Raw genomic sequence first — 47,683 nt, 5'->3', positions numbered from 1 at the left:
GCCACATCGGCCACCTCGTCGAAACCATCGAGGCAGCCGAATGCAAGAACTACTTCCAAAACGCAGGCTATGCTTCCGTCAAAACGTGAAAGGCTCTAGTCCGCGCCCTGTTGGCGTACAAGCGTGGCGAGCCGCGGGTGTGTGCGATGGTCAAGGCGCCGACGGCCGAGGAAGAGGACCGCCGCCGCATTGGCCGTGAGCGCAAAACGCCTTCATCGAGTCCTTTAACGGCAAGTTCCGCGGCGAATGCCTCAACGCCCACTGGTTCCTGACACTTGACGACGCCCGCTTGAAAATGGAGGAATGGCGTAAGGACTACAATACGGAGCCAGCACGGGAAACTAGCCGAAGTAGCCGCTACGGAAATCCCAGTCGATTGCCTTATGAAGGCAGCGGTGTCGGCGTCTGCCACGAAACAATCTACCGCTTTGCCTATTCGACCGATGGCCTTATGGCGGCTGTCTGGCCATGGCACCAGCGGAGCGGGCCATGGTTGTCTGGATTATCGGCTAATCGGATTGTCCTGTGATGCGGAGCGGCGGCATTGCAATTTCGGCAAGATGCCCTAAATTGTGGGGCAGGTTGCCGGAGTGAGAACATGGCCACGTCTACCGCAATGATTGAAGAAGTCGCCCGCAAGTTGGGCGGCGCCACCGTGCTGGGGGCGGATGTTCACTCGCAGGCCGATCTTGCGATGGTCGTGCGGCGCCGGCTTCCACTCGCCACGCTCAAGGGGCTCTCGCTCGCCGGCATGAGTGAGCAGGAGATCGAGCGTTTTGTCATTCCGCAGCGGACGCGCAGACACCGCGCCGAGAAGAACCAGCCGCTGACGATCGACGAGTCCGACCGGGCCGTGCGGCTCGTCCGCATCCAGTCGCTAGCGGAAGAAACGTTTGGCAATGCCGGCAAGGCTAACCGCTGGCTCCGTAAGGAACTGGCTGAGTTGGGCCGTGAGACGCCGCTGACTGTGGCCCAGACCGAGGCCGGCGCGCGCGTCATCGAAACGATCCTCGGCAAGATCGCTTGGGGTGCAGCCGCCTGATGCGGCTTTGGCGACTTTCGAGCCTGCAGTTCGCGGAGGCTTTCGATGGCGGCTACGGCCTGCGCTTCGATGGCAGGTGGAACACGGTAGGCCGCCCTGTGACTTATGCCGCGACGTCGCCATCACTCTGCGTTCTCGAAAAGCTCGTACATGTTGAGGACCCGGAGCTGCTGCCGGCGCTCGCGATGGTGACTTATGAGGTATCCGATGAGATGCCCATTGAACGCCGCACTCTCGCGGATCTTCCCGAGGACTGGCGTCGGCGGGAGGCGGAAACGCAGCGGATCGGAGATGAATGGCTCGCGAGCAATCAGGCGGCGATTCTGTTCATTCCCTCCGCGATCGTTCCGATTGCGGACAGTCCCGACCAGAATGTGATCATCAATCACCGGCATTCAACGGCTGCTACGATCCACATCGAACGGATCGAGACCTTCGATCTGGATGTTCGGTTGCTATAGGATGCATCAAATAGAATAGTTATTTCAATGGCTTAAAAAGTTCCATAAGATAGATTACGCGACTTTCAGCAGTCAAATTGAATATTCATCGATATTTTAAAGTATTCATTTCTCCTTGGCAAGTCTTATCGAAGGTCGTCGAGAGGCAATAGATTAGTTCTTTAGCAGTAATGCTTGCTCTAAGTCTCGGTTCGACAGATAGATGTTAACTGCGAATTTTGCCGCGACCACCGTCCGTGCTTCAGTACGATTTTGCGAACTGCCCGCCATCTTGCGCGCGTGGTGCGCCGTCAGACTGCTCGTCGATAAGTCCACAGCTGTGCGGGTGGGATATTGCGCACGATGAAATCATAGTGAGACACGACGTAGCGGTCGGGCATTTTGATCACTGGGGACAAAGGTCCGTAGGTAATCTGAATCACAGGCCTCCCGCGAGGAATGCGGGCCAGCAAATCCTCAAGCAGGCCAACACGCTGTTCCATCGGAAAGCTCAACAGCGGCACGGCACTTATGACACAGTCGAATTGCTCCCCGCTTCGCTCGGCAAGCACTTCTCCCAGCGCGAACGCATCGCCCAATCGAAAATCCACGCCTGGAAAGGCGCGCGTCAGGCGCTGATAGAAATCCTTGGAATATTCAACCGAAACCAGCTGATGCGGCTTGATGCCTCTTTCCAGGATTGCCTTGGTGATGACGCCAGTTCCCGCGCCAAGTTCAAGCACCGGCATTCCCGAGGCCGGGTTAATGACGCTTGCCATACGACGCGCGGCATGAACGGACGTTGGCATCAGCGCGCCCACTCGCTTCTTGTCCTTCTGCCAGCCCTTGAAGAATTGCACTTCTTCTTCAAACTTCCTGCCGAGGCGCTCCTTCAATCGAAATACCATATCCACTCCCTGCCACAGCTATTTGTCTGGGTCATTTTGACCACGCACGTTTGTCCAAGTCTTGCGGCTGCTCAATCATGCGGCATTGGCTGCGGCGAGCAGTTCGCCTTTGTTCTGCCCGGGCAGAACGCCGACGTTATCGATAAGCCGCGTACCGCCGAGCCAGGCAGCGGCAATCAGGCGTGCAGGCCGCTCTGCGGCCGTGAGCGGTGACAGGTCGTCGTCAGCCCTCAGTTCGAGATACTCGACTTCGTCGTAACCGGCGGCGAGGATCGCTTGCCTGGCCTCGGCAAGTACAAGCTCTACTGGCGCCCTCGCCGACAGCCGCGCGGCCGAGGCGGACAGGACTTCGGGGAGCTTAGGCGCTGCCAGGCGCTGTTCGGCCGAGAGCCTGACATTGCGCGACGACATCGCCAGGCCGTCGGCTTCACGCACCGTCGGACAGGCGATGATCTCGATCGGGATGTCGAGATCGCGCACGAGCCGGCGAACGACGTGCAGTTGCTGGAAATCCTTCTCGCCGAAGAAGGCGAGATCAGCGCGCGTCTGGAGGAAGAGCTTAGTGACGACGGTTGCCACCCCGTCGAAATGGCCCGGACGGGACGCGCCGCACAGGCCCTTGCTCACCCCACTCACCGATACCGTGGTGGCGAACCCTTCCGGATACACGTCCGCCGCATTCGGCGCGTAGAGCAGATGAGCGCCGAGCGGCGCGAGCTTCACGGCATCGTCATGTTCAGTGCGCGGATAGGCCGCGAGATCGGCCGCGCTGTTGAACTGTTTCGGGTTGACGAACAGCGTAACGATAACCCGGTCAGCCTCAGCGAGTGCGGCACGCACCAGGCTCAGATGGCCTTCATGCAAGGCACCCATGGTCGGCACGACACCGATCTTGAGGCCATTCTGACGCCATGCCGTGACAGCCGTGCGCAACTCGGCGACTGTTCGTGCGATCGGAACGCTCATGTTGATTCTCCACCATTGACCGTCCTTGGCGCATCGCCGAATAGATGCTCGTCTGCTGGAAAGCGGCGGTCGCGCACCTCCTGCGCATAGGCAGCAATCGCCGCCTCCGCGATCCCGCCGAGTTCGGCATAGCGCTTGACGAATTTGGGCCGGAAGTCGCTAAAGATGCCCAACATGTCGTCAACGACGAGAATTTGCCCGTCACAGGCCGCCGACGCACCGATGCCGATCGTCGGGATCGCTAGCTCTCCGGTGATCCGGCGGGCGAGCGCCTCGGGGACCTTCTCCAGCACCACGGCGAAGGCACCGGCCTCGGCCACCGCGAGGGCATCGCCCCTGATGCGATCGCCATCCTCGCCCCTGCCCTGCACGCGATAGCCGCCGAAAGTATTGACCGCCTGCGGCATCAAGCCGACATGGCCCATGATCGGAACGCCGCGCCCAGTAAGAAAGCGGATCGTCTCGGCCATTGCCTCGCCGCCTTCAAGCTTGACCGCCGCGCAGCCAGTTTCGGCCATGACGCGTGCGGCACTGCGGAAAGCCTGCTCGGGGCTTTCCTCGTAGGAGCCGAACGGCATGTCTACGACCATCAGCGCCCGCTCCAGGCCACGGCGCACCGCCATACCGTGCATGATCATCATGTCAAGCGTAACCCCCAATGTGGTCGGCAGGCCGTGGAGAACCATGCCGACGCTGTCGCCGACCAGCACCACATCGCAATGGGAATCCACTAGCCGGGCAACTGGGGTCGTGTAGGCGGTAAGATAGACGAGCGGCGTTCCATCCTTTCGCGAACGAATATCGGACGGCGTGAACGCCTTGGTGTTAGCAACCGCACTCAACGAGGACTCCTTCCCCAACGTTACCAACCGTGGATGTCGCGTTTGGCACATTTTTGTGCAGGTGCGAAGAGTTAAAATCGCGATGCGCGCAGTGTTGACGCGCTGACAGTTATCATCGAAAACCGATTAAATCGGTTCAGCTGCTAAAGATTAAATCGGTTCAGCTGCTAAAGAAGCAGAGTTCTGCGAACCAGTTCAGGGATCATGGTCCACCAGGCGAAGAAGGGAAACAGGAAAGGTGCAGTTGGAGGCAGGGCGAACGACGTCGTCAAGGCGGACCTGATCGCCGTCGTCGTTGCCGTGAACAACAGCCACCCTTGTGTACTCACCATAACGCAGGCAAACGCACTGCCGTCGGGCCCGTTCGAGCTGGCTCACCGTTCGCTTCAGTCTGGCCTCAGGGGATGGGTCGAGCAACAGACCGGGCAGCCGCTCGGCTACATCGAACAGCTCTACACCTTCGCCGATCGCGACCGGATCGGCGCCGAGGAGCGTGTAATCTCAATCAGCTACCTCGCGCTCACGCGAGACGAAGAGGCACGCGCCTCGGCCAGGCGCTGCTGGGCAAGCTGGTACGACTATTTTCCATGGGAGGATCATCGCTCCGGCACCCCCACGGTAGTGGCGAAATATCTGCGGCCGCGCCTGAGGGAATGGGCGGATGGCGCTGACGACCCTGCTACGCGGTTCGATCGCCGGCGCCGCGCCGCGGTCGCTTTCGGCTTTGACGACCGATCATGGAATGAAGAGCACGTACTCCAGCGCTATGAGCTGCTCTTCGAGGCCGCCCTGGTGGAGGAAGCGATACGTAACGGATATTCAGCCGCGCCCACGCCATTGACGGGCAGGTCGATGATCGCCGATCACCGCCGCATCATGGCAACGGCCATGACGCGGCTGCGCTCCAAGATCAAATACCGGCCAGTCGTGTTCGAACTGATGCCGCCGCTCTTCACGCTCTTGCAGCTTCAGCGAACCGTGGAGGCGCTTTCCGGCAGGATCATCAACAAGCCGAACTTCCGCCGGCTCATCGAGCAACAGGAGCTGGTTGAGAAGACCGGGGAGACGACCTCCGAAACCGGCGGCCGGCCGGCGCAGCTCTACCGCTTCCGCCACGATGTTGTCGACGAGAGGTCTGTAGCCGGGACAAAATTGCCGCTCACGCGGGCTTGACATCCTTATAGTCATAACGATTATAAAGCCATTATAATCATATCGACTATAACTGGAGGCTCGATGAGCGCCATCCTGCCTTCGGCCGCTTCCCTGTACGACCGCGTTCGGCGCGTTATTCCCGCGATCGAATGGTCGACCTTCCTAGACGACATCGATGCCATTCTGGCGCTGAAGCGGGAGCGCAATGCCGTCATCCTGGCACATAACTACCAGACGCCGGAGATCTTCCATTGCGTCGCCGACATCGTCGGGGACAGCCTGGCACTTGCCCGCAAGGCGAGGTCGACTGAAGCGGACGTCATTGTGCTCGCCGGCGTGTATTTCATGGCCGAAACAGCGAAGCTGCTCAACCCCGAGAAGACGGTCCTCATCCCGGACCTGAACGCAGGCTGTTCGCTGGCGGAGTCCATTACCGCCGAGGACGTGCGCCTGATGCGTCAGCGCATCCCGAACGTGCCGATCGTCACCTATGTCAACACATCTGCTGCCGTGAAGGCCGAGTCCGATATCTGCTGCACCTCTGGTAATGCGCGTGCGGTGGTGGAATCGCTTGGCGTGCCGCGCGTCATCATGCTGCCGGACGAATACCTGGCCAAGAATGTCGCCGCCGAGACGAATGTCGAGATCCTGGCTTGGAAAGGTCATTGTGAGGTGCATGAGCGCTTCGCTGCCTCCGACATTCGCGAATTGCGTCAAGCACATCCCGGCATCGTAGTGCTTGCTCACCCCGAATGCCCGCCGGAAGTGGTTGCCGCGGCCGACTTTTCCGGGTCGACCGCTGCCATGTCCGACTATGTCGAGAGGCAAAAGCCGCCACGCGTCGTGTTGATGACGGAATGCTCGATGAGCGACAATGTCGCGCTTCAGCATCCCGAGATCGAGTTCATCCGCCCCTGCAATTTGTGCCCGCACATGAAGCGCATAACGCTCGCCAACATTCGAGCTGCGCTCGAGCAGAACCGCCATATCGTGACCATCGAGCCCGCTATCGCCGGGCGCGCGCGGCTTGCGGTCGAACGGATGCTCGCACTTTGAGCGCCGATGTCCGCAGCTTCTTCGGGCGGCCAATTATCATCGGCGGCGGCATCGCCGGGCTGATGACCGCGCTTCATCTGGCGCCTGAGCCAGTGCTTGTTCTGACCAGGACGCTGCTGGGAGCTGACACGTCGAGCACCTGGGCACAGGGCGGTCTGGCCGCGAGCCTCGGTCATGACGATGATGCGGCGCAGCACCTGGCTGACACGCTTGCCGCCGGCGACGGGCTCTGCGACAGACGCATGGCAAAACGCATCCTCCGGGCCGCGCCCAGTGCGATCGAAGGCCTCGCGAGCCTCGGGGTCCCATTCGACCGTATGTCGACAGGGTCGCTGCGCCTCGGATTGGAGGCCGCACACAGCCGGCGTCGCATCGTTCATGCGCATGGCGATGGCAGCGGGCGTGAGATCATGCGTGTCCTGATCGCGGCCGTGCGTTCCACTCCGTCGATCGTTGTCGTGGAGGGCGTAGAAGCGCGCCGGCTGGCGGTGAGGGACAATGCGATCCGGGGTGTCTGGGCGAGCTGTTCGCTGGGATCCGTCTTCTTCGCCTCACGGCGCGTCGTTCTCGCCACTGGTGGGATCGGCGGGCTATTTCTCGATACGACCAATCCACCTGGGAGTTGCGGACAGGGCCTGGCGCTTGCGGCCCGCGCGGGAGCCGTCCTTTCCGACCTCGAGTTCATCCAGTTCCACCCGACTGCGCTTGACGGGTCGGAGCGCCCGATGACGCTGATCAGCGAGGCTGTCCGCGGCGAAGGTGCCGCCCTCATCGACGAAACCGGCCGCCCCTTTCTCGAGGGCGTGCAAGGGGCAGAACTTGCCGCCCGCGATGTCCTGGCGCGCGCCGTGTGGAACCACCTTGCGAACGGCCACCGTGTCTTTCTCGACGCGCGGCAACGGCCTGGCCCGGAATTCGCGCGCCAGTTCCCGACGATCACGTCCGCCTGCCGTGGAGCCGGCATCAATCCGGCGCGCGACCTTATTCCCATCCGCCCCGCTCAACACTACCACATGGGTGGAGTGGCCGTTGACGGGTCCGGTCGCAGCTCCGTCAAGGGGCTCTGGGCCTGCGGCGAAGTCGCCTCGACCGGACTGCACGGCGCCAACAGGCTCGCCAGCAATTCCCTGACCGAGGCGGTCGTGTGCGCGCGCTGGGTTGCTGAAAGCGTGGCCGGAACCCCTGCGCGCAGAACAAGGCCTGCGTTTGGGGGCGATTACCCATCGCCCGATCCAATACTCGCGCGTCCCTACGTGTCGCGCGCACTCGGCATCGTCCGAGATGGTGAAGCTTTGGAAGCCGCTATACGGGCCTTGCTGCCGATCGCCGAAAGCAGGCACTCGGCAGCGGATCCTGCGGCTGTCGGGCTGATGATCGCGATTGCCGCCTTGCAGCGCCGGGAAAGCCGAGGCGCCCACTATCGGACGGATTTTCCCCATTATGCACCCGAGGCCAGACGGTCTGAAATCACACTCGAAGCGGCTTTAGGCCTAGCGCGGGAACTGGCAAACTCCCCAGCGCTGGAAGGAGCCACGTGATGATCCTCAGGCCGCTTCCCGCCGTCATGCTCGAGCCGCTTGTAAGGGTAGCCCTCCTCGAAGACCTCGGCAGGGCCGGAGATATGACTACTGACGCCATCGTGGCCAAATCCCACCATGCGACGACCGTGCTTGCGGCGCGCCAGTGCGGGATTGTCGCGGGGCTTGATCTGGTGACGCTCGCTTTCAGGCTGATCGACCAAAATATCAAGATAGATGTGAACCGGGCGGACGGAAGCAAGGTTGCGCAAGGGGAGGTCATCGCATCGGTAAGTGGCCCGACCCGGGCCATTCTCACCGCTGAACGTACGGCGCTGAATTTCTTATGCCATCTGAGTGGGATTGCCACCGCAACCGCGTCGATTGTTGCAGCCGTTCGCGAACACCCTGTGAAGATCACCTGCACCCGCAAGACGACACCCGGCTTGCGGGCTGTCGAAAAATACGCCGTGCGTGCTGGCGGTGGCGCCAATCACCGCTTCGGCCTCGACGACGCCATCTTGATCAAGGACAACCACATCGCCATCGCCGGCGGCATTGGCTGCGCAATCGAGCGGGCGAAAGCGAGTGTCGGCCATCTCGTCAAGATCGAAGTCGAAGTCGATACACTGGCCCAGTTGGAAGAGGCCCTGGCGCTCGCCCCCGACGCTGTCCTGCTCGACAACATGTCGGTTGACGAATTGCGCCAGGCGGTGTCGATGGTCGCCGGTCGAGCCATCACCGAGGCATCGGGCGGGATCACCGCCGCGTCAGCGCCAGCCATCGCCGCCACCGGTGTCGATCTTATCTCCATCGGCTGGCTGACCCATAGCGCGCCGATCCTCGATATCGGCCTTGACTATCGAGCGCACTGACGAGCCATGAGCAAACACATGGGCAATCCACATTCGAACCCGCATGACTTGTACGACAGCGTAGAGATGGGAACAGGATGGACATGCACGGCACCAATGCGACGAAGACAACGCGACAGGCTCAAGCCTCTGACACCGGCATGTGGACTTTGGAGAAGGCTCGGGCTGTTCACGACGCACCCTTCAACAATCTCCTTTTCCTGGCGCAAACCGTTCACCGCGAGAATTTCGATCCCAACAAGGTCCAGCTCAGCCGCCTTCTCAGCATCAAGACGGGCGGCTGTCCGGAAGATTGCGGCTATTGCAGCCAGTCGGCGCATCACGAAACCGGCCTGAAGGCGTCGAAGCTGATGGAGGTCAGGCGCGTCATCGCCGAGGCAACCAAGGCGCGTGATGCGGGCGCCACCCGATATTGCATGGGCGCTGCCTGGCGAAATCCGAAGGCGCGCGACATGGATGCGGTGGTGGCGATGGTCGAGGGCGTCAAGGCGCTGGGCATGGAGACCTGCATGACGCTCGGCATGCTCGATCTCGGCCAGGCGCAGCGACTGAAGCAGGCAGGTCTCGACTACTACAACCACAACATCGATACGTCGGAACGCTACTACGGCGAGGTCATCAGCACGCGCAGCTTTGCCGACCGGCTCGATACGCTCGAGCACGTCCGCCAATCCGGCATCAAGGTTTGCTGTGGCGGCATTGTCGGCATGGGTGAGGAAGCGATCGACCGCATCGACATGCTGGTGACGCTGGCCAATCTGCCGGAGCATCCGCAAAGCGTTCCGATCAACATGCTGATCCCGATCGCCGGCACCCCGCTTGCCGAAGCCAAGCCCATCGAGCCGATCGAATTCGTGCGCGTGATCGCGCTGGCGCGCATCATGATGCCGAAATCGCATGTGCGTCTTTCCGCCGGCCGCACCGCCATGACCGACGAGATGCAGGCGCTGTGCTTCTTTGCCGGCGCCAACTCGATCTTCGTCGGCGACACGCTGCTGACGGCGGATAATCCCGGCGAAGACAAGGATACTCTGCTGTTCCGGCGCCTCGGCATCGAGCCGATGGAACTCGAGGCGCAATGAACGGGGCACCGCTTGCCCGCTATGACGCGACCTTGCAGGGGCTGGCGCGCAAGGACCAGTTGCGGACGCTGTCGCCGCGCGCCGGTCTCGACTTCTCGTCGAACGACTATCTCGGACTTGCCGCCTCCAAACGGCTGGGCGATGCAGTTGCGGCGGCGATTGCACGGGGCACGCCGGTTGGCGCCACCGGGTCGCGGCTGCTGCGCGGCAATGCGCCGGAACACGAGGCCCTGGAGGCGGACGCCGCGGTTTTTTTCGGAGCTGAACGCGCGCTGTTCTTCGGCAGCGGTTACATCGCCAACTTCGCTCTGCTGACCGCCCTGCCGCAGAAGGGCGACCTGCTGGTCCTCGACGAGCTCGCCCATGCCAGCATGCATGAGGGCGCGCAGGCCGGACGCGCCCAGTTCGTGCTGACCGCGCACAACGACATCAATGCTGTCGAGGATGCGATCACGCGCTGGCGCGCCGAAGGCGGCATGGGGCGCGTCTGGATCGCGGTCGAAAGCCTCTACAGCATGGATGGCGACCGCGCGCCGATGGAGAGCCTGATGGCGCTTGCCGATCGGCACGAGGCATTCATCGTCGTCGACGAAGCGCATGCCACCGGTGTCTGGGGACCGGACGGCCGGGGGCTGGCCGCCGCATTCGAGGGCCGCGACAACATCATTGCGCTCCATACTTGCGGCAAGGCGCTCGGTGCGTCCGGCGCACTGGTCACCGGATCGGGAACGCTGTGCGATTATCTCGTCAACCGTTGCCGGCCATTCATCTACGCCACCGCGCCATCCCCGCTGATGGCGGTAGCGTCGCGTGAAGCGCTCGCCATACTGTCCGAAGAGCCCACGCGCTGCGTTCAGCTGCATGAAGGTGTTGCCTTCGCGGGCCGTCAATTGGCCGAGCGCTGCGGGGTGATACCCAGCGGCTCGCAGATCCAGCCATTTGTCATCGGCGACGTCAGGCGCACCATGGCTGTGGCGGCGGCACTGCAGGCACGCGGCTTCGACATACGCGGCATTCGTCCGCCGACCGTGCCCGAGGGCACGTCGCGCCTGCGCATTTCGCTGACGCTCAACGTCGACGAAGCCGACATTTCCGCCATGGTCGAGGCGCTCGCCGAAGTGTTGGCAACGGTATGAAGAGGCGCATCGTCGTCACCGGAACCGACACCGGAATTGGCAAGACCGTGTTTTCGGCCGGGCTAGCCGGGCTGCTCAATGGCTTCTACTGGAAGCCGGTGCAATCGGGCCTCGACGGCGAGACCGACAGCGAGGTCGTTGCGCGGCTTGCCGGCCTGCCCTCGGGGCGCGTGCTCCCGGAGACCTACCGCTTGAAGAGCCCGCTTTCGCCGCATCGATCAGCCGAAATCGACGGCGTCGCGATCGAGGCGGTCAAGCTCTCACTTCCAGACTTGCAGGGTCCGCTCATCATCGAAGGCGCCGGCGGGCTGATGGTGCCGCTCAATCGACAGACCAGGTTCATCGACATATTCGCGCAGTGGCGGCTGCCGGTCATCCTTTGCGCGCGCACTGCGCTGGGCACCATCAATCACACCCTGTTGTCGATTGAGGCGCTGCGGGCTCGCTCCATCCCGCTCATCGGCATCGCCTTCATCGGCGAGGAGGTAGCCGATACGCAACGGACAATCTTGGAATTCGGCGGCGTGCCGCAGCTCGGCAGGCTGCCCCTTCTCGACCCGCTGACGGCTGAAACGCTAAGAGATGCAATGGTTGCCGGCTTCGACCTTGCCCTGATTGCCGGAGGCGACTGATGGCGCAGTCTCGAGTCTGGCATCCGTTCACCCAGCACGCCCTTGAGTCCGCCATCCCTGAAATCGTGCTGACGGAAGGCGCCTATCTCCACAAGGCCGACGGCACGCGCATCCTGGATGCCATTTCCTCCTGGTGGGTCGTCACCCACGGCCACCGCCATCCCCACATCATGAAGGCCATTGAGACGGCTGCGGCGAGCCTCGACCAGATCATCTTCGCCGGCTTCACCCACGAGCCGGCCGAACGCCTCGCCAAGGCGCTTGTCGGCCTCGCTCCCGCCGGTCTCGACTGGGTGTTCTATTCCGACAGCGGCTCGACCTCGGTCGAGGTCGCGCTGAAGATGGCGCTCGGCTATTTCCGCAACCTCGGCGCGCCGCGCTCGCGCATCGTCGTCATGGAGCACAGCTATCATGGCGACACGATCGGCACGATGAGCGTCGGTGCCCGCGGCGTGTTCAACGCTGCCTACGAGCCCTTGCTGTTTGAGGTGGACACCATCCCCTTCCCGGCCGCCGGGCGCGAGCAGGAGACGCTGGATCGTTTCGAGGCAGTCTCCCGTGACCGGCGCGCCGCCGCGCTGATCGTCGAGCCGCTGGTGCTCGGCGCCGGCGGCATGTTGATGTATCCGGCCTGGGTTCTAACTGAATTGAAGAAGATCGCAGAAGCTTCCGGCACGCTGCTGATCGCCGATGAGGTTATGACCGGCTGGCGCCGCACCGGGACCATGTTCGCCTGCGAGCAGGCATCGATCTCTCCGGACATCCTGTGCACCTCGAAAGGCCTGACCGGCGGCGTGATCCCGCTGGCGGCCACGCTTGCGACCGACGCCATCTTCCAGGCCCATTATTCCCAGGACCGCAAGAAGACGTTTTTCCACTCGAGTTCCTACACCGCCAATCCGATTGCCTGTGCGGCAGCACTCGCCAATGTCGAGATCTGGCATGACGAACCGGTGGCCGAGCGGGTCGCGGCCCTGAGGGCGCTACAGGCCGCCGGGCTTCGGCGCTTTCGCGACAATCCATATTTCACCGACTGCCGGGCGACCGGCACAATCGCCGCCCTCGACCTGCGCACCGGTTCAGCCGGTTATTTGGCCGAAATCGGGCCGAAGCTGCGCGCATTCTTCCTCGAGCGCGGCCTGCTGGTGCGCCCCCTCGGCAATGTCCTTTATCTTCTGCCGCCCTATTGCATCACCGGAGACGAGCTCGACGGGCTCTATGACGCCATCGAGGAAGCCGGCGAACGCTTCGGCGCGAAACCATGAGCAGATCGTCGCGCCTTCTCGGGTTTGGCCATCATGCGCCAGCACGCAAGGTCGAGAACCCGGAGATCGAAAACAGTCTCGGGCTAGAGCCCGGCTGGATCGAGCGGCGCACCGGCATTCGCTCGCGCTTCTGGGCAACCGACGAAGACACGCTGTCGGGCCTTGCGGCCTCCGCCGGCGATATGGCGCTGGCGAATGCCGGCATCGACCGCAGCGACATCGCTCTTTTGTTGCTTGCCACCTCAACCCCCGATCACCTGTTGCCGCCCAGTGCGCCGCTGGTCGCCCATCGGCTGGGGCTGGGGCGTGCGGGCGCGGTCGACCTGACCGGCGCCTGCGCCGGTTTCATCTATGCGCTGATGTTCGCCGACGGATTCACCCGCCTGCACGGCAAGCCAGCCCTTGTGATTGCCGCCAACATCCTCAGCCGCCGCATCAACCCGGCCGAGCGCGCCAGCGCCGTGCTGTTTGCCGATGCCGCCGGCGCCGTGGCGATTGGTCCGTGCAATGACCCGGACAGGGGCATTCTCGGCGCCTCGGTGGATTCCGACGGCTCACGCTACGGGCTGATCCAGATTTCCGCAGGCGGAAGCAACACCCCGTTCCATGGCGACCTCGAGCTCGGGCAGACCCGGATGACGATCACGGACGGCCGCGAAGTGTTTGCCAAGGCTGTGGAGATGATGACAGCCTGCTCGCTGGATGCGCTCGCTGTGGCCCGAATGCGGCCGCAGGACATCGATCGGTTCTTGCCGCACCAGGCCAACGCGCGCATTTTCGATGCGGTCGGGCGAAACCTCGGCATTGCGGATCAAGCAATCGTCAAGACGATCGCCGAATACGGCAATTCCTCCGCCGCAACGATCCCACTTTCTCTGTCGTTGGCTCATCAGATGAAGCCGTTTCGGTCTGGTGAGAAAATTCTTCTGGCGGCGGCCGGTGCGGGTCTCAGCGGTGGGGCTCTCGTTGTCGGAATTTAGTGGCGCGGTCCGGATTCCAAGATTGACCTTTGATGATGAATAGGGGCAACAGAACCAATGCGGAAACTCGTCGCCGGCAAGCTGCACGGCATCTACGTCACCGAAGCGAACCTCAACTACCACGGCTCGATAACGCTCGATCCCGACCACTGCGAAGCAGCAGGGATCCTGCCCATGGAATTCGTGGAGATATGGAACAAGAATTCCGGTGCGCGGATTTCGACCTATGTCATTCTGGGCGAGCGTGGCTCACGTTGCTGCATCCTCAACGGCGCCGCGGCCCGCACCTGCCAGCCAGACGACCAGATCATTGTCTGCAACTCCATCTACCTGGATGAAGCGCATATCACCTCGCTGAAGCCGCGGATCGTCACATTCGACCAGGACAACCACATACTCGACCGCCTGAGCTACTCCGTCGATCTTGACGCGCATGGCCGTTACAGTTTCTCCATCCTTGACGAGGCGAATGAGGCTTTGGCCATTCCTTCCCTGGTCTCCGGAGCATGACTTGCGCCGTATATGTGAAAGCCTCTCCGACCCGTGGCAGCTCGATCAGCGCTGAAGAGAGGACCTTAACCTCACGGAGCTGCTGACACTCCAGCTTCGAAAGGAGGATGCCCGACGCGCTTTCGGCACCGCGGGCTTTCGTGAGATGGCGCAATGTCCGGCGTCTCCATGATGCGCTAACAACGACGCGGCCCTAATGTGAATTTGCGTGTTTGACCTCTGCCTCAGGTTACTTGCGGTGGCGGCTTGCAAATTCATGCTGCTTTTTCGAGCGCCACGGCCAAGTCCTCGACGACCTGGTTTTTCGTGATCTTAGCCGCTGGATGATCAGCCATAAGCAGCTTGGCAAATCGCCTTGCGGCTGATGTGTTTTTCCGCCGGCGCCAAAGGCACGCCAGCCATCCAACGTCTCCCCCAAAATCCGGTGCAGGCATCAGCGTTCGTCAATTGGTTGGTGGCCTGCTGGCAAGGCCGAGCCTTTCTCGTTGGCCATCGGCGAAATTCTCGGCGGGACACTGTGTCTTAAACCGATGAACTGTTAGTTTGCCGTCCTCCACAATATGAACGACCCATCCCCCACCGCAACGCTTAACGCGCACGTCGTTTGGTTCGCCAGCCACCATCGCTGCCCCTCATTTTCGTCGCCCTGGAACCGAGACTGGAAGTCGTTCCCCGCACAGCGAAAAACACGAGACCTTACGTAACGTCAAGCGCTGGGTACTGACAGCTGGCGCGTTATGGATTTGACGGCGACAGCGGCTCTGGCCCGGAGCGGGCCGCATCTTGCATTCGGATCGATTTAGATGGCCCGATCTTGCACGTTAATGCTGCTTTAATTATCCACAGCTAATGTCAGTGGGAACGCGTATTCAGTTCGAGTAGCTCTGCAAAAAAGCCCGCCGCTCTTGCCCTCAAGAGTGGCGGGTTTTTCGGTTGTGAAACGCGGTCGGTGCGGATGCTGCAACAGCACAAGCGGTAGCCATCTTCCCTCCCCTTTCCTTTCCATCAAGGTCGCGGCGCTGCTTTTCGGGACGAAGTCTCGTCGAGGACGAAGCTGAACGCGCCAGCCGCCGGCTCTTTGATGCTGGGCACCTGACCCCTCCCCGGAGCACGCGCCTTGGCGCCCGGGGTGCTCGGCGCGATCGTTTCCGGTCTCGACCAGATCGTTGGAGAGTAACGGAAGAACACTGCCTCCACCGGCGAGTTTGATTTTGCTGCTTCACAGGCGGCCTGCTCGCAGAGGTAGCCATTGTCGAGCGTACCGGACCGGAGTTCTCCGAATGATCGAGTCCGATCTTCAGCATAGAAGAGATCGAGAACAGGCTTGGGAGCGTTTCAAGATCGCTTCCTCATCACATCCAGCATGGATGCGTCAACCGCAGTCGGATCAATACACGCAACACGGCAGGAGCGTCGCTATTGACCGCAGTGCAGGACGAGCATCGCAACAGTCTTGCCCTGGCTTTATTGCTTTCAGCGGCAACCGCCACTATGTAGCGACCCTTCGCCGACTGTCTTTTAAGCCACCCGGAGAGTTTCATGACAGAAGAAACCGACAACAACATCGACGTCCTCATCGAGCTCACCGCCGATGTCGTCTCAGCATACGTCTCCAACAATCCGGTCCCGGTCGGTGAACTTCCTGCCCTGATCGGCCAGGTGCACGCGGCACTTAAGGGCACGGCCGGCGCCAGTCTTTCGGCGGAAGAACCGGAGGTTCTCAAGCCTGCCGTATCGATCAGGAAGTCGGTGACACCGGACCACATCATCTGCCTTGAGGACGGAAAAAAATTCAAATCGCTCAAGCGCCATCTGTCGACCCACTATGGGCTGACACCAGACAATTATCGCGTCAAATGGGGTCTGTCGGCGGATTATCCGATGGTCGCGCCGAACTACGCCGCTTCGCGCTCGGCATTGGCTAAGACGATGGGTCTTGGCCGCAAACCGAAAGAGCCGGAAACGCCGCCACAGCCGGCAAAGCGGACCCGCAAGAAGGTCGCAGCTTGATTTCAGCAATCGAGCTTTGTTCTGGGGGCGCGCAGTGCCATCGGCATAATCTGCATCTGTCCGGAATATGAAAAGGCGGGGTCTACCCGCCTTCCCTTTCAATCAGCTTGGCTCCCCCAGGACTTCGCCTGGGCTTGCATCAGTCCGCTGCTCAAGCCGTGCGGTCGAGGCCTGTGCTCGCCCGCCCTTATCACGCGGCGAGGCCACCATGGACCTATCGCGTCGACCCGCTGTTGCCAGCAGGCGGGAGAAAATTCAGCCAGCTTTGCTGAGGCTGCCAGCCGAGGACTTGCCGGTGCGGCGGTCCTGTTCGATTTCGTAGTTGATCTTCTGGCCATCAGCGAGGGTCGAGAGACCCGCTCGTTCAACGGCGGAAATGTGGACAAAAACATCCTGACCGCCATTGTCGGGCTGGATAAATCCAAATCCCTTGGTGCTGTTGAACCATTTTACCGTTCCAGTCGCCATATGCGTTTTCCCTTGTCACCATTGCAATGTGGGCAGGCCCTCTGGCCAGGCCCGATTCATAACCGAAACTTCTGCGTTCGGCTCAGCAAAAACGAGAAATTTGCAAGGCTCCGTTTGACCGGCGGCTGTAACTCCTCATGTACCGTCCAGCATCCCCCGCTGGGCTCACGTTATGACACGCCTTACGGCCCCGATGCGATACCCGAGACGGACGGGCTATAACGCAAGCGCTGCCAGCCGGGGCGACGAGACGTTGATCACTTGGGCAAATGGGCGCTGTGGACGCCGCCGCTATCGGAGGTTGGGGCCTCGCCAATATCGACGGAAGCTGGCCGCCGGCCTTTCCCGCGCCCGGTTCACCCAGCCCAGGAATGCACGACTTTTCGTGAGAGGTGGTCCTATGCAAAAGCCACACGTGCGCTGTAGATGTCCACCGGGCCGGACAGGCCAAGAACCTTTTGGGAAATCGACATTGCCGCTGCTGCCACCTTTGATCCGCCACCTCAAATCTCCTGACCTGTTTGGCAGCCTTGACCGTCTGCCGGCGCTTGGCAAACTAGTCAGTGAGCGCACATTTGAGGTCCTCAACCCATCGACGGGCGAAGTGCTGGCGGAGCTTCCCGACATGGGCGTCGAGGAGACGCGGGCTGCGGTCGACAAAGCCTGTCGTGCGCAGCCTGGATGGGCGGCGTTGACGGCCCGTGAACGCAGCGACGTTCTGTGGCGTTGGCATCAGCTGATTATCGACCACGCTGATGACCTTGCCGCGATATTGACCGCTGAAATGGGCAAACCCGTTGCCGAGGCCAAATCGGAAGTGTCGCATGCGGCTGCCTACCTGCAATGGTACGCTGAAGAGGCCAATCGCATCTATGGCGAGACCATCTCCGCGCCATCGACAGACCGTCGCTTGCTGGTGATCAAGCAGCCGATCGGCGTCGTCGGCACGATTACGCCATGGAATTTCCCGGCTTCCATGGTGGCGCGCAAGATCTCGCCGGCCTTGGCGGCGGGCTGCACGATCGTGCTGAAACCCGCTGAACAGACGCCGCTGGTTGCCGGTGCAATGTTCGCCCTTGCGCATCAGGCTGGCTTTCCCGAAGGCGTGGTCAACCTGATCTACGCGTCCGAGGGCGATGCCGTTGGACGCGAACTCTGCACAAACCCCAAGGTCCGCAAGATAAGCTTCACCGGCTCGACCGAGGTTGGACGGCTTCTCATGCGCCATTGCTCGGACCAGATCAAGAAGGTCAGCCTCGAACTCGGCGGCAATGCGCCTTTCATCGTCTTCGACGATGCAGACGTCGATGCGGCGGTCGACGGTGCGATCCAGGCCAAGTTCCGCAACGCCGGCCAGACCTGCGTTTCCGCGAACCGCCTTTACGTCCAATCGGGCGTTCACGATGAATTTGTCGAAAAATTCGTGGAACGGGTTCGCCAGCTTCAGGTGGGTGACGGTTTCAATCCAGGTGTCGCCATTGGCCCGCTGATCGACAGGCAGGCGCTCACCAAGATCGAATCACATATCGCCGATGCCGTCGCCAAAGGCGGTACAATTCGATGCGGGGGCAAACGCATTGGCAAGGACGGCACGTTTTTCCAACCGACGGTCCTCACTCAAGTCTCCAGCGAGATGACGATTGCGCAGGAGGAGACATTCGGGCCGCTGGCCCCAACCATTCGCTTCGACGATGCGGATCAGGTCGTGCACGAGGCAAATGACACGATCTACGGCCTGGCCGCCTACTTTTATGCCTCGAACCTGCAGCGTGTGTGGCGTGTGGCCGAGGCCCTGGAATATGGCATGGTGGGCATCAACACCGGACGCATGTCGTCGGAAGCCGCACCCTTCGGCGGGATGAAGCAGTCCGGCATCGGGCGGGAGGGTTCGCGCCACGGGCTCGAGGACTACCTCGAAATGAAATACCTCTGCATGGGCGGCATCTGAAGCGCCTGGTTGAAGTTTGCAGCTGGGTAATCGAGCGAGCAATCCGACAATGTGTGAGTTTAGGAACGCTCTCGTCTCAAGCGGCGTTGAAGCCGCATTTCCCGCCTGTTTAATCATTCGTCCGCGCAATCAAAGGGTCGCGAATAAGTTCCAACAAATTCCAGTCTGCCAATTATTCGACTTTCATCAATCAAAGGTAATATTTCCTAATATTCTAAAGTCTTAATGGCGATTATTGCAAGATTTTGCTGATTGTAATCGATGCACACCAGTCAGTGCTGCATCAGTAATGTTCACTCTCTAACTCTCAGGTTCGACAGATCAATGTTAATAAACATCACCTCACCGCCTGATTGAAACTGGGCTGAAGACTCTGAACTCTTCTGAATCGCCGCGTCCCAAGTCAGACCATATCGGCCTTCGCTCGCCTCCCCTCTTGGCGCACTCACTTGTGCGGCATGCAATAGACTCCCTCGGATTCCATCAGTACCGCGCCACCCTTCAGCTCGCTCAGTGCCCCGACCCACGCTTGCGAATAAGTGCGGCTGGCATCCACGGCCGTCAGCCAAAGAACGCGATTGTCGGCCAGTTCGACCTTAACTTCCTGCTGCAAAGGGCTTCCCTCCACGGTCTGTTGATAGTGGCGTTTGATCCTGACATTGCTGGCCGCGAACTCAGCTTCGTTGCTGCCGTAGTTCAGCACAAATCCAGTGCGGTCCTCAGCCACCGAGCAACTGCCATCACGCTCGCATACAATTTTGGCAGCGGTCTTGCAGTCCCATTTCAATGAAGCGGGCCACATAGGATTGTCCACGCTTGATCGCGGCCTGTCGCTCTGACCAGCCGCTGCCAATGCTGCGCCCGTGTTCATAATCACAGTGGACAGGAGAAGCGCCTTGAACACTACAAACCTCCCTGAATTGTGACCCTCATAGGGACTCGAATGCCCTCGATCGTTCCCCGCGGTCTGGAATTTTGCCGTCACCATCTTACCGTCGATTTCGATTTGGACCTGACGTAATCCGTCTCCATGATGCCCGCCGAGGCCGCTGTTTTTGAGAACGACGGGCAACGAGAGCCTATCGGCCGCGATACGGCAGCTGTTCCGTTCCTGACCTAAGCCCGGCCGATCGGATTCGGAGCTGCCAACTGCTTGCCAGCCAGACGGACAATCCTCATACTTCTCAAATCTCGCCGCGCTGGAGTTGGCTTGCGGACAGGTCGGCCAATTAAAACCCGGGGCTTCCATCGCAGCAATCAACTTGTAAATTGGCGGGTGGCACGAGGGGGTGCCTTGCCAGTCGCCTGACAGACATAGGAGGACCTGACATCCCCATTCCGACGCTTTTGATTGGGATGGAAGAGCTGCGGCGCCCGCGATGGCGACGGCACTCGCCAAAAGGAATTTGAGTATGGTCATAGCCTTTTCCTCGCTACGGATTTTGATAGTTTACTATGGATGATCCGCGCAAAAAAGGACAGATCGAAAAGGCAGGTTTGTGCGACTACATCGATTTATGAAGCGAGACGACGCGGGCCTGGTCAACAACCCGTTGCGCGCCAACATTGCTGTGACGCTTGAGCGGGAGAGAGCCAAACGCGGCCTATCCCATATGCATATGGCCGAGCTGTTTCGGACCGCCGACGGCGAAAAACTCGCCTACCGAACCTACATTCAGACTGTGCGTCAGAAAAATAATGTCACATTGACGACGCTGCAGATCATGGCAAACGGCTTGCAACTGTCTTTTGCATTACTGCTCGCCGGCGGCAAGAAAGTTCCGGAGTGGGCGCATCGGTTGGACGACAATGCGATCCGCAAGCGGCTGGCCCACATCATCGATATTGAGCGACAACGACGTACTTTGCACCGGTATGAGATGGCTGAGCTCATCGGCGTGGCGGAGGCGACATACATGAAACTGGAACGGGCGAGCGGCAACATCAGCGTGGACACGATCGCCGCGATCGCCAAGGCGTTGAAACTTGATCCAGCGACCTTCCTCTTTTCCGAAAAGATCCCGCCTGGCAGAGCCGACACCTAGCCGCCCCACGAGTGTTCCTTTGTTCGCCCGTACCTGCGGAACGATTGCCAAAAACCGGCTGCGGCGGAGGCCAGTGGTATTCTAACCTGCACGGTTGTGCCGATACCATGAGCGCTTTTGATGATGAGCTTTCCGTTCAGCGTCGAGACCATCTGAGAACATGCGGTCAGGCCAAGGCCAGTATGGTCGGGCGTGAAGGAAACGACGCTCGATTACACGCGTGACTTTGCCGAGTGGCGCGGGATTGCGGAGCAAATGGACGTCCGGAGCGAGATCGAGCTACGTCCGGACAACGCGCGAGCAACCCGGGCCGAGCGCCAGGCGCAGCGGCCGAGCATCGAGGCCAACAATGGCCGAGGATCCACGCCAAGTTTCATCGTCGGACCATCCGGCACATACATTTCGCCTGTCCGTTCACGATCTCGCGCGCTTCGGCTTGGTGTTCCTCAATGGGGGCCAGTGGCTCGGAAAGCAGGTTGTTCCAGTCTCATGGTTCAAGGAAGCTACCACGGCCTACTCGCGAAACGATCATGGCCGATTGGGATATGGCTATCTTTTGTGGACTGCACCATCTGGTGGTCCGTTCGGGGCGGCGGATGCCTATTTCGCGTTGGGATCGGGGGACAAGGGCTAGCAGTGATGCCCATCTACAATTTGGTCGTTGCCCAAAATAGTAGAACCGCACAAGGGAGGCGGATGTCTTGGTTCCAACCATTTCGCGCAGCTTCTTCGGCAGATCGTTGTTGCGTCGCAGATCGGCCGTCCCCTGAAAATCAGGGGGTTTTTTGTGTCGCATGTCTTTGTCGCAAGTGGTAATTGTCCTTGCGACATAACTTGCGACAGGAAACCCGCAACCATGATGATTGGCTATGCCCGGGTCTCCACCCAGGGCCAGGATCTCGACCAGCAGCGCGCAGCGCTTGGCTCGGCCGGCTGCATTCGCCTCTTTGAGGAAAAGGTTTCCGGGGCAAAGCGCGATCGGCCCGAGCTGGTGAAGCTCCTCAACCATTTGCACCCCGGCGACGTGGTGACGGTCACCAGGCTAGACCGCCTCGCCCGATCGACGCGCGACCTTCTCGACATTGCCGAGCGGATCAGGGAGGCCGAGGCCGGCTTGCGATCTTTGGCCGAGCCATGGGCCGACACGACGATGCCGGCGGGCCGCATGGTGTTGACCATGTTCGCCGGCGTTGCGGATTTCGAGCGATCCTTGATCGTGGAGCGCACCAGCGCCGGCCGGATCGCGGCCAGGGCACGTGGAGTGCGGTTCGGTCCCTCGCCTACCCTATCGGCCGATCAGGTCACGCACGCCCGTCAGCTCATCGCCCAGGACAAGCCAGTGACTGAGGTTGCACGGCTCCTGAAGGTACATCGAGCAACCCTTTATCGGGCGCTAAATAGTGTGGAGGGATGTCCAGCCGCCCCTTTGTCTGGTGAATGAAGTACGGCGGGATTTCAGCATTGGTTTCATGAAAGAAAAAGGAGAGAAAATGTTCCGCTATCTAGCGCGCCGCTATGATCGTAAGCACATCCTGAGATCATTAGAACGTCAGAGGCGTATTCATGATAAGGCGATTCCATTTTCTGATGATGGTTCTGACGAATTGGCCTTCAATGAAATTTCCAAGGGCGAGGTGTTTTTCGCGCCGATATTGCCAGCTGTTCCGTTGAGGGAAGAAGGGGCCAGTGTTATCTTCCAATCTGATATTTCAACTGAAGACCAAGCGAACAACACGTTCGAATGCGTTGTTACCGACAGTGGATTGAAACAACATGCGCTTGTTGTGTTCCATCATTGGTATGCTCGGAGCCGGTATCCGGCGTTTTCCAAATATTTTGCTGGAAAGGGCATAACTATTATTGAAGCTACACTTCCGTATCATTTTGGGCGGAGTTCGAATGACTATTCTGAGGAAAAACTTTTCAACGCGAATTTAGGGCGCACCGTCCAGTCGATGAGACAGGCTGTCCTAGATGGCCGTAAGATTGTTCGTTGGCTTTATAGTCAGGGGTATCAGAAAATCTCGGTTGTAGGGATGTGTTTGGGTGGCACTGTTGCAGGTCTCGTCGCTGCCCAAGAGGAGAAGGTTGATAAGGCGGTTCTCATGGTATCGCCCGGAAGCCCTGCTGATCTCGTCTGGACTGCGGAGACCATGACGGCCTTACGTGGTCGTATTGAACCGTCCATGTCACTGGAAGGGCTAAGAACCGCATGGGGGCTCATCGATCTAGAGAAGCATCTTTTCGGCCTTACACGTCCTCATCTGGATTTGATGTTCTTGCTCGGTAGGGACGATACGGTTGCGCGCCCAGGAGCCTCTGAGCGTGTCATTGAGTTCCTGGCGAAGTGCAATCTTCCGCCTGAGGTCGTGCGGCTGAATTGTGGGCACTCATCTATTGGAATGTTCCCCTACAATTTGATCGCAGCTCGAAAGGTTCTGCGATTTTTGAAAGAAACCCCGACCCTGTCAGAGCTTTGGGAGGTTCGCGGGTTTCGCTACGACTTTAGCGAAGTTTGAGCTATTTGATGGCTCCGCGCCGGACGCGGCCAAGGCGCGCGGGATGCGGTTGGGACTGTCACCTGCCCTTTCCCCTGCCCGCCCCCGACCAGGTCGCGCATGCGCGACAGCTCATCAACGACGATATCAAGCCGGCCGAGGGTCGCCCGGCTCCTGAAGGTGCATCGCGCGACCTCAGCCCCGCGCAGTTCAGCCGAGAGTACAAGAGCATCTTTGGCAACTCGCCTATTGCTGATCTGCAGCTCTCCCATTTGTGACAATGAACGAGCACCTTGCTTAAAGAGTAGTCATTCGCCGCGGCCTGCGACGCCGACGGGATAACGACAGCCGCCCCCCCCCGGCGCTTCCCTACTGTTTCAGCCGTGGCGACTGAGATTCTCGCGCCGCAAGACGTTCGGTTTCGGCCTGTTGCCTGGACGCGACTTCACCAGATCGGGCCGCGGAATAGAGCCTGGCGGCCTCACCCAACCTGCCCTGTTCGGATTTCGGCACGGACGGATGTTCAAATGCCGTACGAGATGCTGTCGCACGAGCGATTTCGCGTGCGCCGTCTTCACCGAAACGGGCTTCAATCGATTTCCTGAAGGTGGCGATCTCCCGACTGACCTCCTGATCGGCTGACATCGCCTTGGAGGCTTCGGCCCGCTCGCGATCATCCTTGGCCGTTGCAATTTTTCCGAGTGCGGCTTTCGCCCGATCCGAAACATCCCTCACCTCCACCGCGTCAGCCCTCATCTGCTTTTCGACCTCGCCACGATAGGATTGTTCAGCCCGGTTCTCGAACTCGGCGGTCCGGACAACGTTCGGACCGATCGCCTCGCTTGCTCTATGAGCGGCTTCCCGCTCGTCACGAGCTTTAGCGCCGGCGAAGAACCCTTCCCTGCCCCGCAGTTCGCCAAGCAGCTCTGCATCCGCCGATATCCGTTGTGCGGCACTTGTCGGACCGTCTCGCGCGATGATGTCATCGAGACGCCGCGCAGCGGATTTCGGATCACGGTAGGCGGTCTCCAGATAGATCAAGCGAGCGTCCCGCTCGCGCTGTACATCCGCATCGCGACTGACAGCGGCGGCGATGCTTCGTTCGGCGATCGATCGCCCAAAACTGTCGCGGCGCACGCCATCAGCATTCACATCCTGGAATGCAGCTATCATCACCCTGACGTCCGCTGGCCGGTTGGCTGTGGTGCTGAGCGACGCCTCTTGATTTCTGGCATCTGGAACAGCCTGCCGATCTTCGGTCTTGCCCGCCACGGCCCGATCATCGGCGGCAGGCCCATGACGATCGCTGTCTCCTGCCTTTTTTGACTTCTGTGCCACGACGGGCTCAGGCGTCGCGCCTCGATGCTCAGTACCCTGGCGCTGATTCTCCGCGTGCCCAGCGATTGCGCCGGCCTGCATTTCCGGTGTGCGCGGATCTGTCCGACGCATACCCGCGCGTGCCTCTTCGACAACTGAAACCATCGGCTGCTGCTCCTTTTCCCGGCCATCCTGAACTTGCCCAACATGCAACGCCGGCCGAGCATTCTCCGCCGCCCGTCCCTCGTCCAGCTTCGCCCGTTGTTCCGCGCTGAGCTCGTCGCGTGTTGCATAAGCCACCGACGCCGACTTGATCTCGTTGCGACCGATCTGGCGGGCGAGCTGACGCAGATCCCGGGCTGTCTGCGTCGCCACGAAGATCGTCGCGCTCTCACGCTGCCTCGTCAGCGCGACATAGCTCGAGGCGGCGCGCCAGTGATGCGTGTGCATGAGATAGGTATGATCGAGCGTCTTGCCTTGGCCTTTGTAGATCGTGCCGGCATAGCCGTGCCGGAATCCAGAAAACTCCGACGCAGACCACTCGATCTTTCGTCCTTCCCTTCCCGCAGCTGAATCGAGCACGACACCGATGCGGCCAAAATTCCGGTCGATGCCGGTGATGGTCCCGGCGTTGCCGTTGTAGATGCCAGCGCCTTTCAGCGTATCCGTGAACTGCACCCGGTCACCGACAGCGAACGCGGCCTCGCCATGCTTGGTCGTAAACACAAAATCCTCGCCGATCTCACCACGCTCGCGACGCACCGCGCGCAGATCCTTGTTCAGCGCATCGACATCCTTGTTGGTATAGGCGAACACGAACCGCGATGCCGACGGATTGGAAGCAGCATCCTTCGCCCATCGCTCGACCAGTTTTTCTCGCAATTCATCCTGTTTAGACGTCCACACCACCGCCTTGTTTCTGGCAAAGGCTCGCAGCGCGTCTTCGAAGCGACCGTCCGAAAGATCGCGCGCCGCCTCTCTCTGCCAGTCGACCTTCTGGCGCGTGACCTGGGTGATCTCGGCCGAACCGTGTTCCTTCTTCAGCTCTGTGAACAGCCCGCCGCGCTCAATCGAGCCGAGCTGCCGGTCGTCCCCGGTCAGCACAACCTTGGCGCCCGACAGCCGCGCTTCACGCAACACCTCGCCGGTCACCTTGGCGTCCATCATCGCCGCCTCGTCGACCACGACCAAAGTGCGCCGGTCCCACTGCGCGCGTCCGTTCTTCAGCCGGAACAGCTCGGCATGAACGGTCGAGCTTCTGGCAAAACCGTCGTCCTTCATGGTCTGAGCGACAGCGTTGGTTGGCGCCAGGCCGACAACCCGATAACCCGCCGCCTCATGCGCCTCGCGGATGGAGCCAAGTGCAAAACTCTTTCCCGTCCCGGCCCGCCCCTCGATTATTTTTAGCCCACCGGACCCAGTCGCATGATCGAACGCGGCAAGCTGATCCGCACGCAGTTCCCGCGCTGACATTACACGGTCCCGATCCCCAACGCCGATAGCGCGATGCCCGCCTCCTGCCACGCGCCGTCCATCGGCAAGCGCCAAAATCTCCTGGTCGCGCACCACCCGCGTTGTCCAGCGCCCTGCACGCTCGCCTGTCTCCCGGTCATGCAGCGCTAGCACATCGTCACGCCCGAGCACTTTGCCCTTCACATCCGCTCGTTCGCCCTCGTCGGAAATGTGTTTTTTTAGATGCCGGTCGAGATCGTATTCGGAAAAACTTGCCTGGTTGCGCGTCAGGACAGCCAGCACATGGTCCGGATCGCGCGCGGCTTCCTCGTTGGCGCGCCTGATATGCTCGGCCCGCACATTGGCCTCCGCGCCCGGCGTGCGCATGCGGATCGGCCCGATATGCTCTTGGCGGACCGCACTTGTCGCATCGACGCGGATCGAAAGCCCCTGTTCGGCAAAGTACCGGTTCTGATGATCGCGCCACAATTGCCCCCAGGCTTCGCCCTCCGCCACGATCGCCCGGCCCCCGCCCCGCTTGATGACGGGATCGAGATCACGCGCCTTCTTCGCCGCAAAGCCGTTCTCGTCCAGCCGCCGCGTCGTGATCAAAAGATGCGCATGATAGTTGGCGCGCTCCCCTTCGCTCTCCGCTCCATGCGGCGCATGAACGTCGAGCTGCACCGCCAGCCCCTTCGATACAAAATGCTCCAGCGCAAAAGACCGCGCCAGCTCGACTCGGTCGTCATGATCAAGCTCCTGATTGGCCGGCAGCGCCAGCACGAGCTCACGCGCCAGCTGCGCGTCCTTGCGCTTTTCCATGGCCTCGGCCGCGTTCCACAGCGCATCGCTTGACGCCAGTTCCGCGGGCGCTCCTTCCGGCAACAGCACCTCGTGATGCTCCGGCGCCTCGCGGTGCTTGAAGTAAAACACCTCCCCCGTGCGCTGCGCCTTGATCGCCTCGCGGCCGTTATAGGCGGCCGAGCGCACCGCGCTGCCGCCGTCGGAGCGGGAGATGTAGCGGGCACGGGCGAAAGCGATGGCCATTGCCGTAGAATGCCACCACACGAGCGCTGGCGCAAGCAAGCATTCGAAGAATGCATATTGCGTCTGGTTAAGTTCACGGCTCTCGGGTGGACAAAGCAGCGGCGATCTGGCAGAATTCGTAACTGCGGAAAGCAGCGTGCGGCGCTGGTTGCAGCCCCGTGGCGCATACAAAAGGGGGTTGCAGAGCCTCGCTTCGGCTGGCAAAGTCCCGTCGGGCTTGGCGGACGGAGAAAAACGGAGATCCTCGTCATGGCCCGCACCTCGCTTGCCGAACGCATGAGCCGCCTGGAGCAGCAGCGGGCGAAACTCGCCGAGCAGGAAGCAAAACTCAAGGCGGACGAACGCAAGCAGCGCACCCGCCGCCTTGTTGAAGCCGGAACCCTCATCGAACGCGCCGGACTATTGGACCTGGAAGAAACCGCCCTTTATGGTGGGTTGTTGTCGCTTGCTGCTGACGCAGGCGACAGGGCAAAAATCGCCGGGTGGACGAAGGTCGGCAAAACCGCGCTGGACAAAGAAACGGTCGGCAAGGACGCACCACACGAACCGTTGACCGTCATCTTCCCCGCTCCGCTGCCAACCCCATTCGCGACCCGCCTGCGTGGCGCCGGCCTGCGCTGGAACAAAGTCATGCAGCACTGGGAAGGGCTGGCGGATCACGACGTCGTCGCGGCACTTGCGGCGGAACAGAGCGGCAGTGTGCGGCGCGTTCATCCCACGACAGAGTCCGATCGCGGGCGCGGCACAAAATCTTGATCCGAACGGCCATTGGCACTGACGCGGGGGACAACAAATGTTCGGGCGGCTGTCCTACGATCTCATCAAGACATTGTTCAAGGCAGCCGTCGCCATCCTGCCGCTCGTCATCTGGTACCCGGCCTGGCGTTATGCCCATGCGCTGTGGAGCGAGTTGCTGATCGGCTGGTATCTGGGCGGCCTGCCAACCTCCTCGATTCTTTATCGTCTGGCCTATTCCGCATGGCCCTCGGTCGCGCTCATCGGTCCGGCCGCGACCATGAGCGCCGCGCTGCTTCTGCGCCGAACAGGATTGGCGCTGCCGGCCACGGCGATCGCCGGCGTGCTCGGCATGGTAGCCGCAACTGTTCTCACCGTCTGGCCTGAGTCGACACGGTTGCTCGAACTTCGCCCGGCCTATTCATGGTTCACCATTTTGAACACGGCGGATATGTCCGTCTTCTACGCCGCCGTCGTCGGCTTTCTCGCCACCATGGCGGGCATCAGGATGCTGATGGGCAAATCACTGCGCGCCCACGACGTCAAACCGGTCGAGCGCGCATCGTCCGACATCTTTGGCCACGCCGACTGGATGGACATTCGCGAAGCGCAAAACCTCTTTGGTGGCGCCAACACGTCACCGGGCACAAAAGATCTCGGCGGCGTCGTCCTCGGCGAAGCCTACCGCGTCGATCAGGATGCGCCGACCCGGCGCGGCCAAAAGTTCGATCCCGGCGATCCAAAAAGCTGGGGCAAGGGCGGCAAGTCGCCTCTGCTCACCTTCGACCTCTCCTGGGGCGGCACTCATGGTCTCGTCTTCGCCGGATCGGGCGCCTACAAAACCGTCTCCGTCTGCGTGCCGACGCTGCTCACCTGGCGTGGCCCGATCGTCACCCTCGATCCCTCCTCCGAGCTCGCGCCGATGCTGACCGGCGCGCGCACGGCGATGGGCCGGCGCGTCATCTCAATCGATCCTATGAAGGGCACCGGCCCCTTCAATGCGCTCGACTGGCTGATAAAAAGTTCGCCGCTCATCGACGGCGACATCCGCTCGGTCGTCGACTGGATTTGCGGCGAGAAAGTTTCAGCCACCCGTGACGCGCCGCATGGCGCCTCCGGCAAAGCCTTTTTCGAGGGCCGTGGCAAGGCCATCGTCGAAGCCCTGCTTTCCGACATCGTCTTCGACAAAAATCTGTCCGACGACGAACGCAATCTCGTCAGCCTGGCGCAACGTCTCGCCCTACCGGAGCAGAAAATGCGGGACGAACTGGCGCGCATTTTTGAACATTCGTCCTCGCATCGCGCCCGCCATCTTGCCGGCCAGTTGATGGGACTGGTCGCCGAGACTTTTTCCGGCGTCTACGGCAACATGAGCGAGCAGACCGAATGGCTCGCCAATCCCGCCTACGCCAAACTGGTGTCCGGAAACAGTTTCAAGACGTCGGACCTTGTCGCCGGCAATCTCGACCTGTTCATCAACATCCCGATGAAGGTGCTGGAATCAACACCGGCGCTCGCCCGTGTCGTGGTCGGATCCCTGCTCAATGCCGTCTATGAAGCCGACGGCGTTTTACCCGGCGGACGCGTCGTCTTCCTGCTCGATGAGGTCGCGCGTCTCGGTTACATGACCTCACTGGCCCGCGCCCGCGATGCCGGCCGCAAATACGGCATCACGCTTACCATGCTCTATCAGTCCGAAGGTCAGCTCCGAGAACAATGGGGCGACGGCGGCAAGAGCGCCTGGTTCGAAAGCGCTTCCTGGCGATCCTACGCCGCGATCGGCTCGCTCGAACAGGCGCGCGCTGTCTCCGAAGCGCTCGGCGAACACGGCGTGGTGCTGAGCTCCGAGACAAAAAACCGCGGAAAGAGCGCAAGGCCCCTCGAGATCGGCACCGCCTCCACTGGTGCGTCGGAGCAAAAATCCGAACGCGGCCGAAGGCTGGCGACGGTCTCGGAAATCCTCTCCGACGCCAGGGCCGACGAGCAATTCGTCTTCGTCCAGGGTAGAAGACCGCTGCGCTGCGGCCGCGCCATCTATTTCCGTCGGCCGGAAATGGTCGCCAAGGTAGAGCGGAACCGTTTCGCGCCCCAGGCTCAGTCCAGTTGAGGCGGCAAGAGATGCAGCGCATTCTGGCTCCGATCATCCCTGGCCTTGCCGTCCTGATCGTCGTGCTCGCCCTCCTGGAAACCTATTCCGGCGTCATCCTGGTCGTCGCGCTTACCGTCATGGGCTGGCGGTTGGCGCATGCCGAGAAATATGGCGCGCCGCTAGCGCGGAAATTCTCGAAGGGTGAATGGGACGCGCAAGCAGGCGTTGAACGGAAACCGTCTCTGCCGGTCCGTCCAGCAAAACATCGGCCGCTCGATGACGTGCTGGCCGAACTCTACGCGATGACCGGGTGGCGCTCCGTCAAGACGGAGGTCAGGAAACTGGTCGCAGTGCTGCAGGCCGAGCAGGAACGCCAGCGCCACGGCATCAATGCCGCACCCCCAAGCCTGCATCTGATCTTCCTCGGCAATCCTGGGACCGGGAAAACCACGGCGGCGCGTCTCATGGGCGAGATTCTGTTCGCACTCGGCCTGCTCAGATCCGGCCATGTCGTCGAGGTCGACCGCAGCCAGCTTGTTGCCGGCTATATCGGACAAACCGCTATTCTGACGCGGCAAGCCGTCGAGGCCGCCCTTGATGGTGTGCTGTTCATCGACGAAGCCTACGCGCTGGCGCCGGAGGGCCAAAAAAACGATTTTGGCCGCGAGGCCATCGACACGCTGCTGAAGCTGATGGAGGACCATCGGGATCGATTGTGTGTCATCGCCGCCGGCTATACCGGCGAAATGCGCCGCTTCCTCGAAGCAAATCCCGGCCTGCGCTCCCGATTCACCAGGACAATCATGTTCGAAGACTATTCGGCTGAAGAGCTGGCGGGGATTTTTCGCGATCTCGTCAACCGCGAAGGCTTTGTGCTCGACGCCGCGGCCGATGGCCAGGCCACCCTCGCCTGCGTCCGCATGGAGGCGGAGCGGGGTGGGGACAAAAAGTCGGACCAAATGTCCTCGGGCCAAATGTCCTTTGGCAATGCCCGCGCAATCCGCACGCTTTGGGAAAACACGCGCGAGGCGCAGGCCATGCGACTCGCGGCAAAGGCTGTCGGAAATACCGACCGCGACGCCATTGTCACCATCGAGCCAGGTGACATCGAAACGGCCATGGCGACACACGAGCGGCAGGGGGTGGGTCCATGATGAACGCAACGCAGCTGGCCTCGGTGCATGCAAGGCTTGTGCGCTGGCTCAACCTTGTTCCCGCCCTGTTCAGGCGCGATCCGCTGTTTCGCTATGCCACGATTGCCGCTGTTCTGGCTTTGATCTTTCTGGCTGTCAGTATCGTTCAGGATGTCACCGGCCATCGCGACCGTCCCATGACCGGCGGTGGAAACAACGCCGGCACCACGTCGGCTCCGGATTATTCCGAACAGGGCAATGCGTCTTCGGCCGCAGGGTCGCGGACGTCGCAACCGCCCGCGCCCGGATCAACCTTGGAGCCGGCTCACGACGATACGCCTGCTGTCGCTCCTGGCCGGCCGCTGCAAGGGATAAAAGTGGCGCCAGCGCCGCGCGAAAATTTTGGAACCGTGCCTAAGGAAGGATCATCCCCATGATGCAAAGAAGAAGTGTGTGCGCACTGGCGCTCGGCATTGCGATCACCGCGTTGAGCTTCGTCGAGGGCTCCGGCTTCGCCCTGGCGCAAGATCAGCAGGCAGCAACCCAGAAGCAATTGGACCGCATCGAGCAAAAGCTCGATACGCTGATCGAACGTCTCGGAACTGCCGGACAGCAGTCATCAAATGGCAATGACAGCCTGCCCGCCACCGGGAATGATGGCGCCAGGAAGCAGGTTTCCGCTGAAGGCGACACAAGCCAGGGTTACCAGCGGGGCGCGCTCGCCATCGCCCGCGTTGCGCCGGCCAGAAAGGACAATCTTCCAGAGATCCCGGCCGACAGCGTCGGCAGCTTTGTCTATATCGGCGGCGCCATTCCGCTCAGCGAATTGTCACGCAACGGCGTGGTCTACCCCGGTCTCGCGGCCGTCGAACTCCAGGGCTGGCTGAAGGTCACACAACCCGGCCGCACGCAGCTCGCCGTCGAATACCTCGCCACCACCGGATCCAACGTTTTTGGCAATGCCGGCTGCATCGCCTCGCTCTGGCTCGAAGATCGCTCGATCGGCTCCCAGCATGGCGAAATCCCGATGCCCGCCAGGGAGCAAAAAACCGTCTCCTTCCTCTTTGGCGCCGATCTCCAGCCCGGTCTTTACAAGCTTCGCGCGTGGCTCGCCTGCACCGAGCCGCGGGATCTGCGTGTCCTCAACGCCCAGCTGCTGATCAAGACGCCCGCCGACATGAACCTGCGCATGATCGACAGCGGCGAATTGCTGCACCAAGGGTCGTGAACGCGCGAGAACCAGGAAGGACCACAGCCAAAACGCCGAGGACGAGGACCTCGTCGAAACCGCAGGAGCCGGGTTTCGAAAGGCCGGTGTTCCGGCGGCCGGGCTTCAACGGGCTTTCGATGACATGGAAAAGACGCTCACCAACGCCGATGCGGAAAAACAGCATCGGCAAACGCGCGCTCGGCAATCTCGACTGTTTCCATTATGCCTATGGAAAAGTCGCCGACGGGCCGCTCTTGACCCTCGACCAAAAACTGCGCGAAACCGATATCAAGCCTTGCCGTGACGATTGAGAACTGTTCCGGCAAAATGGGCCTCCTAACAAACGCCCCATCAAGCAAATGAGGAACAACCATGCAGCAGGTTTTCTATCCCGGTCACGCCGGCGAGCCTTGTGTCGGTGAATATGCGATTGCGCTCGATCGCACCGACATGATCGCGCGCGCTGATATTGTGCTGGTCAGCCTCCTCTCCCATATGGCGTCGTTCCACAGTTCCGGCTTTGGCCGCGATATCGTGCTGAACCGCATCCTGGCCAACGACCTTCAGGGCGCCAGACTGAATTGGATCAGGCTGTTCCTGCTCACCGAAACATATGCTTCCGGGTCCGGACAGGGATCGGAGTTCCATGCGACAGAGGTCAGGATCAAACTCGACACCGACGATTTTATCGCCAGGGGCAATCCCTGTACCGTTCGCCGGCGCAATTTCCTATCGCGGCTGTTTACCGGGATTTCGCAGGAGGTTTCCTACTGGAACGGCCATGTCGTCGGCGGCTGCGCCCGCTTCTCGACGTCGATCGAAAATTTGCGCCTTCTCGATCAGACGGAAACCGAAACGCTTTGCACCAGGATTGGGCTACGCACGCCGGCAGCTAAACCCTCGCCCGCATCCACCAAGACAAACAGCCTGCCAGTCACACACAACACCTGGTCGAGTTCGTCCTATCACTGACGCCGCATCTTGCCTTGTGTGACAAGGCGCTCTATCTTGCACACAAGACAGATGGAGTTGAACATGGCGACTGCGCGCGCACTGAAGCGGGGGGAAACCAAAGCCTCTGCAACCAGGCAATCCGCGAGCCGTTCAAACGCGGCCGTGGCGATTGAGGATGCGCGCCGCGCCGGTCTGCTGGACGGCGACAAGACCGAACATCTCTCCTTCCGTGCGCCGAAGGCTTTGGTCGAGGCCGCCAAGCGGGAAAGCGGGATCGATTCCCCGACCGATCTCGGTATCCTCGCGCTGGCCACACTGGCCCAGCCTGATCCGGTGGCCTCCTTCCTCAAGCGCACCCACGGCAAGCTCGGGCCGGGTCACGCGCTTGAGTTCTGACCTGCGCGCCGCGCTGCGGCGCTACAAGCCAGAACGACGCCGCGCCCAGCTGAAACCGAGAGCGCATGACAAACTTGTCGGCGTTGCCGATATCGGCTCTACCGGGCGGCCGACATTCGTGCCGGACACCAATATCTATATCATGGCCGCGGCCGGTACCCTGCCGGATGTGGCGCGGCGGTTGCTCGACCGCTCCCTGCTGTTCCATTGCTCGGTCTGTCTGGCCGAACTCGCCACCGGCGTCGCCAATTACGATCCGGCAAGGCCGGACTGGCATCCGGTCCGGGATCATTACGCCGCCCTCTTCGCCAGTATCCCAGACAGCCGCGTGCTGATCCCCGACCACCAGATCTGGATCGATGCCGGTGTCATTGCCGGTACGTTGTCGCGCACCCAGAATTTCCAGAAACATCAACGCAAGGAATGCCTCAACGATGCGCTGATCTATCTCACCGCCGCGAAGGCCGGCCTGCCCTTGCTTACGGCCAATACGATCGACTTCAATCTCATCCAGCAGATCGCGCCTGGCGGTCAGTTTGTCCATCTTTGACCGGCTGTTTGTCGACGTAGCTGACCTTCACACCCGCCAAGGCCCTCAAGGACGCGCTCGCCGGCTGACGGGGTTGACCAGGCGCGGAACAGAAGGAACCTTCCGAGGCTCAGCTTCTGTCTCCCGTCCCGCTGATCCGGCCAATCGTCGTCATTGGACATTTCCCGATACCGCTTTGTGCCTTCCGACGGGAAAGACGCGTCGGCAATTGGCGGTTCGATCGTGCCACCGGGACATCGACGAGGTCGAGCAATTGATGTTCGTGGTTGTCGGCAAGCATAAAAAAGGGCGGCGACGGAGTGATCCGTCGCCGCCCTTTTGAATGTTAGCGGCTTTAGAAATCAGGCGAGGCCCACTCGGGCTGCCGTTCCGGCAGCGACCTTGTCTTCGATGAGTTTCGAGGAGACCTCCGCCGGCAGCGGCATGAAATGGTAGCCGCGTGCGATGGCTGCATGGCGAAGATATCCAAGCGTTTCGAAGGCGCGATCGTGGGTGCCAAGCCAAAGACCGGGCTCGTCGGTTTCTTGGTGAGGGAACGCCTGCAGGAAATAGGTCCGAAGCGGCGGGTCGTAGCCGATGATGGCTTCCGGGTCCGAGCGGCCCTGTCCGGTGACGGTAATGGTGTAGCGGCTCATTGCAACCTCCCTTTTGCCGGTGGGGAAGCCGGCCCTGGGGGGCCGGCTTCCGATGCCCTCACTGCGGGTTGTTCCAGAGGATGACCTTCTTGTTCTCCTCGCCGCCGGGGGCCGGGGCGACGTTGCCGAAGATCACGCCGATCTCGGGTGCCTCGATCTTGACGGAGAGGTATTCCTCGCCGGACCGCTGCGAGCGGCGATACCAGCCCGCGCCGATCTCGAAGCCGGTGCGCTTGTTGAGGATGCGGTAGTCGGGCGCTTCCTCGCTGGCCTTGGAGGGGTTCGGGACGACGGTGATCGGGGCGTTGACCCGGAGCGTGGCGAAGACGCCTTCCATTGAGCCGTCGGACTTGGTGGTGAGGTTAGCGATCGTGGTGGCCATGGTAGTTCTCCTTCGGTTGCATCGGGAACCATTCCCGATGGCGTCGAAGGAGAGGGCTGTCCTGCTGCGGTCATCTCGGCGCAAATTCTGGAAAATTCTATTTTCGAAAAGAACGCGGGCAGGCCCTTCGCCTGCCCGCAAACCAAAAACAGAAATCGAATTTTCCTGAATTTTCGTCGAGAGTACCCCGCCAGGGGTTGACCGTAGTAAGCAGGCGGTCCTCTACAAAGGCGACATGAAAAGGGAATGGCTCGCGTTGCAACCGAAGCCGGGACTAACAGCGCTGGCCGCTCCGATCGCGCCCCACCGGCTCCCGCCGGCGACCGCTGGAATGGTTTGGCCACTCCCATCATCGCCCCTTTCACCGCCATTCCGATAGCGTCCCCGTCCAGCGAAAGCGCGTGGGCTTGCGCAACCTCCGCCACTCAACACCCCCGACGATCGGAGCCGTCGTTCCGCAGGTCGCAGCGGTCCGGCGAGGAGACCGCTTTGTCGCGTGCAGCATCCGACTGAGCGTTCTTCCGCGATGTCGCGTCGGCGGCCGGCGGCGAAGCGACCATGATGTTGAACTTCCTCCGGGGGCGACCCGCAAGGAGCGGGAGGTGCCGACCCTGCCAGGCCGGCTGGCGACTGCCGCGATCGGGTGGCAAACAGGCGTGAGGGCTTCGTCGACGACTGGCCAACGGAACGCGCCGTCGTCGGCTCCGAGCCGCCCCTGCGATGTCATTCACCGCATCCGCTGCTGCAAGACAGTGTACCCGGTCAACTGCGGGGAGCCCAGGCGCTCATCCTGATGTCGTCGCGAGCCGCTCATCCGGCGTCATGCGCGTTGCAAGCAGATCCCAGATCTCCGGGTCGGCGCGTGACAGCATGGTTCGCCAGTCGGCGACGTCGCGGGTCGTCGTAATCAACCCATTGGCGACATCGTAGGTAACACAGGGCTTTTCGGCCATTGCAAGCCGCAGCACGTTGAGGGCGGTGTCGGGGCTTGTCCCGTTCCAGATCATCAGGCCGTAGTTGGCGCGCCGGACCATTTCGCGGTCCTTCTGCGCCTGTATAGCGAAGCCATGGGCGCCGGGCTGGGGTGGAACAGTATAGACGGCCCAATCACCGAGATTGTTTCGCGGTTCATCACCGGCGCAAAAGACGCCGACATGTTCGTAGCCATGCCCGCCGAGCAGAGCTTGCACTTCCGTGTCGGCACCGGGAGCGTCGCCGACGAGAACGCCGTGTTCGGCAGCCACGATCGATGCGATACGCCCGACTATCGCGTCAGGCAGGTCGACGATGTCGTGTGAGCCGCCAATAAAGATCATCGCCATGGTGTCTCTCTTTCTCTCCAACAGCCCCCGCCCCTCTCCAGCCTCGCTCTCCCTCGCGCGAAAAACGGCATAATGGATGCGCAGTCACGCTCGTAAGCGCGAGGCTCACCAGGTTTTTCAAAGCGCCGTGCGGATCTCCGCGCGACTTTTCGACAGATACATGCATGGCTTTGATTTGATATTCGCTTAGCGCCTGTCGAAGTCATGTGGCGCGCCACGCCGTCCTACTGCGATCAATCCTTGAAAAGCCGCGCGTCAACTGTCATATTGAAAAGAGACAAGTGACGTGTTGAGGTGATGTCATGGTGATCGCGGCCGAGACCATATCTCCTGAGACAGGTGCCGGCGACCTGCAGAAGGTCGCGGACCTGCTGGGCGGCGCCCGCGTCTTGTCGCGCCGCGTAACCAGCGCGCTCGATGCCCATGAGCTGCTGTTGCATGGGTTGCCGACCTCGGCGCTGGATTATCTCGTCGGGCGGCTGGTGTTCATTCATAAGGCCGAGTCACTTGAAAAGGCCGTCGGCATGAGCGTACGCACCTATCAGCGGCGCAAGGACACACCGTCGAAGCCGCTCAGCCAGGAGCAGAGTGGGCGGACGTGGAAGTTTGCCGAGATCCTCGCCAAGGCGACGGATGTGCTGGGGGCGCAGGCGGAAGCCGAGCAGTGGCTTGAGCGCCCTGCGATCGGTCTGGACCAGCGGCGGCCGATCGATCTTCTGGCCACGCCTGCCGGCGTCGAGCTTGTCGAGGATTACCTCGAGAGGCTCGAATACGGCGTCTATGCATGACGCCGCTGCCGGCGGCGCTCGGCGGTACGGAATTCCTCGTCTGGCGTCTTGATCAGGTCCGCTTTGCGCCGACTTGGGACAGCGGGGAAGGCGCTTATCGTGTCGGCGGTCGTTGGAACAGCAAGGGCGTGCGCGCCGTCTATTGTTCCATCGATCCCTCGACCGCGATTCTCGAAGTGGCGGTCCATAAGGGCTTCCGAACGCTCGACACAATCGCGCATGTGATGACGGCGGCCGTCATAACCGATGCAACAGATGTCCATGTCGTGAATCCTGGCGCGGTTCCCAATCCCAACTGGTTGCGTCCGGGCATTCCCAGTGCCGGGCAGCAAGCGTTCGGCGACGGTCTTCTGCGGCGTCACCGCTTCGTGGCGATCCCGAGTGCCGTTTCCTCCCATAGCTGGAATTTTGTCTTCGTCGCAAGTGTCGCTGCCGGCGCTTATGCGCTGAAGCTGCAGGAACCTTTTGCGCTCGATACGCGCCTGCATCCGCCGGCAATACCATGATGGGACGAGCATAGATTGAGGACCGAGATGACGGCGCTTACCAGACCAAAACGCCATGTGCGGATTGTGCGCACCGCTTTTCCCGACAGGTAGATGGCCGGCTATGACTTGATCGTCGGCGATCCATCCTGTTCACATGCGGCATGTTCAAAACCATCAACGCAGTCCAGATTCACGTTTCGCTGGATGAGATCGAGCCGGAAATCTGGCGGCGACTTATTTTGCCGTCAGGCTGGAACCTCGACCAACTCCACCTTGCAATTCAGGCCGCTTTCAATTGGTGGAACTATCATTTGCACGAGTTCCAAATCGGCGGCCTGCGCTATGGCGATGTCGAGCTGCTGACGGAGGATTCCGCTGAGGACGATCCTCGCGTCTTTGATGCTCGTGAGGTTCGCCTCCGCGATTTCGAGCGGGGTGCCGTGTTCAATTACGTCTATGACTTCGGTGACAACTGGTCCCACACTGTCGTGATCGAAGAATTCGTGGCCCTTGATGTCGCACCCAAGCACGGGACCTGCATCGATGGAGCGCGCGCCAGGCCGCCCGAGGATGTTGGGGGTGTCCGCGCATATGAGCGCTTCCTGGAAATCATGTCGGACAAGACAGACCCAGAACACGCCGACACCAGGCGGTGGTGTGGCGGCTATTTCGATCGGGAATGGTTCGACCTGGCTGTGGTGGACAAGGATGTGCGCAATGCACTGCGCCCGAATGTAAAGCGTCGGCTGCATCAGCCAAAGCCGAAGCGCAACGAACCGACGACTGCTTGAATCAACAGGCGACGATTTGACCGCCATGCGGGATCGAATGGGTGTCGACAGCATCGGCTCGAACGACAGGATCCTCCCGACCTGTCGTCGAATGCGGGCGGAGCAGACGAGCAAGACATTCGAAACGTGGCAACGAGCCATAGCTCCCGGCATTGGAGCGCCGGAAGCTTTGTCGAGATAGTGCCCAGTTGCGGCAGAGCCTATCACGCGCCGTCACTTCCGAAACGCCAGATCGGGATGCCAAAGCGGCGCGCCTTGTCGGCCAGGTTTGCAGTAATGCCGGAACCGGGGAAGACGATCAGGCCGGACGGCATCACCAACAGCATCTCGTCGTTGCGGCGGAACGGAGCCGCCTTGGCGTGGCGGATCCAGTTCGGCTTGAAGGCGATCTGCGTCACCTTGCGGCTTTCGGCCCAGCACGCCGCGATGCGCTCGGCACCCCGGGGCGATCCGCCGTGCAGGAGCACCATATCGGAGAACTTGGCGTGGGCCCGGTCGAGCGCATCCCAGATCAGTTCGTGGTCGTTGAAGTCCATGCCACCGGAGAAGGCGATCTTGGTGCCGGCCGGGATCAGCACCTCGGTCTCGGCCCGGCGGCGCGCCGAGAGGAAGTCGCGGCTGTCGATCATGGCGGCGGTCAGATTGGCGTGGTTGACCTTCGAGCCCGTGCGCGGACGCCAGGTCGAGCCGGTCTGCGCCTCGAACAGGTCGGCCGCTAAGTCACGCATGAACTCAAAGGCGTTGCGTCGCTCAAGGAGCGTGATGCCCTCGGCCACATGGCGCTCCAGCTCGACGGACTTGACCTCGGAGCCGTCCTGCTCGCGTTGCCCGTTGCGCTGCGCGTCCTCGTTGCGCTGCAGATCGCGCTGGATGCGGTCGCCGGCGCGATGGAAGAGATTGACCGTCGACCAGAGCAGGTCTTCGAGGTCGGGCTCCAGCCGTGTGTCGCCGAGCATTTCGGCGAAGGCGTCGAAGATGGCTGTGAGCGCCGACTGGACAGCCGGCTCCTCGGGCAACGGCCGCGGATCGGGTTCGTCCTGGAAGGGGCGATGGCCGTAGAGCTGCATCTCGAAGATATAGCGGTCGGTCGGCGAGGATGCGTGGGGCGGCTCGTAGCCGTCGTCGAGGGGAAGGGTCAGGTTCATGGGAGTCTCCGTCGGGTTGGGGCCGCGCCTCTCGCGGCCTGACGGCGATCCCCTCCCACGCGCTTTCCGGGCCGGAACCGCGAGCTCCCGGCATGATCCCCAAAAGCGGGAACCGGTTTTGGGAACAGATCATGTCGCCAAAGGGAGCGAAGCGGCCGAGCGAAGCGCTGGGCGGCGCCAAGGCAGGTTTCCTGGCCCGCGAGGAATGGCCGGCCTCGCACATCGGCCGGGAAGCCGGGCAGCGGCTTTCCGCTGCGCCGATGTGCCAACAAAAAGGCCGGCCAGGGGAGGAAACCTGCCGGGCGCTGCTGAAGGCCCGGATGTCGCGTGGTAGGGGTCGCCTCCCGGCAGGCCCGCGGGCGCGCGCCCTTCCCGGCAACGGGAGAAGCCTTGGGGCCGGCGCTGCGCACGGCAACAGCATGCGCCTGCGCGTCCCGGCCCCGCTTCACGTCGCGAGGAAGGCCATCGCGTCTTCCGGGATGAGCTGTTCGCGAAGCCGCGCCATCAGCCGGTCAGGCCCGAGACGGCGCAGATCCTCGTTGAAATCGCCGAGTTCCGGCGACAGCACGAGCGGAAGAACGCCCGCGGCCTGCGCGCGCCGGCTCAGCCGATCGATGCCATGCCGGCCGGCCGCATCGGCATCGGCCGCAACATAAAGGCGGCGGCAACCGGCCGGGAAGCGGAAGGCCGCCAGGTGATTGGCCGACAGCGCCGCGACCACCGGCATGGCCGGCATCACCGCATTGAGGGACAACATCGTTTCGATGCCTTCGCCCGCCCCCATGATCGGGACCGGGCCGATCGTGGGGAACGAGAAGCGCACCGCGTTGCCGAGAAGGCCGCCAAGCGATCGTCTCGGATCGTCGACCGGAGCCTTGCCGGATCCGCGCGGATCAAGCCAGGTGCGATGCACGCCGGTGATCATGCCGGCGGCGTCGGTGACGGCTGCGATCAAAGCTGGAAATGCCGATTTCGCGCCCGTCGTGAGATCCCGGTAATAGCAGGAGGGATGGAAGCGCAGCGAGCCGTGACGCGCGGCCGCAACGATGCCACGATGGCGCAGATAGGCCTCGGCCAATGTGCCCTGGAGCGGCCTGCTCATCGCGAACAGGCGTCGCGCCCGTTCGCTCGCGGACGACATGCCGCCAGCCGGTCTTGAACCAACGCTGTCTCCTGACCGCAGCGGCTCGGATTCCGGCAATCTAAGGAAGCGCCGCGCCTCGTCGGCCACGTCATGGAAGTCGACAAGCCCGCAAGTCTCGCGGACAAGATCGAGAAGATCGCCGAATTGGGCCGTCGCCCCGTCTGCCCATCTGCCTCTCCGCGGCCCGGAAAGATGGACATAGAGAGAGCGCCCCTTGCTGTTGCTGACGTCGCCGGCGATCCAGTAATTGCCCGCGCGTCGGCCGGCGGATAGATAATGACGGCAGACCGCCTCGGCGCTTTGCGCGAGACGGTCCGCCAGTTCGGATGCGGAGGCGCGCATAACCGCTCCTCCCTCAGACCCGGCTGGCGATGTCGACCAGGCGATGGCGTTCCATCAGCCGGGAGAGGATCGCGACCGCCTCGCCAGTCATCGGCACGAAGAACCGGGTTTTCCACTGGATCATCTCGCTAAACAGCCCGATCGCTTTCAGCCAGTCGCGCATGCCGTCGGTGAAGCCGTTGAGTTCGACGCGATAGTCGTTCATGATTTTCACGCGCCGCAACGTCATGTCGCCAGCAAGACCGATCACGGACGAGCCGTTGGTGAGCGCGGCCCACACCTGTTCGGGACTGATCGTCTGGACTTGATCAAGCCCGAGGTTGCGGCACAGCGCCGGCAGATGCGCGGGCGCCACCGTGCGGCCGACGATCCTTTGGCCATCGTCGGTCTGCAGCCGCAAGACTCGGCAATAGTCCTGCGGCAGCAGGCGCCAGATCGGCAGCAGCAGCCCTGTGATGATATGCAGCTGCAAGTCCGAGAATTGCGGAACCTTCGCGACCTCTGCCTGCCAGGCCGCGGCGAACAGCGCCGCGTCGGCCTCCTCCCAATTGGTGTCTTCGAGCTGGCGAACCTCGTAGCGCAGTTCGTCCATCGGGCGGATGAGCGCGACACGCGGTTCGATCGCGCCATCGTCCAGCATGACGCTGCGGGTCGGTATCATCACTGCCGCGCGCCCGGATTTGGCATTGACCATCAGCGTGGCGCGACGATCGCGCTCGGTGATCGCAAGGGCGCCCGAGAGAGACAGCGGCTTGTTGCGTATACGCTGTGCGATGGTCAGGAGATGCGACTGCGCACCACTGCCGGGATGGGTGTAGACGACCTGGCGATCGGTCACCGTCATGCTGTCGGCTTCAAGCGTCTCCAGGCCCTTGTCGTAGACGCCGGCGGCGATGGCGCCATCGACGCGCGCCGCCAGAAGCTGTTCAAAGGCGTCAAAGAGCAGATTTTGCATGGCGATCGTCAACGCCAGCATGCGGTTGAGAAAAGTCGTGATCGGCGGAAGTTCGTCTTTGAGACCGCCCTCTTGCGTGGTCAGGGCAAGGCCGGTGATGGCTTCGAACTGGGTGAGCGAGCAGCCGTCGACCTTGCCCTGGTGGATCAGCAGGTAGAACTGGCGTAGAGCATCGCGTGCAAAGCGGGATTCGAGGTTGTCCTCGCTTCGAAAAAGCCCCTGGCCGCCCGTCTGCCGCTGCCCGCGGGTGATCGCGCCGAGAGTGTCGAGCCGGCGTGCGATCGTCGACAGGAAGCGCCGCTCGGCCTTGACGTTGGTGGTGATCGGCCGAAACAGCGGCGGTTGCTTCTGATTTGTGCGGTTGGTGCGACCGAGCCCCTGAATAGCGGTGTCGGCCCGCCAGCCAGCTTCCAGCAGATAGTGGACGCGCAGGCGCGTGTTCCGCACCGACAACTCGGCATGGTAGCTGCGTCCTGTCCCGCCGGCATCGCTGAAGACGAGAATACGTTTCTCATCGTCCATGAAGGCCCTCACGTCATCGAGGCCCGCCGAGCCAGGACGGGTCTCGACCGCGAACCGCTCGATGCGCCCGCCCGTGTCGCGACGGACAATGCGACGGGAGCGGCCGGTGATCTCGGCAACCTGGTCCGTCCCGAAATGCTGGACGATCTGGTCAAGCGCGGTGGGAACGGCGGGCAGCGAGCCGAGCTTTTCGAACAGCACGTCACGGCGGGCAACGGCCTCGCGGCATATGACGGGGTTGCCGTCCTCGTCGAAGACCGGCCGTGAACTGATATTGCCGCTCTCGTCGGAGAACTCCTCGAAGAGCTGCGTCGGGAACGAATGCATAAGGTAGTCAGCTACGAGTTCCCTCGGGGTCACATCAACCTGGATATCGCCCCATTCCTCGGTCGGGATCTGGGCGAGGCGACGCTCGGTGAGGGCTTCCCCGGTCGAAACGATCTGAATGACGACGGCGTGGCCTTCCGTCAGATCGCGCTCGATCGAGCGTGTCAGGGTCGGCGTCTTCATCGCGGTGAGAAGGTGGTTGAAGAAGCGCTGCTTGGAGCATTCGAAAGCCGACCGCGCTGCCGACCTGGCATTGCGGTTGAGCGTGCCCGACTGCCCGGTGATGCCGGACGCTTCCATCGCCGCCTCGAGATTGGTGTGGATGACCTGGTAGGCCTCGCTGTAAGAATCGTAGATCGCAACCTGCTCCGGCGTCAGTTCGTGCTCAACGAGCTCGTATTCCACGCCGTCATAGGATAGAGAGCGTGAGGCATAGAGGCCGAGAGCTTTCAGATCGCGCGCGAGCACCTCCATTGCCGCGACGCCGCCGTCCTCGATGGCCGCGACGAAATCCGACCGTGTCGGAAACGGGAAATCGCCGGCGCCCCACAGGCCGAGACGCTCGGCATAGGCGAGGTTCTCGACGTCCGTCGCGCCCGTCGCCGAGACATAGACCACGCGTGCATCGGGCAAGGCGCGTTGAAGCCTGAGGCCCGCCCTGCCCTGCTGCGATCCGGCTTTGTCGCCCCGCTCGGTCTTGCCGCCGGCGGCGTTGGCCATGGCGTGGCCTTCGTCGAAGACGATGACGCCGTCGAAATCCTCGCCGAGCCAGTCCACGATCTGCTGCACGCGCGAGCGCTTGCCTTCGCGCTCGTCGGAACGAAGTGTCGCGAAAGTGGTGAACAGGATGCCTTCCGCGAGACGGATCGGCGTGCCCTGTCGGAAACGCGAGAGCGGCGTGACCAGCAGCTTCTCCTGACCCAGCGCTGACCAATCTCGCTGGGAATCCCAGAGCAACTTGTCGGATTTTGAAATCCACAGATGGCGGCGGCGACCCTTCAGCCAGTTGTCCAACAGGACGCCGGCGACCTGCCGGCCCTTGCCGGCACCTGTCCCGTCACCGAGAAACCAGCCGCGGCGAAAGCGGACGGCGCCGGCGGTTTCTTCGTTGGCCGCCTGGACATTGTCCCAGGATTTATCGACTGTCCAAAAGCCTGCGAGATAGCCGGCGTGGGCTTCGCCCGCATAGATCACGCTTTCGAGCTGGGCGTCGGAAAGGATGCCATCCGCGATGACGTGCTCGGGCAAATGCGGGCGGTAGCTGGGCTTGGGAGGAGCGACCGACGCCATCGCCGTCGATTCCACGAGCTTGTCCGGATGGGATTTGGCGCCCGGGATGCTGATCGCCTGAAGCTGATAGGGTTCGTAGATCCCGTCCGTCAGATTGCCTCGCGTATCGTCGTTGGCTTCACGGATCTCATAGGCGATTTCGACGATCGACAGCGATGGCGGCGACACGGGCACGGGCGCTGCATGGGGGCGGTGCTTGGATACCCCTGGCCGTGCTGGCGCGGTCGTCACTGCGGCGGGCCGCAGCGTGTCAGTGCTCCTGCGTGCCGCCATCTTGGCCGCCACGGCCCGCAGTATCCCGTTGGAGAGCGCGCCGGTGGAGTCCGGGGATGTCGACGGCGAGCGCGGCGGCAGGATAGTGGGCCAGTCGAGGAGCGTCCGCAGGTCTGGGGCTGTGCTACGCGAGGCGATCAGCCGGGCGGGATCCGGCGCCGCAATCTTGTCTAGGACCGTGAGCCGCGTCTCGACGTTGGTGCCGTGCCGTGCATAGACGCTGCCGTCGATCGCCGCCGAGAACAGGACCTGACCGCGCTCCTGCAACCGGACGAAGGCGTCGCGCCATTTCGGATTGTCGGGGGCAAGGCTCGAGCCGGTGATCGCGACCAGGCGTCCGCCGGGCGCCAGTCGCGCGAAGGCGGAAGCGAGGTGACGCCAGGCCGCGTCCGAAACCCTGCCCTCGACATGGGGGCCGACCGAGAATGGCGGGTTCATGATGACGACGGTCGGGCTGGCGGATCGTTCCAGGTAATCGTCGATATGGGCAGCATCGTGCCGCGTGGTCCGGGCGTTCGGGAAGAGCTGCGTCAGCAAGGCCTGCCGGACGGGCGCGTAGTCGTTCAGCATCAGCCGCGCCTGTGCGATCTCCGCGAAGATGGCGAGAAGGCCGGTGCCCGCGGATGGTTCGAGCACGGTGTCCCCGGCGATCATGCCGGCGGCGCGAGAGACGACATAGGCCAGCGGCATCGGTGTCGACAGCTGCTGGAGCGCCTGCGATTCATCCGATCGGCGCGTATGGGTCGGCACGAGATGCGCGACCTTCGTCAGCATGGCGAGCGCACCGGCGGGTGTCTGCGAGCGGGCGAGAATTGCCGGTCCGAACTTGCGCAGGAAAAGAACCTGTGCCGCCTCGCAGGCTTCGTAGGCGTCCTTCCAGACCCAGAATCCCTCCGCATCGCTGCCGTCGAAGGCATGGGTCATGATTGGACGAAGATCGCTCGCGCCGATTGGCTGACCCCGTTCGAGGAAGGGCAGGATCTGGTTGGCGGCCTGCAGAATTCGGGTGGCGCGGCGGGTCCGGTCGGAGACGATCGGATCGAGGGAGGCAGCCGGAATGCCGGTGGCTCGTGCGGGGATCGCGTTCATGAGAAGGTCCTGTCGAGAGCAGCGAAAGGGTCGGCCTGCACCGGGCGCTCTCTCAACCTGGCCAGACCAACCCGTCCCGGCTTCCCTCTTCCTCTCCAGCCGAGCCGCCACCCGCCCCTCTCCGCCAAGGGTTCGCGTCTTTCGCTTTTGGCGACCTGGCCGGTCGGCTTTGGTCGTGGCGATCGGGTCGCCTCACACGAGGCAGTATGCCGTAGCTGCCGGGCCGGCTTTTGATCTATCCCGCGTTCGCAGCCGCCTATTGTTGGCCTGCATCAATTCAATCGAATGAGCCGGATCGAGCCGGATGCGCCAGTTCAGGACTGAGGACCGGACATTGGGGGGACGGCGCCGGAGCTTCAAGCCGTGCTCAAGCAGGGCTATGAGAGCAGGCAGTGGCCCTTGTGCCTTTGCCGTGAAGCGCCGGTGGCGATGTACATCGCCCGTCTCGATGGTCAGTATCTCGTCAACCGCGATGCTTTTGTCGGGGCGCGACCATGATCCTGCCTCCTGACGAAGCCATTCCTGTTCATGCGACCGGGGTAGTGCAGGAATGCGGAAGCGGCGGACCTAATCCGAGCCGAGACATGCTGCGTTCCGAGGATAGAAAACGTCAATCCAGACGGCTGACGCGGCGGCCTTCGCTGCGCGCTTCGATAAAGGCGCCTGCGATCTTCATCATGAATGCCTTGCTGAAACGGCCGAGGGGCTTACCGTCGGATTCGATGTACCGGGAGCGTTCGGCAATATCGTAGTTGTATTCGTCAACCACGATCCAGCAGCGTTTGAGATCGGTCAGACCGGCGCGGCGGCACTCGATAGCGGAGACTTCCAAGCCGACCCGATCGCTGGTCGGTGGCTGGGTGGTTATCGCCAGGAGCGCGAGATGGGTCAGGCCATCTCTTGCGCCGCCGACAGCGATGACCACGCAGGTCGGCCGGCTCTTGCGGCCTTCCGTTTCGCCGCGCTCGTGTTGCCACGCCCAAAGATACGGGTAAGAGATCACCTGCCCAGGCAGAAATCTACCGCTCATCATCGTATCCTTCCCCGCGCGCCAATCGGTCGATCTCGGCGGCGAAGAGTTTCGTGTGGTCCTCCGGCATCTCGGAGACATGATATGCGCGGCGGGGATCGCCGCCGATGCGCATGCGTTCGTAGTGCTCGTAACTCATCAACACGAACCGGGGTTTCCGGTGCTTGGTGAGAATAACGGGTTCGCGGCTGGCAACATCGGTGACGTCGCCGACCTGCTTGTTGAGATCCCCCGTCGTGAACTGGCGCATGGCTGGACTCCTTGATCAGTCTCCATATTATCCAGATTTCACCGATTTGCAAGAAATCGCGCTCATCCGGCATTGTCCTCATTGGCCGGGTGGGTTCAACCGGTCATCGCAACACCTTCTGTAGCCTATCGGCCGGCGTTTCGAAGTCCAGGGTTTTTCGGGGTCGCTGATTGAGCCGCAGGGCGACAGCGTTGAGTTGGGCCTGCGAGACATGGGAGAGGTTGGTTTCTCTCGGGAAGTACTGCCTGAGCAGACCGTTGGTATTTTCGTTGCTGCCGCGCTGCCAGGGACTTCGCGGATCGCAGAAGTAGACCTGTAGATCGGTTGCAACGGTGAAGCTTTTGTGCCGAGCCATCTCCTTGCCCTGGTCCCACGTTAGCGAGCGCCGCAACTCTTCGGGCAATGTGCCGATCGTCTGGGCGAGGGCCGCCACGACGGTGGCCGAGTCCCTCCTCGCTACCTTTACAAGCATCGTGAACCGGCTGTGTCGCTCGACGAGGGTGGCGATGTGCGTGTCGTTCGCCCCGGTGAGCAGATCACCCTCCCAATGGCCCATATGCGCTAAGATAGGTGTTGCAGTGGGGAATCGGTTGTGATTCTACACTGCGATGACTCACGAATCGCTTGTAGATGACGGCTGGGCCGAGACGAT

Annotated in this window: 45 protein-coding genes and 3 pseudogenes; 32 read left to right on the top strand and 16 right to left on the bottom strand. The window is 61.8% G+C overall.

Annotation, left to right across the window (positions count from 1 at the left end; translation table 11 throughout):
- Window positions 1-92: 92 nt before the first annotated feature.
- The 4 genes and pseudogenes from ASD12_RS34250 to ASD12_RS20960 all read left to right on the top strand — a co-directional run.
- Window positions 93-206: pseudogene (locus ASD12_RS34250) on the top strand (IS110 family transposase); the annotation flags it as partial.
- Window positions 206-322 (top strand): annotated as a pseudogene (locus ASD12_RS33340) (transposase); the annotation flags it as partial. The pseudogenes ASD12_RS34250 and ASD12_RS33340, both read left to right, overlap by 1 nt.
- A 276-nt stretch (window positions 323-598) precedes the next feature.
- On the top strand, window positions 599-1,042 hold the full coding sequence (locus tag ASD12_RS20965; protein ID WP_056590461.1) for an antitoxin Xre/MbcA/ParS toxin-binding domain-containing protein: 444 nt from the start codon (window positions 599-601) through the stop codon (window positions 1,040-1,042).
- Window positions 1,042-1,503: an RES family NAD+ phosphorylase gene (locus tag ASD12_RS20960; RefSeq protein ID WP_056590458.1), complete on the top strand. Its 462-nt coding sequence runs from the start codon at window positions 1,042-1,044 to the stop codon at window positions 1,501-1,503. Before ASD12_RS20965 ends, ASD12_RS20960 begins: the two co-directional genes overlap by 1 nt.
- Window positions 1,504-1,793: 290 nt before the next feature.
- Here the strand turns inward: ASD12_RS20960 and pmtA are convergent, their stop codons facing one another.
- The 3 genes from pmtA to panB form a co-directional block, all read right to left on the bottom strand.
- Complete coding sequence (pmtA, locus tag ASD12_RS20955) at window positions 1,794-2,390, bottom strand: phospholipid N-methyltransferase PmtA (RefSeq protein ID WP_056590455.1); 597 nt, start codon at window positions 2,388-2,390, stop codon at window positions 1,794-1,796.
- 75 nt (window positions 2,391-2,465) lie between these two features.
- Window positions 2,466-3,356, bottom strand: a complete 891-nt coding sequence (gene panC, locus ASD12_RS20950; protein ID WP_056590452.1) for a pantoate--beta-alanine ligase — start codon at window positions 3,354-3,356, stop codon at window positions 2,466-2,468.
- Complete coding sequence (gene panB, locus ASD12_RS20945) at window positions 3,353-4,198, bottom strand: 3-methyl-2-oxobutanoate hydroxymethyltransferase (protein WP_056590449.1); 846 nt, start codon at window positions 4,196-4,198, stop codon at window positions 3,353-3,355. The genes panC and panB overlap by 4 nt, the downstream gene beginning before the upstream one ends.
- A gap of 204 nt (window positions 4,199-4,402) precedes the next feature.
- On the opposite strand from panB, the gene ASD12_RS20940 reads away from it, so the two are divergent.
- The 11 genes from ASD12_RS20940 to ASD12_RS20890 all read left to right on the top strand — a co-directional run bounded on the left by ASD12_RS20940 (window position 4,403) and on the right by ASD12_RS20890 (window position 16,416).
- On the top strand, window positions 4,403-5,371 hold the full coding sequence (locus ASD12_RS20940; RefSeq protein ID WP_056590446.1) for a hypothetical protein: 969 nt from the start codon (window positions 4,403-4,405) through the stop codon (window positions 5,369-5,371).
- Between the two features lie 63 nt (window positions 5,372-5,434).
- Window positions 5,435-6,409 (top strand): quinolinate synthase NadA, encoded by a 975-nt coding sequence (nadA, locus tag ASD12_RS20935; protein WP_056590443.1) that lies wholly within the window; start codon window positions 5,435-5,437, stop codon window positions 6,407-6,409.
- The gene (locus ASD12_RS20930) at window positions 6,406-7,947 is read left to right on the top strand and encodes an L-aspartate oxidase (protein ID WP_056590440.1); all 1,542 of its coding nucleotides are present in this window, start codon (window positions 6,406-6,408) and stop codon (window positions 7,945-7,947) included. The genes nadA and ASD12_RS20930 overlap by 4 nt, the downstream gene beginning before the upstream one ends.
- A complete protein-coding gene (gene nadC / locus ASD12_RS20925; RefSeq protein WP_056590437.1) occupies window positions 7,947-8,801 on the top strand; it encodes a carboxylating nicotinate-nucleotide diphosphorylase in 855 nt (284 codons plus the stop codon). Before ASD12_RS20930 ends, nadC begins: the two co-directional genes overlap by 1 nt.
- Before the next feature lie 140 nt (window positions 8,802-8,941).
- On the top strand, window positions 8,942-9,883 hold the full coding sequence (gene bioB, locus ASD12_RS20920) for a biotin synthase BioB (protein WP_244482922.1): 942 nt from the start codon (window positions 8,942-8,944) through the stop codon (window positions 9,881-9,883).
- Window positions 9,880-11,019 carry an 8-amino-7-oxononanoate synthase gene (locus tag ASD12_RS20915; RefSeq protein WP_056590434.1) on the top strand — a complete coding sequence of 380 codons (1,140 nt, stop codon included), beginning with the start codon at window positions 9,880-9,882 and terminating at the stop codon, window positions 11,017-11,019. Before bioB ends, ASD12_RS20915 begins: the two co-directional genes overlap by 4 nt.
- Window positions 11,016-11,651, top strand: coding sequence for a dethiobiotin synthase (gene bioD, locus ASD12_RS20910; protein ID WP_056590431.1), 636 nt, complete (start codon window positions 11,016-11,018; stop codon window positions 11,649-11,651). Before ASD12_RS20915 ends, bioD begins: the two co-directional genes overlap by 4 nt.
- Entirely contained in the window at window positions 11,651-12,916 is a 1,266-nt protein-coding gene (locus ASD12_RS20905) for an adenosylmethionine--8-amino-7-oxononanoate transaminase (protein WP_056590428.1), read from the top strand. Before bioD ends, ASD12_RS20905 begins: the two co-directional genes overlap by 1 nt.
- Entirely contained in the window at window positions 12,913-13,896 is a 984-nt protein-coding gene (locus ASD12_RS20900) for a beta-ketoacyl-ACP synthase III (RefSeq protein WP_056590425.1), read from the top strand. The genes ASD12_RS20905 and ASD12_RS20900 overlap by 4 nt, the downstream gene beginning before the upstream one ends.
- A 57-nt stretch (window positions 13,897-13,953) precedes the next feature.
- Window positions 13,954-14,406: an aspartate 1-decarboxylase gene (gene panD, locus ASD12_RS20895; protein WP_056590422.1), complete on the top strand. Its 453-nt coding sequence runs from the start codon at window positions 13,954-13,956 to the stop codon at window positions 14,404-14,406.
- Window positions 14,407-15,945: 1,539 nt separating this feature from the next.
- Window positions 15,946-16,416 (top strand): MucR family transcriptional regulator, encoded by a 471-nt coding sequence (locus ASD12_RS20890; RefSeq protein WP_056590419.1) that lies wholly within the window; start codon window positions 15,946-15,948, stop codon window positions 16,414-16,416.
- 255 nt (window positions 16,417-16,671) lie between these two features.
- On the opposite strand, the gene ASD12_RS20885 is transcribed toward ASD12_RS20890, so the two are convergent.
- Window positions 16,672-16,884, bottom strand: coding sequence for a cold-shock protein (locus ASD12_RS20885; RefSeq protein ID WP_023749661.1), 213 nt, complete (start codon window positions 16,882-16,884; stop codon window positions 16,672-16,674).
- Window positions 16,885-17,356: 472 nt separating this feature from the next.
- Here ASD12_RS20885 and ASD12_RS20880 point away from each other — a divergent pair, with 472 nt between their 5' ends.
- Window positions 17,357-18,832, top strand: coding sequence for an NAD-dependent succinate-semialdehyde dehydrogenase (locus ASD12_RS20880; RefSeq protein ID WP_056590417.1), 1,476 nt, complete (start codon window positions 17,357-17,359; stop codon window positions 18,830-18,832).
- A 445-nt stretch (window positions 18,833-19,277) separates the two neighbouring features.
- Here ASD12_RS20880 and ASD12_RS35450 read toward each other — a convergent pair whose 3' ends face one another.
- Window positions 19,278-20,252, bottom strand: coding sequence for a hypothetical protein (locus ASD12_RS35450; RefSeq protein ID WP_244482921.1), 975 nt, complete (start codon window positions 20,250-20,252; stop codon window positions 19,278-19,280).
- A gap of 97 nt (window positions 20,253-20,349) precedes the next feature.
- On the opposite strand from ASD12_RS35450, the gene ASD12_RS20865 reads away from it, so the two are divergent.
- The 4 genes from ASD12_RS20865 (at window position 20,350) to ASD12_RS20855 (ending at window position 23,396) form a co-directional block, all read left to right on the top strand.
- Complete coding sequence (locus ASD12_RS20865) at window positions 20,350-20,877, top strand: helix-turn-helix transcriptional regulator (RefSeq protein ID WP_056590414.1); 528 nt, start codon at window positions 20,350-20,352, stop codon at window positions 20,875-20,877.
- 349 nt (window positions 20,878-21,226) lie between these two features.
- Window positions 21,227-21,511: a hypothetical protein gene (locus ASD12_RS34240; protein ID WP_156398627.1), complete on the top strand. Its 285-nt coding sequence runs from the start codon at window positions 21,227-21,229 to the stop codon at window positions 21,509-21,511.
- A gap of 222 nt (window positions 21,512-21,733) precedes the next feature.
- Complete coding sequence (locus tag ASD12_RS20860) at window positions 21,734-22,318, top strand: recombinase family protein (RefSeq protein ID WP_056590412.1); 585 nt, start codon at window positions 21,734-21,736, stop codon at window positions 22,316-22,318.
- 28 nt (window positions 22,319-22,346) lie between these two features.
- Window positions 22,347-23,396 (top strand): dienelactone hydrolase family protein, encoded by a 1,050-nt coding sequence (locus tag ASD12_RS20855; RefSeq protein ID WP_244482920.1) that lies wholly within the window; start codon window positions 22,347-22,349, stop codon window positions 23,394-23,396.
- A gap of 348 nt (window positions 23,397-23,744) precedes the next feature.
- Here ASD12_RS20855 and ASD12_RS20850 read toward each other — a convergent pair whose 3' ends face one another.
- Window positions 23,745-27,191 (bottom strand): AAA family ATPase, encoded by a 3,447-nt coding sequence (locus ASD12_RS20850; RefSeq protein WP_056590406.1) that lies wholly within the window; start codon window positions 27,189-27,191, stop codon window positions 23,745-23,747.
- A gap of 249 nt (window positions 27,192-27,440) precedes the next feature.
- On the opposite strand from ASD12_RS20850, the gene ASD12_RS20845 reads away from it, so the two are divergent.
- Genes ASD12_RS20845 through ASD12_RS20825 form a run of 5 tightly spaced genes read left to right on the top strand, consistent with a single transcriptional unit; the run spans window position 27,441 to window position 32,376 of the window.
- Window positions 27,441-27,947, top strand: a complete 507-nt coding sequence (locus tag ASD12_RS20845) for a conjugal transfer protein TraD (protein ID WP_056590403.1) — start codon at window positions 27,441-27,443, stop codon at window positions 27,945-27,947.
- Window positions 27,948-27,984: 37 nt separating this feature from the next.
- The gene (locus ASD12_RS20840; protein ID WP_056590398.1) at window positions 27,985-30,033 is read left to right on the top strand and encodes a type IV secretory system conjugative DNA transfer family protein; all 2,049 of its coding nucleotides are present in this window, start codon (window positions 27,985-27,987) and stop codon (window positions 30,031-30,033) included.
- Between the two features lie 11 nt (window positions 30,034-30,044).
- Complete coding sequence (locus ASD12_RS20835; protein WP_056590395.1) at window positions 30,045-31,169, top strand: AAA family ATPase; 1,125 nt, start codon at window positions 30,045-30,047, stop codon at window positions 31,167-31,169.
- Window positions 31,166-31,585: a hypothetical protein gene (locus tag ASD12_RS20830; protein ID WP_056590393.1), complete on the top strand. Its 420-nt coding sequence runs from the start codon at window positions 31,166-31,168 to the stop codon at window positions 31,583-31,585. The genes ASD12_RS20835 and ASD12_RS20830 overlap by 4 nt, the downstream gene beginning before the upstream one ends.
- Window positions 31,582-32,376, top strand: coding sequence for a hypothetical protein (locus tag ASD12_RS20825; RefSeq protein WP_056590390.1), 795 nt, complete (start codon window positions 31,582-31,584; stop codon window positions 32,374-32,376). The genes ASD12_RS20830 and ASD12_RS20825 overlap by 4 nt, the downstream gene beginning before the upstream one ends.
- A 137-nt stretch (window positions 32,377-32,513) precedes the next feature.
- On the opposite strand, the gene ASD12_RS34235 is transcribed toward ASD12_RS20825, so the two are convergent.
- Window positions 32,514-32,684, bottom strand: a complete 171-nt coding sequence (locus tag ASD12_RS34235; RefSeq protein WP_156398626.1) for a hypothetical protein — start codon at window positions 32,682-32,684, stop codon at window positions 32,514-32,516.
- Between the two features lie 46 nt (window positions 32,685-32,730).
- On the opposite strand from ASD12_RS34235, the gene ASD12_RS20820 reads away from it, so the two are divergent.
- From ASD12_RS20820 to ASD12_RS20810, 3 genes are all read left to right on the top strand, one after another.
- Window positions 32,731-33,330, top strand: a complete 600-nt coding sequence (locus ASD12_RS20820; RefSeq protein ID WP_056590387.1) for a hypothetical protein — start codon at window positions 32,731-32,733, stop codon at window positions 33,328-33,330.
- A 63-nt stretch (window positions 33,331-33,393) separates the two neighbouring features.
- Window positions 33,394-33,708: a hypothetical protein gene (locus ASD12_RS20815; RefSeq protein WP_156398625.1), complete on the top strand. Its 315-nt coding sequence runs from the start codon at window positions 33,394-33,396 to the stop codon at window positions 33,706-33,708.
- The gene (locus ASD12_RS20810) at window positions 33,698-34,258 is read left to right on the top strand and encodes a PIN domain-containing protein (protein ID WP_056590381.1); all 561 of its coding nucleotides are present in this window, start codon (window positions 33,698-33,700) and stop codon (window positions 34,256-34,258) included. The genes ASD12_RS20815 and ASD12_RS20810 overlap by 11 nt, the downstream gene beginning before the upstream one ends.
- Before the next feature lie 341 nt (window positions 34,259-34,599).
- On the opposite strand, the gene ASD12_RS20805 is transcribed toward ASD12_RS20810, so the two are convergent.
- The 3 genes from ASD12_RS20805 to ASD12_RS20795 form a co-directional block, all read right to left on the bottom strand.
- Window positions 34,600-34,893: a hypothetical protein gene (locus ASD12_RS20805; RefSeq protein ID WP_056590378.1), complete on the bottom strand. Its 294-nt coding sequence runs from the start codon at window positions 34,891-34,893 to the stop codon at window positions 34,600-34,602.
- Window positions 34,894-34,951: 58 nt separating this feature from the next.
- On the bottom strand, window positions 34,952-35,275 hold the full coding sequence (locus tag ASD12_RS20800; RefSeq protein ID WP_027170236.1) for a DUF736 family protein: 324 nt from the start codon (window positions 35,273-35,275) through the stop codon (window positions 34,952-34,954).
- A gap of 785 nt (window positions 35,276-36,060) precedes the next feature.
- Entirely contained in the window at window positions 36,061-36,597 is a 537-nt protein-coding gene (locus ASD12_RS20795) for a hypothetical protein (RefSeq protein ID WP_056590375.1), read from the bottom strand.
- Between the two features lie 302 nt (window positions 36,598-36,899).
- Between ASD12_RS20795 and ASD12_RS20790 the strand changes: the two genes are divergently transcribed.
- The 3 genes from ASD12_RS20790 (at window position 36,900) to ASD12_RS20780 (ending at window position 38,664) form a co-directional block, all read left to right on the top strand.
- Window positions 36,900-37,385 carry an antitoxin Xre/MbcA/ParS toxin-binding domain-containing protein gene (locus ASD12_RS20790; protein ID WP_056590372.1) on the top strand — a complete coding sequence of 162 codons (486 nt, stop codon included), beginning with the start codon at window positions 36,900-36,902 and terminating at the stop codon, window positions 37,383-37,385.
- Window positions 37,382-37,891, top strand: a complete 510-nt coding sequence (locus ASD12_RS20785) for an RES domain-containing protein (protein ID WP_056590369.1) — start codon at window positions 37,382-37,384, stop codon at window positions 37,889-37,891. The genes ASD12_RS20790 and ASD12_RS20785 overlap by 4 nt, the downstream gene beginning before the upstream one ends.
- 143 nt (window positions 37,892-38,034) lie before the next feature.
- Entirely contained in the window at window positions 38,035-38,664 is a 630-nt protein-coding gene (locus tag ASD12_RS20780; protein ID WP_056590366.1) for a plasmid pRiA4b ORF-3 family protein, read from the top strand.
- 203 nt (window positions 38,665-38,867) lie between these two features.
- Here the strand turns inward: ASD12_RS20780 and ASD12_RS20775 are convergent, their stop codons facing one another.
- The 3 genes from ASD12_RS20775 to ASD12_RS20765 all read right to left on the bottom strand — a co-directional run bounded on the left by ASD12_RS20775 (window position 38,868) and on the right by ASD12_RS20765 (window position 45,751).
- Entirely contained in the window at window positions 38,868-39,809 is a 942-nt protein-coding gene (locus ASD12_RS20775) for a DUF2493 domain-containing protein (protein WP_056590363.1), read from the bottom strand.
- 445 nt (window positions 39,810-40,254) lie between these two features.
- A complete protein-coding gene (locus ASD12_RS20770; protein WP_056590360.1) occupies window positions 40,255-41,295 on the bottom strand; it encodes a toprim domain-containing protein in 1,041 nt (346 codons plus the stop codon).
- A 13-nt stretch (window positions 41,296-41,308) separates the two neighbouring features.
- A complete protein-coding gene (locus tag ASD12_RS20765) occupies window positions 41,309-45,751 on the bottom strand; it encodes a strawberry notch family protein (protein WP_056590357.1) in 4,443 nt (1,480 codons plus the stop codon).
- A 363-nt stretch (window positions 45,752-46,114) separates the two neighbouring features.
- On the opposite strand from ASD12_RS20765, the gene ASD12_RS33325 reads away from it, so the two are divergent.
- The gene (locus ASD12_RS33325) at window positions 46,115-46,249 is read left to right on the top strand and encodes a DUF1173 family protein (protein WP_244482919.1); all 135 of its coding nucleotides are present in this window, start codon (window positions 46,115-46,117) and stop codon (window positions 46,247-46,249) included.
- A 112-nt stretch (window positions 46,250-46,361) separates the two neighbouring features.
- On the opposite strand, the gene ASD12_RS20760 is transcribed toward ASD12_RS33325, so the two are convergent.
- The 3 genes and pseudogenes from ASD12_RS20760 to ASD12_RS20750 all read right to left on the bottom strand — a co-directional run.
- Window positions 46,362-46,781, bottom strand: a complete 420-nt coding sequence (locus tag ASD12_RS20760) for a hypothetical protein (RefSeq protein ID WP_056590464.1) — start codon at window positions 46,779-46,781, stop codon at window positions 46,362-46,364.
- Window positions 46,771-47,031, bottom strand: coding sequence for a type II toxin-antitoxin system prevent-host-death family antitoxin (locus ASD12_RS20755; protein ID WP_056590355.1), 261 nt, complete (start codon window positions 47,029-47,031; stop codon window positions 46,771-46,773). The genes ASD12_RS20760 and ASD12_RS20755 overlap by 11 nt, the downstream gene beginning before the upstream one ends.
- Before the next feature lie 103 nt (window positions 47,032-47,134).
- Window positions 47,135-47,584 (bottom strand): annotated as a pseudogene (locus ASD12_RS20750) (IS30 family transposase); the annotation flags it as partial.
- Window positions 47,585-47,683 lie beyond the last annotated feature (99 nt).

The sequence above is a fragment of the Mesorhizobium sp. Root102 genome (assembly GCF_001425625.1).
In the GTDB taxonomy this organism is placed as follows: Bacteria; Pseudomonadota; Alphaproteobacteria; order Rhizobiales; family Rhizobiaceae; genus Mesorhizobium.
Note: the sequence above shows the minus strand (reverse complement) of the source record. Positions and strands in the feature narration are given on the sequence as shown.

Bases quoted from the DNA above. Each gene is read 5' to 3' on its own strand.
- ASD12_RS20965 (WP_056590461.1), top strand. From the start codon at position 599: ATGGCCACGTCTACCGCAATGATTGAAGAAGTCGCCCGCAAGTTGGGC.
- ASD12_RS20960 (WP_056590458.1), top strand. From the start codon at position 1,042: ATGCGGCTTTGGCGACTTTCGAGCCTGCAGTTCGCGGAGGCTTTCGAT.
- pmtA (WP_056590455.1), bottom strand. From the start codon at position 2,390: ATGGTATTTCGATTGAAGGAGCGCCTCGGCAGGAAGTTTGAAGAAGAA.
- panC (WP_056590452.1), bottom strand. From the start codon at position 3,356: ATGAGCGTTCCGATCGCACGAACAGTCGCCGAGTTGCGCACGGCTGTC.
- ASD12_RS20940 (WP_056590446.1), top strand. From the start codon at position 4,403: ATGGTCCACCAGGCGAAGAAGGGAAACAGGAAAGGTGCAGTTGGAGGC.
- nadA (WP_056590443.1), top strand. From the start codon at position 5,435: ATGAGCGCCATCCTGCCTTCGGCCGCTTCCCTGTACGACCGCGTTCGG.
- nadC (WP_056590437.1), top strand. From the start codon at position 7,947: ATGATCCTCAGGCCGCTTCCCGCCGTCATGCTCGAGCCGCTTGTAAGG.
- bioB (WP_244482922.1), top strand. From the start codon at position 8,942: ATGTGGACTTTGGAGAAGGCTCGGGCTGTTCACGACGCACCCTTCAAC.
- ASD12_RS20915 (WP_056590434.1), top strand. From the start codon at position 9,880: ATGAACGGGGCACCGCTTGCCCGCTATGACGCGACCTTGCAGGGGCTG.
- bioD (WP_056590431.1), top strand. From the start codon at position 11,016: ATGAAGAGGCGCATCGTCGTCACCGGAACCGACACCGGAATTGGCAAG.
- ASD12_RS20905 (WP_056590428.1), top strand. From the start codon at position 11,651: ATGGCGCAGTCTCGAGTCTGGCATCCGTTCACCCAGCACGCCCTTGAG.
- ASD12_RS20900 (WP_056590425.1), top strand. From the start codon at position 12,913: ATGAGCAGATCGTCGCGCCTTCTCGGGTTTGGCCATCATGCGCCAGCA.
- panD (WP_056590422.1), top strand. From the start codon at position 13,954: ATGCGGAAACTCGTCGCCGGCAAGCTGCACGGCATCTACGTCACCGAA.
- ASD12_RS20890 (WP_056590419.1), top strand. From the start codon at position 15,946: ATGACAGAAGAAACCGACAACAACATCGACGTCCTCATCGAGCTCACC.
- ASD12_RS20885 (WP_023749661.1), bottom strand. From the start codon at position 16,884: ATGGCGACTGGAACGGTAAAATGGTTCAACAGCACCAAGGGATTTGGA.
- ASD12_RS35450 (WP_244482921.1), bottom strand. From the start codon at position 20,252: ATGACCATACTCAAATTCCTTTTGGCGAGTGCCGTCGCCATCGCGGGC.
- ASD12_RS20865 (WP_056590414.1), top strand. From the start codon at position 20,350: ATGAAGCGAGACGACGCGGGCCTGGTCAACAACCCGTTGCGCGCCAAC.
- ASD12_RS34240 (WP_156398627.1), top strand. From the start codon at position 21,227: ATGGCCGAGGATCCACGCCAAGTTTCATCGTCGGACCATCCGGCACAT.
- ASD12_RS20860 (WP_056590412.1), top strand. From the start codon at position 21,734: ATGATGATTGGCTATGCCCGGGTCTCCACCCAGGGCCAGGATCTCGAC.
- ASD12_RS20855 (WP_244482920.1), top strand. From the start codon at position 22,347: ATGAAAGAAAAAGGAGAGAAAATGTTCCGCTATCTAGCGCGCCGCTAT.
- ASD12_RS20850 (WP_056590406.1), bottom strand. From the start codon at position 27,191: ATGGCCATCGCTTTCGCCCGTGCCCGCTACATCTCCCGCTCCGACGGC.
- ASD12_RS20845 (WP_056590403.1), top strand. From the start codon at position 27,441: ATGGCCCGCACCTCGCTTGCCGAACGCATGAGCCGCCTGGAGCAGCAG.
- ASD12_RS20840 (WP_056590398.1), top strand. From the start codon at position 27,985: ATGTTCGGGCGGCTGTCCTACGATCTCATCAAGACATTGTTCAAGGCA.
- ASD12_RS20835 (WP_056590395.1), top strand. From the start codon at position 30,045: ATGCAGCGCATTCTGGCTCCGATCATCCCTGGCCTTGCCGTCCTGATC.
- ASD12_RS20830 (WP_056590393.1), top strand. From the start codon at position 31,166: ATGATGAACGCAACGCAGCTGGCCTCGGTGCATGCAAGGCTTGTGCGC.
- ASD12_RS20825 (WP_056590390.1), top strand. From the start codon at position 31,582: ATGATGCAAAGAAGAAGTGTGTGCGCACTGGCGCTCGGCATTGCGATC.
- ASD12_RS20820 (WP_056590387.1), top strand. From the start codon at position 32,731: ATGCAGCAGGTTTTCTATCCCGGTCACGCCGGCGAGCCTTGTGTCGGT.
- ASD12_RS20815 (WP_156398625.1), top strand. From the start codon at position 33,394: ATGGCGACTGCGCGCGCACTGAAGCGGGGGGAAACCAAAGCCTCTGCA.
- ASD12_RS20805 (WP_056590378.1), bottom strand. From the start codon at position 34,893: ATGAGCCGCTACACCATTACCGTCACCGGACAGGGCCGCTCGGACCCG.
- ASD12_RS20800 (WP_027170236.1), bottom strand. From the start codon at position 35,275: ATGGCCACCACGATCGCTAACCTCACCACCAAGTCCGACGGCTCAATG.
- ASD12_RS20795 (WP_056590375.1), bottom strand. From the start codon at position 36,597: ATGGCGATGATCTTTATTGGCGGCTCACACGACATCGTCGACCTGCCT.
- ASD12_RS20790 (WP_056590372.1), top strand. From the start codon at position 36,900: ATGGTGATCGCGGCCGAGACCATATCTCCTGAGACAGGTGCCGGCGAC.
- ASD12_RS20785 (WP_056590369.1), top strand. From the start codon at position 37,382: ATGACGCCGCTGCCGGCGGCGCTCGGCGGTACGGAATTCCTCGTCTGG.
- ASD12_RS20780 (WP_056590366.1), top strand. From the start codon at position 38,035: ATGTTCAAAACCATCAACGCAGTCCAGATTCACGTTTCGCTGGATGAG.
- ASD12_RS20775 (WP_056590363.1), bottom strand. From the start codon at position 39,809: ATGAACCTGACCCTTCCCCTCGACGACGGCTACGAGCCGCCCCACGCA.
- ASD12_RS20770 (WP_056590360.1), bottom strand. From the start codon at position 41,295: ATGCGCGCCTCCGCATCCGAACTGGCGGACCGTCTCGCGCAAAGCGCC.
- ASD12_RS20765 (WP_056590357.1), bottom strand. From the start codon at position 45,751: ATGAACGCGATCCCCGCACGAGCCACCGGCATTCCGGCTGCCTCCCTC.
- ASD12_RS20760 (WP_056590464.1), bottom strand. From the start codon at position 46,781: ATGAGCGGTAGATTTCTGCCTGGGCAGGTGATCTCTTACCCGTATCTT.
- ASD12_RS20755 (WP_056590355.1), bottom strand. From the start codon at position 47,031: ATGCGCCAGTTCACGACGGGGGATCTCAACAAGCAGGTCGGCGACGTC.